Origin of the sequence: Streptomyces beigongshangae (assembly GCF_019710745.1) — a bacterium.
Classification (GTDB): Bacteria; Actinomycetota; Actinomycetes; order Streptomycetales; family Streptomycetaceae; genus Streptomyces; species Streptomyces beigongshangae.
This window is the reverse complement of sequence record NZ_JAHKJW010000016.1, coordinates 57,672-115,342: the sequence shown is the minus strand read 5'-3', so window position 1 is coordinate 115,342 and position 57,671 is coordinate 57,672. Positions and strand designations below refer to the sequence as shown.

The following is a 57,671-nucleotide window of genomic DNA, read 5'->3' as shown; positions in this document are numbered from 1 at the left end:
CGTACGGCGTCACGTCCTACGTCACCTGGTCCTTCCCCATCGCCATCGGTATCGCGATCGGCGCGAAGCTGTTCGCGCCCCGGCTCAACCGGGTGCGCTCACGGCTGCACGTGGCCTCGCCGCTGGAGTACCTGAAGAACCGCTACGACCTGCCCACCCAGCAGGCCCTCGCCTGGTCCGGCGTGCTGCTGAAGATCGTGGACGTGGGCGCCAAGTGGGCCGCCATCGCGACCCTCCTGTCCGTCTTCACCGGCGTTTCGCTCAACATGGGCATCCTCATCACCGGCGCCGTGACGGCCGTCTACTGCACGGTCGGCGGGCTCTGGGCGGACGCGCTGACCGAACTGGGCCAGTTCATCATCCAGTTCGTCGCCGGTATCGCGATGCTCATCGCGGTCATGGCCGAGCTGAACGGCTTCAGCACCCTGTGGAGCGTCTGGGACGAACCCGCGCTCGACGGGCACACCAAGCCGCTGGCCGGCCCGTACATGATGGTCTTCCTGATCGCCTACCTCTTCATCAAGACCTTCGAGTACAACGGCGGCATGTGGAACCAGGCCCAGCGCTACATGGCCACGGACTCCGCGAAGTCCGCCACCCGCTCGGGCGCCCTGTCCGCCGCGCTCTGGCTGGTCTGGCCGCTGGTGCTGTTCTTCCCCATGTGGGTCGCGCCGCTGATCATCGAGACCGACGTGCCGGCCGACTCGTACGCGCTGATGGCCGAACAGCTGCTGCCGCACGGCCTGCTGGGCCTGGTCATCGTCGGCTTCTTCTCCCACACCATGGCGATGTGCTCCTCGGACGCCAACGCCATCGCGGCGGTCGTCACCCGCGACATCATGCCCGCGGTCTCGCGCAAGGCCCGCGAATGGGACACCCGGATGGGGCTGCTGGCCGCACGCTGGGCCACGCTGCTCTTCCTCGGCCTGTCGATGGCCATCGCGACCCAGGTCAACTCCGACTTCTTCGGCGACATCATCACCGTCGTCATCAAGTGGGTGGCCGGTCTGATGGGCCCGATCGCGATCCCGCTGATGCTGGGCCTGCTCCCGTGGTTCCGCAGGAGCGGCCCGACGGCGGCGCTGATCAGCTGGGGCATCGGCCTGGTCACCTTCTGGCTGGTCAACTACCCGATCAGCTGGAACGTCGACGGCGGGGTCCCGCTCCAGTACCAGGTGTCCATCCCGCTCGCGGTCTCGCTCGTCCTCTATGTCCTCATCGGCTATGTGAAGCCGGAGGACACCCCGGAACGGGACGCGCTCATCGCGAAGATCAACTCGGACGACGGCGGTTCCGCCGCGGCGGCGGTACCGGCCCCGGCCGGCCCGGCGGACGACGTGGTGGGCACACCGGCCAAGGACTGAACCGGGCGCCGGGCGCCGGGCCCGTACCGTCGCGCGCCGGCGTGGCAGCGGGGTGGCCGCTCCTCGACGAGCGGCCACCCCCACGCGTGCTCGGCGACCGGCATCGGGCGACCGGCGGGGTGGCTGCTGGGCAAACCCGCCGGGCACGTCAGGCCGTCAGCTCGTCAGCTCGTCAAGCCCGTCAGCCCGTCAGCCCGTCAGGTCTGGGCGGTCAGCCCCGCAGGGACCGGCGTCCCGCCCGACAGCGCCGCGTACCCCCGCGGGTAGCGGGCGAGCCAGCCGGGGGAGGAGCCCGCCGGGCCGTGCAGGGCCGGTCCCTGGGTCATCTCCATCGCGAAGTCGTCCGCGAGGACGAGCATGGTGGGGCGGCCCTCCAGCTCGGCCAGCCAGGACGGCGGAAGGGCCGTCTCGCCGTGCAGGGCGCCGAGCAGCGCGCCGGTGAGCGCGCCGGCGGCCCCCGACGCGCCGCCGTGGTTCACCGACAGGCACAGCCCGTGGCGGGTGTCCTCGCCGACCAGCGCGCAGTACACCGCCACCGAGAGCAGCCCCTCGGCCGTGCCGTCCCCGGCCAGGTCCTCGACCCGCGACGGGGTCGGCATGCCCTGCCGTACGGCCCCCAGCGCCCGCTGCAGCGCCTCGGCGACGGGCTGCTGCCCCGGCCTCGCGGCCAGCAGCTGCAACGCCCGCTGGACGGCGGTGTCGAGACTCTCCCCGCGCGCGAGACCGTGCACGATGACGGCGTACGCCCCCGCCGACAGGTACGCCAGGGGGTGGCCGTGCGTCTGCGCCGCGCACTCCACGGCGAGCTGCATGACGAGCTGGGGCTCCCAGCCGACCAGCAGCCCGAACGGGGCGGAGCGGGCCGCGGCCTCCACGCCCCGCTCGTCGGGGTTCTTGGGCGCGTCCAGGGTGCCCATGGTCTCGTCGCCGAGTCCCAGCAGGCAGGCGCGCGGGGGCTCACGGCGCGCGTACAGCCACTCCTCGCGGGCCAGCCAGCCGTCCTCCTTGCGCCGCTCGTCGGGGCCCCAGTCGCGCTGGGTGGCGGCCCACCGCAGATACGCCCGGTGCAGGTCCGTCGGCGGGTGCCAGGCACCGGTGTCCCGGCGCACCTGGGCCCGGATCAGCCCGTCGAGCGAGAACAGGGTCAGCTGGGTGAGGTGCGAGACGGCTCCGCGCCTGCCGAACCCGTGGGCCAGATCCGTGAGCCCCCCGGCGCCGTGCGCGGCACGGATCCGGTCCATGGAGAGGCCGTCGACGGGCGAACCGAGCGTGTCGCCCACCGCCGCGCCGAGGAGCGTGCCGCGCACCCGGCTGCGGAAGTCCTGCTGTTCGGCACGGCCCCAGACGGCACCGGCTGTCGCACCCACCGAGGCCTCCTGAGATCCCGATCCGAATCCGTACGTACGGCCGACACGGCAGCACTGTAATCGAACGGGGACGTTCGGTTGAGGGCCGGAACGATATGCGGTCGGTATGCGGTCGTCGGTATGTGGTCGGTATGTGATCGGTGTGCGGTTGGTGTGCGACCGGTGGGAAGACTGATCATTTTTACGCGGAAAGGGCCGAGCCCCCTCGGCCGGGACGGCGGGCCAGTCGAGAGGGCTCGTTCATGGTGCGTATGCGGTTGTCGCTGGAACGTACCGCGCGAGGCGTCCGTCGTCGTCAGACGGTGCCCCGGCTCACTTCTGTCACGAAGGCGCTCCAGGACTCCGCCGGGAAGGCCAGGGCGGGGCCTTCGGCGACCTTGGAGTCGCGGACGGCCATCGCCGCCGGGACGGGGGACCTGACCTCGACGCACGCGCCGTTCCCCTGGGAGTACGAAGACTTCGTCCACGTGTCCGTGGCACCTTGTTTGATCGTCATGTTCGCTCCGGTAGCCGGTTGTCTGAACTGATGTCACCGAGTTGCGGGTTCTTTCCGGAACCCGCGGTTCGGATTGCGCCAAGGTTGTTGCCCCTTGGCGTGATCGACGCTACTCGCCAACATCGGCTTACGAAGCGACTATTCACTCGACCGGATGACATATGCCAGTCGAGTCTTCCGCCGCAATAGGCAGAGGGTGTATCGTCCGCCGCTCTCTTGTCGGAACCGACCTCGCGTCACCTCAGTACGCGTAGTCCTTGGCGACGTCCGCGATGAACTCGCGGGACTGGTCCGCGTTGAGGGCCTGTGCCCGCAGGTGCTCGTACATCACACTGTATTTCTGGACGTCGTTCGCCTTCTCCAGGTAGAGGTCGCTGGTGACGCCCTCGATGTAGACCACGCTGGAGTCGGCCGCGTCCGGGAACTCCAGGATCGCGTACTGGCCGCTCACCCCCGGATGGGCGCCCATCGCGAACGGGATGACCTGAACCGTCACGTGCGGCACGTGGGACATCTCGACGAGGTGCTCCAACTGCTCGATCATCACCTGCTTGTTGCCGACGGTCCGGCGCAGGGCCGCCTCGTCGAGGACGGTCCACAGCCGCAGCGGGTTCTCCGGGTCGGAGATACGTTCCTGTCGGCGCAGCCGCACCTGTACGCGCTTGTCGACGTCACCGGTCGCCGCCTCCGGGAGCGCGCCCTGGATCAGGGCCTCCGCGTACGGACGGGTCTGCAGGAGGCCCGGCACGACCAGCGGGTCGTACACGCGCAGGCTCGCCGCGTCGGTCTCCAGACCGATGTAGACGCTGTACGGGATGTCGCCGAAGGAATGCCACCAGCCCTGCTGGCGCGAGTCCTTGGCCATCTGCATCAGCGAATCGACGATCCGGACGTCCTCGACCTCGTACACCCCGCACAGGTCGCGGACGTCGCGCTGGCTGATGCTGCGCCGCCCGTTCTCCAGGCGGCTGATCTTCGACTGCGAGACGAGCAGCCGCTCGGCCACCTCCTCGGCCGTCATGCCCTTGAGCTCCCGGAGCCGGCGCAGCTCCTGGCCCAGCCGGCGACGCCTGACGGTGGGATTGACGTTGGACGCCACGGGACGTGCACCTCCGGCTGCGGACTGCCTGTACTTTGCGTATCTGCTGCTGAGCAGATTGCCACCAAGGCACTTGCCACCGCTGGGAAACAGCGGATAAGCAGCGCGTACGCGCCACTTGCCGCCCACTTGCCGCCACCTCCCGCCACGGGTCGCCACATCGCGCCACCTGGCGGGCCGGCCGGGGACGGGTGACGATGGGTCCGGCGGCGAACGGTCAGGTGCGGGACGGCGGTGGTCCGAGTGGGCACGGACATCCGACCAGGCCAGGTATGCGGACATGGGCGTGAGCATGGGCATGGACGCAGGCACGGGCATGCGGCTGCGCGGGGCGGCGGACCGTCTCGTCGTCCGGACGTACGGTCCGCCGCCCCGCGCGGCCCAGCGGCTCCCGAACCGGGTCTTGGGGACTGCGGTGCGGCGCTGATCGTGCGTGACGCGCGAGGCGTGGTGCACGGTGGGTGCTGCGGAGTTGCTACGGGTCCTGCTGTGTTGCGGTGGGTGCCGTGGACCGGTGACTCAGTGGGCCACGGCGCGCGCCATCGAACCGTGGCGCGGTTGCATCGGAACGCCCCTGGCAGGCTCCGGTGCGGGTCCGGCTCCGGGCCCGGCCTGACGGCCGGTCTGTGGTGCCGGGCTGCGGCGCGGCTGTGCTGCCACACCGTTCTGGACGTCCATCACGGCGTGCGCCACGAGTCCGCCCATGGGGTCGTGCCTGATCAGATCCCGGAGACGGGAGCGCGACGAACGCCCTTCGTTCCCCGGGTAGAGGTGCTTGCCCAGGCCCACGGCGTGCGCCAGTGCGGCCAGGGCGGCGGTCCGCGGGTCCGGCGGGACGCCGGTGCGGATCGCACTGTCCAGCCGGGCCCTGATCTCCCGGCTGATCTCCGTGTCCGTCGCCTGGTAGCGAGTCGTCGGAAGCACCCCGCACATCTGGCCCGCCACGGCATGAACCATGCCGCATCGCTCCAGATGCGAGAGATATGTCTGGCGCAACCCCAGCCGGGGCCCGCCGATCCAGTTCACAGCGCGTACTGGAGCACCCCGCCTGCGGAGTAGTTCCAGCGCACAGTCCAAGGTCGGATCTCCGGTCGGCCGTGGTGCCACCACGGCGATACGATCCCCGTCTGGGGCTATCCGTCCGGCCAGCGCCAGCTCTACTAGCTGTGCTCCGGCCAGGCCGAGGTCGAGCGACTGCGGCTGTGCGGTGGTACCCGTGGTCGGGTCCAGCGCCAGCAGCAGAAGCTCCTCCGGAAGTGTTCTGCGGCTCCTGCCCATCCATGCCTCCCCGCGTGGATGAGTGACAGGGTGACCCCTCTCACATTGGTCTGTCGAGAGCACGTGACCGGTTCGTAGTGGAACCAGTAGATATGTCGTTCTCGTCTACCGCAGGGGTCAACCCCTCACACAGGACACTGGTAGATGGTTCGGACACGGGGTGTCCGGGCCGCGTGTGCACTGTTTTCGGGTTCTTTTCTGGTTCATGGTTCGGTTGGGCGCACGGTGTGTGGCGCACGGAGGAGGCATCGGTGGCGGGCGAGTCCCCCGACAGGTCGAAGCAGCACGAGTCGTCGGCGGAACCGACGTCGGGGAGCAGGGCTCCGGTTCCGGATCCGCGACTGGCGGTCGCCCGGGAGGCCGTGACGGCGGCCGCCCGGGTGGACACGGCGACGGCGGTCTTCTCCACGGGCCGCTCCGCGGGTCCGGCGGAGTCCGAGGGGCTCGGGAAAACGGCCGGTTCCGTCGGTTCCGTCGGTTCCGCCGAAGGTGCGGCGGGGTCCGAGGTGGCCGCCGAGCCGGCCGGTTCCGTGGAGTCGGCGGAATCCGCCGGGGCGGAGGGGGCGGCCGCCGGGGATTTCCCGAGGAGTGACGGTTCCGCGGAGCCGGAGAGTGCCGCCGGGGGCGCCGAGAAGGGCGCCGGGCGCGGCGCCGCGCGCCTCCGGGGCACGGCGGCGGCTCCGGCCGCCACGGCGGACGAGGAGGCGCCTGAGGGGGCTTCTGCGGGCGCGGACGAGGACGCGGCCCCGAAGCGGGCTCCGAAGTCGGAGGCGGAAGCTGCGGGTGCGGGTGCGGGTGCGGATGCCGGTTCGGACGCGGCCGGGGGCACCTCCGGGTCGGACGCCGGCACGGACGCCGATGTCGATGCCGACGCCGGTACGGACGTGGAGACGGATGCAGCTGCGCATTCGGACTCGGAGCCCGAGCCCGAGGACGCCGCACCCGGCGCCGACGCAGATGCCGACAGCAGCGCCGGGCGGAAGCCCGAGCCGGCATCCGCGGAGGCGGTGGAGGACGAGCCGCGGGACGCGGCTCCGGCGGACGCGTCCCCCGAGGACGCCGTCCCGGAGGCGGACACCACCTCGGACGCCGGCACCCGGCCCAAGCCCTCCGTCGACCAGGCCACCGCCATCTTCAAGCGGCCGCCCGTCGTGGACCAGCCCACGGCCATGCTCAAGCTGGGCGACGCCAAGCCCGCTGCCGAGGACGGCAAGGACTCCGGGCCGGCCGAGAACCTCGCGACCGACAAGGGCGACGCCGCAAAGCCCGGTGTCACGAAGCCCGGTGGCGCGGCGGTCGTCGAACCCGCTGCCGAAACCACGGTCCAGCCCGCTGCCGAACCCGAGCCCGAATCCAAGCCCGGAGCCGAATCCGGGCCCGAGCCCGAATCCAAGCCCGGGCCCGGGCCCGAGCCCGAGGTCGAGCGCACCAGCAGGTTCGTGGCGCTCAAGCCGCTCGACGAACCCGCCCCGCCCAAGGCGAAGCCCGCCGTGCCGCCCGCCTCCGAGACCGCCGTCGTACCGCAGATCGGTCCCGAGCGGACGACCCAGCAGCCCCTCCCGCCGCGGCCCCCGCTGGACCTCCTCGCGGAGCTGACGAACACACCGCCGCCCCGCCAGACCCCGGTCCGCACGCTCGTGCGCCGGGTCAAGATCTGGACTCCGCTGGTCCTCCTGCTGATCGTGGTGTTTGCAGTCGTGCAGGCCGTACGCCCGCTGCCGGCCCCCACCCTCGCGCTGACGGCCGACGGGACGTACGCCTTCGAGGGCGACAAGGCATCCCTGCCGTGGCCCGACGAGGGCCAGGGCTGGATGGACGTCAACGGCATCGGCACGGTCGACTCGTTCGGGGAGCAGAAGCCCGTCGCGATCGGCTCGGTGGCCAAGGCCATGACGGCGTACGTGATCCTCAAGGAACACCCGATGAAGGCCGGCGAGGACGGCGCGAAGATCGAGGTCGACGCGAAGGCGGAGAAGGAGGGCGGCTACGACGCGCAGGGCGAGTCGACGCTCAACACCATCAAGAAGGGCGACACCCTCACCCAGAAGGACGCCATCGCGGCCATCATGATCCCCTCCGCGAACAACGTCGCCCGGCTGCTGGCCCGTTGGGACGCGAACGGTTCCGAGGCGGAGTTCGTCGACAAGATGAACGCCGCCGCCGAGGACCTCGGGATGAAGGACACGAAGTACACCGACCCCTCGGGGCTGAAGGAGACCACGGTCTCCACCGCCGAGGACCAGGTGAAGCTCGGCAACGAACTCGTGCGGATCCAGGCCCTGGTCGACATCACCAAGCTGCCGAGCTGGGTGGACCCGTCCGGCAAGAAGTGGGACAACTACAACCGCCTCGTGCCGTACAACAACGCCATCGGCATCAAGACCGGCTCCACCACCAAGGCCGGCGGCAACCTCCTGTTCGCCGCCACCCAGGAGGTCGGCGGCGAGAACGTCATCGTCGTCGGCGCGGTCCTCGGCCAGCACACGCCGCCGATCATCGACACGGTCAACGCGGTCAGCAAGACGGCGATGATCGCCGCCCAGGAGGCGCTGACCTCGCGGAAGATCCTGAAGAAGGGTGACGTCGTGGGGTACGTGGACGACGGGCTCGGCGGCCGGACGCCGGTCGTCGCCACCAAGGACGTCTCCGCGGTGGGCTGGGCCGGGCAGACGGTGAAGCTGCAGCTGGACGAGGGCGGCAAGACCGTTCCGCACGAGGCGGGGGCGGGAACCGTGGTCGGCTCGCTGAGTGTCGGGGACGGTACGGAGGGCGACGCGGTCGAGGTTCCGGTCGCGCTGCGGTCGGACCTCGCCGAACCGGGACTCGGCGCCAAGCTGACCCGGGTGAGCTGACCAGGGTGGGTCGCCCCGGGTGAGCCCGCCCGGGGCGACTGATCCGGACGGGCTCACCCGGGCGGATCGACGGGGGCGTACGCCCCGGGCGACGACCGCGCCCTCTCGCACCCCGCCGGCGGAGCACCACCCAGGAGCTCTCCGGCGGGGTGCGTGCTAGCGTCGCCGGGATGGCGCAGGTCGCCCGCCGCGGGGCCCGGCCGAGACCGAGAGTGGAACAACGGGACACAGGAGTCCAGCACGTGGCGACAGCGGAGCCGACCCACGCCGACGACGCCGAGCCGGACCGAGAGGCCGGCCCGCGAATACGGGTGCGTACCCGGTACGACGACAGGCCGGGCCCCACGGCGGGGTCCTCCGACCCGGCCACGCCCCCCGGCCCCGCGCAACCGGCCGGCACCGACACGGGCACCGGTTCCAGCACCGGCACCGGCACCGGTATCGGCTCCGGCGGGGACGGCGACACCCGCCTCCGCCGCTTCGTCCGCCACCCCGCGGTCCTCACCACGGCGCTCGCCGGCGTGCTCCACATCATCTGGTTCTTCACGTTCGCGAACAGCGGGGGCGACCTCGCGGCGCAGGACGCGTGGGCCGAGTTCGTGGGACGGAACCCGGGCTCGGCGTACAACCTGGCCTGGTACGGCGGCATGCACCCGGTGTCGTACAGCGTGGTGTCCCCGTACCTGATGGCCGTGCTCGGCGTGCGGACCACGATGATGATCGCGGGGACGATCAGCGCCGGGCTGCTCACGCTGGTGCTGATGCGCAGCAGGGGAGCCGTACGGAACCCCTTGTGGCCGGCCCTCGCCGGTGTCTTCGCGCTCCTGTGCAACGCCGCCTCGGGCCGGGTGACCTTCGGCCTCGGCATGGTCTTCGCGCTCGGCGCGACCGCCGTGGTCTTCTGCTGGCCGTACCGCTGGCGCTACAAGCGCTGGGCCAAGGCCCTGTGCGCCGCCCCGCTGGCCGCGGCCGCGACCGCCGCGTCCCCGGTGGCCGGTCTCTTCGTCGGCTTCGTCGCCGTGGCGCTGTTCCTGCAGAAACGCCGCCCCGGCGCATGGGCGCTGGGTCTCGCGCCCGCCGCCGTGGTGGGCGTCTCGGCGCTGATGTTCCCCTTCTCCGGTACGCAGCCGATGCTGTTCGGCTCGGTCGTGCTGCCCTTCGCGTACGCGGTGCTCGTCTTCCTCCTGGTCCCCAAGGAGTGGAAGACGGTCCGGATCACGTCGGCGGTGTACGGCCTGGCCGTCCTCCTCGTCTGGCTGATCAGCTCGCAGATCGGCTCCAACATCAGCCGTCTGCCGATGCTGTTCGCGGGGGTCGCGCTGATCGCCGCGCTGCCCTGGACGGTGCCGCGTTCGCGCAAGTGGTACGCGATCGTCGTGGCCTTCGCCGGAATGAACGCCTGGATCGGCTTCAAGGCCGTGGACGACGTCGTGCACACGACCCCCGAGGCGTCCTGGGCCCGCGAGCTGGCCCCCCTCGTCAACCAGCTCCAGGAGGCCGGCGCCGAGAAGGGCCGCGTCGAGGTCGTACCGGCCCGCTCCCACCGGGAGGCGTCGGCCCTCGCCCCGTACGTCAACCTCGCCCGCGGCTGGAACCGCCAGGCGGACATGGAGCGCAACCCCCTCTTCTACGACGACACCCTCAACTCCGCGAACTACCACGAGTGGCTCAAGCGCTGGGCCGTCCACTACGTCGTCCTGCCCAAGGGCGAGCCCGACGGCGACGGGGGCGAGCGCGAGCGCGAACTGGTCCAGCGCGGGATGCCGTACCTGAAGCAGGTCTGGGGCGACGCCAACTGGCAGCTCTTCGAGGTCACCGACCCCACGCCGATGGCCGACCCGCCCGCCGTCGTCGAGCGCGCGGAGCAGAACGGGATGACGCTGCGGGTGAAGCAGGCGGGCCGGGTGCTGATCCGGATCCCGTACTCGCCGTGGCTCGGCCTCGTCGACGCGGAGGGCAAGAGCCTGAAGCCGCCGCAGGAGACCGAGGAGTCCAAGCGGCGGGAGGACGGGGAACCGAAGACGTACGACAATGTCAACGGCTGCCTGATGGTGACGGAGAAGGACGCCCAGGGCGACGAGTGGACGGAACTCCTGGCCCCGCGCCCCGGCACGTACCGCCTGGCGGCGCCCTACCAGCTGCCCCGGGGCACCGGGTGCCCCGAGGAACTGCGCGAGGAGGCCCGGGGGAGCGGGGGGTAGGCGCCCGGGGCCGCCTGGTCGCGGGGCCCGGGGCCACCGGACCGCTGGGCCACCCGGCGGCCGGCCACAGGGCTCGCGGGCGACGGGCCACCCGGCGGCCGTTCACCGGGCTACCGGCCGCCGAGTCATCGGGCCCACCGGGCCATTGGGTGGTCGGCCCGTCGGCCCGTCGGCCCGTCGAACCGCCAGACCGCCGGTGCGGACTCAGCCGAGGTGCGCCTCGATCGCCGACACCACCTCGGCCGAATCCGGCTCGGTCTGCGGCGAGAAGCGCGCGACCACCGCACCGTCCCGGCCGATCAGGAACTTCTCGAAGTTCCAGCGGATGTCGCCGCTGTGCCCCTCGCCGTCCGCGAAGCCGGTGAGCCGCTCGTACAGGGCGTGCCGTCCGTCCCCGTTCACATCGACCTTCTCGGTCATCGGGAAGGTCACGCCGTACGTCGCCGAGCAGAACTCCGCGATCTCCTCGGACGAGCCGGGCTCCTGGCCCATGAACTGGTTGCAGGGCACCCCGAGCACGGTGAAGCCGCGCGCCGCGTACCGCTCGTGCAGCCGCTCCAGACCGGCGTACTGGGGAGTGAGCCCGCACTTGGACGCCACGTTGACGACGAGCACGGCCCGGCCCGCGTACTGGCCGAGATCCGCGGAGCCGCCCTGCAGCGCATCGATGTCGACGTCGAGAACGGAGGCGCCGGGGGTGCCGGAGGCGCCGGGGGTGCCGGTGTTGTCAGTAGTCATGACCGGATGCTAACTCCGGCCCGCCGACACGGGGACGGCCGCCGGCCGGGGGACGGCCACCCGCACGGGTGACGACCGCTGGTGCCCGGCGACCACCCTGCGCCTCGACAAGGGCCTCGCCCGCGGCCGTCCGGTAGTAGAGGACCGACCGCCCCGACCGCCGCCGCCGTACCAGCCGGGCGTCGAGCAGCACCTTCAGATGGCGGCCGACCGAACCGAGCCCCTGCCCGGTGACGGCGACCAACTGGCTCGTGCTCATGGGGGAGCCGAGGAGGACGAGCACGCCGGCCCGCGCGCGACCGAGCAGCCGGGCAAGACTTTCGGGAACGGCCGACGGGGCCGCGGCCCGCGGTCCCACCTCCGCCAGCACGCCCGAGCACGGATAGACCACCGCGTACCGGTCCGGCTCGTCCCACGACACCCACCCCCGCCGCGGCGTCACCGGCACGAAGAGGATCCGGGCGCCCGATATCTCGCGGGGCGGATACTCGTGCAGGTTGACCTGCAGCCGGTTCCCGCCGAGCCAGCGCATGCCGGGCCGCATCGCACCGAGCGCGGCGGCCCAGCCCTCCTGGCTCAGCCGGGCGGTACGGGCCACGACGTCCGCCTCCAGCACCCGGCGGCGACGGGCCCAGTCGGGGCGTACGGCCTCGGTCCAGACGTGGGTGAGCAGGTCGGCGGCGCGCCCGGGAAGGTCGTCGCGGTCCCGCAGGACGGCGGGGAGCGGACCGCGCAGGGCGACGGCGAGGTGGGCGCGGGCGGCGTCGGGCGGGGTCTCGCGCACCCGCGCGACCTCCGTGGCGAAGTCCTCCTCGCCCTCGCCGCGCGGGGTGGGCGTGAGGAAGTCGGCGATCCACTCGGGGCCGAGTCCGGCCCGTACCAGCGCGGCGGTGACGGGATCCTCCACCAGCCGCCGTGCGTAGCCCGGCAGCTGGGCGGCGAGCCAGGCCCGTTCACCGGGGTGCGCGGCCGTTCCGACGTGCAGGGTCTTCAGACAGGCGAAGGTCTCGGCGATCGGCGAGACCACGAAGCGGCTGCCGGCGAGGGTGTCGGCACTGACCTGCCACCAGCCCACTTCCGCCCTCCCCTCCCCGTCCTTCCTTCTCCGCCCCCCTGTCGCGACGGTTTCGCACGGACGCGAAACTCTAACGCCCGCCCCGGCACGGATCCGAGACTCCGGAGCATGCCCACGACGTACAGATCCCTCTTCCGTACAACGGAGTTCACCCCCCTCTTCCTGGCCTCCTCCGCACAGGTGGCGGCCCACACGATGAGCGGTCTCGCGCTCGGCACCCTGGTCTACCGGGCCACGGGCTCCCCCCTCCTGTCGGCCCTGAGCATGTTCGGTCCGTCGCTCGTCCAGGTCCTGGGCGCGACCACGCTCCTGTCGGCGGCCGACCGCCTGCCGCCCCGCGCCACGATGACGGCCACGGCCCTGGTGTTCGCGGCGGGGACGGCGCTCCTGGCGCTCCCGGCCCCGCTCTGGACGCTCTTCGCCCTGGTCCTCGTCCTCGGCCTGGTGGCCTCCCTGGGCGGCGGCGTCCGCTGGGGCCTGCTGAACGAGATCCTCCCCAAGGACGCCTACATCGTGGGCCGTTCGGTCTTCAACATGGCGAACGGCGTCACGCAGATCGCGGGGTACGCCACCGGAGGCGTACTGATCGCGCTCCTGTCGCCGCGCGGCACCCTGCTGACGGCGGCGGCCCTGTACGCGACGGCCGCGGCGGTCGCCCGGTACGGCCTGACCCGCCGCCCGCCGAGAGCGGCGGGCCGCCCGTCCGTACGCGCGACATGGCGCACGAACAGGACCCTCCTCGCCGCGGGCCCGCGCCGTCACCTCTATCTGGCGCTCTGGCTCCCCAACGGCCTGGTCGTCGGCTGCGAGTCCCTCTACGTCCCCTACGCCCCCGACCACGCGGGCCTGCTCTTCGCCTGTGCGGCGCTGGGCATGCTGACCGGGGACGTGGCGGTGGCCCGCTTCGCCGGCCCGGCCCTGCGCCCCCGTCTCGGAGTCCCGCTCCTCCTGCTGCTGGCGGCCCCGTACCTGTTCTTCGTCCTCCACCCGGGCCCGCCCCTGGCGGCGGCCCTGGCGGCCCTGGCGTCGGTCGGCTTCGGCGCGAGCCTCCTCCAGCAGGAGCGCCTCATGGCCCTCACCCCGCCCGAACTGGCGGGCCACGCGCTGGGTCTGCACTCGTCCGGCATGCTGGCGACGCAGGGACTGGCCGCGGCACTGGCGGGCGCGACGGCCCAGCTCACGTCACCGGCGACGGCGACGACGATCATGGCGGCGGCATCGACGGCGGTCACACTGGCCCTGGCACGGGGCCTGAGACCGACGACCCCCCGCCCCTCCGCACCCGCCGTGCCTGACGGACCCACCGCGCCTACCGGGCCTACCGGGCGACGAACTGGGTGAGGATCGCCTGGACCTCGTAGATGTCGACGCCCTTGGTGAAGGTCTTCTCGATGGGCGCGGGCGTGCCGGAGATCCAGATCTTCAGCTCGGCGTCGAGATCGAAGGTCCCGGCGGTCTCGACGGAGAAGTGCGTGATGCTGCGGTACGGGACGGAGTGGTACTCCGTCTTCTTGCCGGTGATGCCCTGCTTGTCGACCAGGATGAGACGCCGGTCGGTGAACAGGATGGTGTCGCGGATCAACTGGAAGGCGGCGTGCACCTGCTCGCTGTGCCCGAGCAGCCGTGCGTAGTCGTGCTGGGCCTTCGCCGGGTCGACAGTGTGGGCATTGCCGAACAGTGCCATGAGAACCCCCAGGGGATACGTGAGTCCCCCGAGCCTCGCACCGCGCTCCACGGAAGACAAAGCCCTGTTCCCGGACTGTCCAGAGGCCGCGACACCTTGGTGACGCGGCCTCCACCGAGTCCTGTGCGGAGGCGGCTCACAGGTGGCCGCACGGTGCGGCCGAAGTTCCCGAGGTCCCCGAGATCCCCGAGGTCACCGGTCGGGGCGGGGTTACAGCAGCCTGACGATCAGGGGCAGCGCCGCCGTGACGAGGCTGGCGAGTGCGGTGATCAGCGCCGCACTGCTCGTGATCCGGTCAGGCTGCCATCGAGCTCGCGTGCCCGGACATGGTGTACAGTTTCGCTCGTTGGTCCCCTCGGTGTGTGGCGAATCTTGAATTCGTGACGCGCTGTGGCGGACAATGCTGCTTGTCCGGGTGGGGTTGGGTCTCAACTTGAGCTCCCCTCGGTCAGCCGTGCGGCACGCTTGTCTCTTCGCGGAGCGCGTGCCTCACGGCCATTTGTGTATAGGGGATCCTACAAGAAGCTGGTGTGGTCCTTGAGTCGGCCCACCGAAGCCGATGAGACCAATTTCAGCCGTGCTGCGACAGCCCGCTCTCCTATCTCCACCTGCGCGAGCACTTGGAATCGCCGGTCCGCAGTGCGGCCGGGATGGTCCGCTCACCTGTCAGGTCATCGACCCCGGTGCGCCGGCATGCCACGCTCCCGGCATACGGAACCCGACCGACTGACTGACTGACCGGAAGGACACCATGCCCGCCTACGTCATAGCCCACCTGCAAGAGGCCGCCCCGCACCCGGAGATCGTCGAGTACATGGAGCGCATCCCCGCCACCTTCGAGCCGTACGGCGGACGCTTCCTCGTGCACGCCACGCAGCACGAGGTGAAGGAGGGCGACTGGCCCGGGCACGTCGTGATGATCGGCTTCCCCGGCATCACCGAGGCGCGGGCCTGGTGGGACTCCCCCGGCTACCAGGAGATCGCGCCGCTGCGCTCACGGCACATCGAGGGCGACATCATCCTGGTCGAGGGCGTCCCGGAGGGCTACACCCCGACCGCCGCCGCAAAGGCGATGGAAGAGACCCTGCCTGCCGAGTAGCCTCCCGCGCCGGGTCCGGCCGGACCCGGCAACCCACGGGGGAAGCGCGGGAAGCGGGTGAGGTGACGGAGTGCGACAGGGGTACGCCGACGCCCGCCTGCCCGCCCGCCCGGCCGACGACCTCGGCCTGTTCCGGACGGAGGGCGGCGACACCGCACCGACCTTCCCGCTGCTGCGACGCTTGACCAGGGCTAGCTGTATTGAGCCCCAGCGGCGAAAAGGTTGGTGCGCGGAGCCGACGGAACCGGGTAACGTCCTTGGCATGTTCTTCCAGACGCCGATTTACGAGTGAGAGCGTGACGGGCCGCTGCCGACGTCCTTCGACGCCGCCGCCCGTCCCCCACCGACGAATCCGTAGATCACTTCACCATCACCGGGAGAACCCATGACCGTGAGCAAGAACATCAACAACCCCGTGGGCCAGGGCGGCGGCCAGCGCAAGAAGCAGTCCCGCGCCGAACGGCAGAACAACGGCCCGTACCGCAACCGCGACCGCCAGGGCGCAGCCGACCAGAAGGCGGAGCTGGTGCGCAAGATGCGCGAGAAGACAGCCGCGGCCGAGGCCGCGGGGGAGACGGCCGACGACAGCGCACAGAGCTGACGCACCGCCGCCGCAGGGCGGCACAGCAACGGACAGGGCCCGGACCGCGCCTCGCGGCCCGGGCCCACTGGCGTATGCCCTATCGGTGTCATCGGTGTCATCGGTGTCATCGGTGTCATCGGTGTCAGCGGTGTCATCGGGGGATGTCAGAAGCCTGGGGCTCCGATGCGCCGATGACGCGTCGGCGGCCGTCCTTGTCCGCTGGTGCGTGTCGGCTTCGGCACACAGCCGGACGCGCACCTGGTTGGACCCACACCCTGCGGTGATTGGTCTTGCGCTGCACCGACGAGAGCTCTTGCCGCTGAGCGCGACCGGCCTCACCACCCGCAATCGATGTCCCCCGATCCCCCGCTGACGATCGGGTCGGTGCTCGTGCCGTTGATCTCCAGATCACCGCCGTCCCGCCCCCAGTCCAACTCGTATGTGCCTGCGGCGACGGGCCGGTAGCCGTCATCGACCGCCCAGGATCCCGCCTCGCTCAGGGCCAGGCCGGTGTGCTCCACCGCGTAGGCCTCGCCGGCGCCACTCATGAGGAAGGACGTCTCGCGCACCACTGCCGTGCAGCCTCCCGGCCCCGAGGGACGCAGTACGTGGTACTCCGCGCCCGAGATCAGATCGTCCGCCGCTCCCCCCGCGGTGCCGAACACCGCTGCGGCGATCAGCAGACGATTGCCCAGCGGTGCCCATACGGCTTGCTTCCGCGGGAGTCTCGCAGGACCCGCTGGGCGATTCGCAGGGGCGAGTGCCCACCGAAGGGCGAGCGACATGACGAGGAGCCCTGCACTCACTCCCCACCCGGGGACCACCCGCCCCTGCACGACCAGCAAGAGGTTGCTCCAGCTCCCCACCGCGGCGACGACCAGAGCGCCGGCGCCCGCTGCCGTGGAGAAAGCGGGGGACAACCTCATGCTGCGCTGTGCACGTATTCCGGTCACGGCGAGTACGACTCCCTCGACGGGCCAACAGTTGCGGTGCGAGACCGGAGCACACCTGTCTGCCTGCGGCGCCAAGTGCGCATCGAAGGACCCCGAAGCTCTGGAGCCGCTTCCTCGACGAGACCCGCGTCGCCGGGTCCGCCGGATCCGCCCGGGCTGCGCGTGGTTCGGCTGCATGACGCCTGACACGGTACGACCGCCCTCCTGACAGCGGCCGGAGTCACTCTCTCCCTCCCCGCATCGTGATGGAGCTCCTCGGCCACAGCCAGATCAACATCACGAGCGCGGCCCGACTGCTGTCGTCGGCTGGCGCGACGGCCGGCGGGAGTCGCTGGTGTGCATCCCCGTCCGAAGTCGTTGATGTCAGTTGTGGATGTCAGATGCCCTCTCATCTGTGGCTCCAGCCGGATCGATCAGCGAAGGCCGTACCTGGCCGCCACAGCCGAAGGTTTGTCGGCGCAAGGCTTCGGCCGTCATGTGTCACCTGGTAGCACCCGGTGCTACCTTGGTCGGTATGAGCGTTCAGCCCGAAATTACCCAACGGGATCTACGCAGCCGGTCCCGAGAGATCATGGATGCGATACAGGGTGGTCAGTCGTTTACCGTCACCCGCGACGGACATGCGATCGGCCAACTCGTCCCGCTGCGTCGACGTCGTCGGTTCGTCTCCCGCCAGGAGTTCGCCGCGATGTCCGGGACCGCCCCCGGCATCGACCTTGACAGGTTCCGCGCCGATCAGGACGCCGCGGTCGACACCTACCCGGGCGATCCCTATGACCGTTGACCGCTCGACGCATCAGCAGGGCCTCCTTGACACCAACATCATGATTCTGCGCCACTGGGTGGCCCCCGAGGAGCTACCGGACGAAATGGCGATCACCGCCATCACCTTGGCCGAGTTGTCCGCCGGTCCGCACGAGGTCCGTCGCAACGACGAACAGAGCAATTACGACGAACACGTCGAACGCGCCCGTAGGCTCGACGTCCTGCAACGCGCCGAGAACGAGTTCGACCCCATCCCCTTCGACGCCGAAGCGGCACGCATCTACGGCCGTATCTGTGCCGCAGTGATCAGCGCCGGCCGCAAGCCACGCCGTCGGGTGGCCGACCTGATGATCGCTGCCATCGCCGTGGCTGAGAACCTTCCCCTCTTCACCACCAACCCCGACGACTTCAAAGGGCTGGATGACCTCCTCACCGTCGTGCCGGTCACTCGCCCGAGGATGCCCCACGAAGGCTCACGGCGAGACACTGGTGAGGTGGGAGCGCACCGGACCCAATAGTCCGCGCGTGCAGGGATGTGAACATGCAGCAGGGCCGGTTCGAAGGGATCAATCCCTTCGAACCGGCCCTGTGTCGTGTGCCCCCGGCAGGATTCGAACCTGCGACACCCGCTTTAGGAGAGCGGTGCTCTATCCCCTGAGCTACGAAGGCGTGAGCGTGAGCGTGGTGGTTGCTGCGGTGGCCGCAGTGTCTGCCAGGAACGCTCGGGTCACAGCGTACCGGATCGAGGGTGGGCCGGTGCGGGGGTATGGGGTGGGCGTGGGGGTGGCCCCGGTCGAGGGGGGTGTGGCTCGGTCGAGGGTCGGTGGGTCGAGCGAGCGGGTGGCTGCGTGGGTTTCGGTGCGGCGCGCGGGGCGGCCCTTCGGGGTGCCGGTGGTTCTCATCGCCAGTCCGGTGATCCCGGTGCCGAGGGGAGCGCGTTCTCGATCTTTGTTCTCGTCTCCTGCATCACCGCGATCACCCGGGTCTCGTGCGAAGGGGTCAGGCGGGAGACCGGGATCGAGCAGCTGATGGCATCCGTGGGCAGGGAGTCGTAACGCAGGGCGAAGCCGAAGCCCGCTATGCCCTGCACCGTTTCCTCGTGGTCCGTCGAGTAGCCGCGCGCCCGTACGTGCGCCAGGTCGGCGAGCAGGGTCGTCCGGGTGGTGTGCGTGTTGGCCGTCAGGGCCGGCAGGGGGTCGGGTGGGAGCGGGAGTTCGTGCGCCGGGCGTTCCGCCAGCAGTGCCTTGCCCAGTGCGCCCGCGTGGGCCGGGACGCGGCGGCCGACCCTGCTGATCGTCCGCAGGTACTCATGGGACTCGCGGGTCGCCAGGTACACCACGTCCGGGCCGTCGAGCCGTGCCAGGTGGATCGTCTCGCCGAGCGCGTCCGACGCCTCGTCGAGGTAGGGGCGCACCACGCGGACGTGCGGGTCGCTGTCCAGGTAGCTCGTGCCCGTCAGCAGCGCGCGGATGCCGATGCCGTAGAGGGACCCGGTCGTGTCGGAGCGTACCCAGCCGCTCTCGATCAGGGTCTGCAGCAGCTGGTACATGCTGCTGCGCGGTACGCCCAGTTCCTCGGCCAGTTCGTCCAGACGGGCCGGGCGGTCGCCGCGGACGGCGAGCAGTTCCAGCAGGGCGACCGTGCGGGCCGCCGATTTCACCCCGCGTACTCCGCGGACCCCGCTGCTCTCCGGCATGGCCTCATCGTAGATCCGCGGTGTCGCACCCATTGACCGCTTCCGGTGCGGCGACCTAACCTCCGTTCTCATACGTGTACGTCATCTGCATATGGAGATGAGGAATGACCACTCCCTGACGCGCCCCTCCGTTCGTACGCCGCCCGGTGCGCGCCCACGGACAGCAGCACCGCAGCACCGCCTCCACGGTTCAAAGGAGAACCGCATGCCTCTGCTCGTAGTCGGGATCAGCGTTCTGGTGCTGCTGTTCCTGATGACCCGGACGAAACTCAACGGCTTCGCCGCGCTGCTGCTCGTGGCGGTGGGCGTCGCCCTCGTCCAGGGCATTCCGGTGGCCGACATCCCGGACGTCCTCTCGGAGGGCATCGGGGGTCAGATCGGCGACACGATGCTCGTCATCGGGCTCGGTGCCATGGTCGGCCGGGTGATGGGGGACTCCGGCGCCGCCCAGCGGATAGCCGGCACGCTGCTGGACGCCTTCGGGCCGCGCTGGGTCCAGGTCGCCATGGTGGTCACGTCGATGCTGATCGGCGTGACCATGTTCTACGAGGTCGCGTTCGTCATCATCGTGCCCATCGCGTTCACGCTCGTCCGGGTCACCGGGGCGAAGCTGCTCTGGGTCGGCCTGCCGATGTCGATCTCCCTGTCCACGATGCACAGCTTCCTGCCGCCGCACCCCGGTCCCACCGCGGTGGCCGCCACCTTCCACGCCTCCGTCGGGCACACCCTGTTCTACGGCCTGTTCATCGCCGTTCCGGCGGGCGCGCTCGTCGCGCTGCTGTGGCCGCGGCTGCCGTTCGTCAGGGCGATGGACCCGTCGATCCCCAAGGGACTGGTCGGCGAGCGCGAGTTCGAGGACGGGGAGATGCCGGGCCTCGGCTGGTCGTTGTCCGTGGCGCTCTTCCCCGTCGTGCTCATCGCGGGCGCCGCGGTGGTCGACATGACGGCCTCGGGCGACAGCCCCTTCCTGCACTTCGTCGCCTTCATCGGCTCCGCGCCGATCGCGCTCATGCTGACCCTGCTCCTCGCGATCTGGGCCTTCGGGCCGCGCATCGGCCGCAGCCTGGCCGACGTCAACGCCTCCTGCACCTCCGCCGCCCAGTCCATGGCGATGATCCTCCTCGTGATCGGTGCGGGCGGCGCCTTCAAGAACGTCCTCGTCGAGGGCGGTATCTCCGACTACATCAAGGACGCCACCGACGGCTGGTCCATCTCGCCGATCGTCCTGGCGTGGCTCATCGCCGTCATCCTGCGCGTCGCGCTCGGGTCGGCGACCGTCGCCGTCGTCACAGCCTCCGGCGTGGTGCTGCCGCTCCTCGCCGGAAGCGGGATCCACCCCGAGATCATGGTGCTCGCCGTCTCCTGCGGATCGATCGCCTTCTCCCATGTCAACGACCCCGGCTTCTGGCTGTTCAAGGAGTACTTCAACCTCTCCGTCGTCGAAGCGATCAAGGTGCGTACCACCTATACGACGGTCCTCGCGGTCCTCGGCCTGGGCGGTGTCCTGGCGCTGGAGTGGACGCTCGACCTCCTCGGCCTGTGAAGCCTTCGTGACCGACGGCCGACGGCCGACGGCCGGTGACCGGTGACCGGTGAGCGCCGGCAACCGGTCCCGGTCCCGGTCCCGAACCGCCCCTCCCCACCCCTCCCCGCCCCTCCTCAGTCAAGGACTCCGATACGTATGAGCCAGCCGACCGTCACCGAGTTCGCCGTCCACCCCGTCGCCGGCCGCGACAGCATGGAGCTGAACCTTTCCGGCGCGCACGGCCCCTACTTCACCCGGAACGTCGTGGTCCTCAAGGACTCCGAGGGCCGTACGGGGCTGGGGGAGGTGCCCGGCGGCGAGAAGATCACCCAGACTCTGCGGGACGCCGAGTCCCTGGTCGTCGGGGCGAAGTTGGGCGACTACAAGCGGGTCCTGCGTGCGATCGGGGACCGCTTCGCCGACCGGGACGCGGGCGGTCGCGGCGCCCAGACCTTCGACCTGCGCACCACCGTGCACGCCGTCACGGCCGTCGAGTCGGGGCTGCTCGACCTGCTGGGCCAGCACCTGGACGTACCGGTCGCCGCGCTCCTGGGCGACGGACAGCAGCGCTCGTCCGTACGGGTCCTGGGCTACCTCTTCTACGTCGGCGACCCCGGCCGCACCGATCTGGAGTACGTCCGTGAGCCCGACTCGGACGTCGACTGGTACCGCGTCCGGCACGAGGAGGCGCTGACGCCCGAGGCGATCGTCCGGCAGGCCGAGACCGCGTACGACCTCTACGGCTTCCGGGACTTCAAGCTCAAGGGCGGTGTCCTGGCGGGTCCGGAGGAGGTGGAAGCCGTACGGGCGCTCAAAGGGCGCTTCCCGGAGGCGCGGATCACCCTGGACCCGAACGGGGCGTGGTCGCTGCGCGAGGCCATCGAGCTGTGCAGGCCGCTCGTCGGGACGCTCGCCTACGCCGAGGACCCCTGCGGGGCGGAGGACGGCTACTCGGGGCGGGAGGTCCTGGCGGAGTTCCGGCGGGCGACCGGGCTGCCGACGGCCACGAACATGGTCGCCACGGACTGGCGGCAGCTGACGCACGCGCTGGCGCTCCAGTCGGTCTCCATACCGCTGGCCGACCCGCACTTCTGGACGATGCAGGGGTCCGTGCGGGTGGCCCAGCTCTGCAACGCGATGGGGCTGACCTGGGGCTGTCACTCCAACAACCACTTCGACATCTCGCTGGCCATGGTGACGCACTGCGGGGCGGCCGCGCCGGGGGAGTACAACGCGCTGGACACCCACTGGATCTGGCAGGAAGGGCTGGAGCGGCTCACTGTCGCGCCGCCCCGCATCGTGGACGGGGAGATCGCCCTGCCCGACGCGCCGGGGCTGGGGGTGCGGCTGGACGTGGAGCGGTTGCAGGCGGCGCACGAGCTGTATCTGGAGAAGGGGCTGGGGGGCCGGGACGACGCGGTGGGGATGCGGTATCTGGTGCCGGGGTGGCGGTTCGACGCCGGGCGGCCGTGTCTGGTGCGGTAACCCTCCGGGGGTCGGGGGAGGGGGTAAGCCTGTGGGTGTGGGTGTGGGTGTGGGTGTGGGTGTGGGTGTGGGTGTGGGAAGGGCTGGTTGCGCAGTTCCCCGCTCCCCTGAAAAGCGGGGCCGCGCCCCGGCTTTTCGTCGTGCGCGGTCCGGAGGGGCCGCGCGCCGCACACCCGCGACCGTCCGGCGGGACCCGGTGGCGTTCAGCCCGTGACGCGTGTCGCCAGGCCGTCCAGGACTCGGGCCAGGCCGTATTCGAAGCCCTCCTCCCGGGTCTTCGCGGGGTCCTTCTCGCGCTGCCCGGCGTACCCGTCGCGCAAGTGCGGGTACGCCCGGACCGCCTCCTCCGCCGCGGGCCACAGTCCGCTCACGTACTCCTGCTCGCTCTGCCCGCTGCGGGCCAGCACGGTCAGCCACGCGGCCTCGCTCGTCGCCGTGCCGGTGACGTACGCGACGACCGTCGTCCCCGCGGGATCCGCCTCGGCCGCGGGGAATCCCGCCCGCGTCAGAACGGTGAGCAGCGTCTCCGACATGCGCATCGCGTTCGGCCCGAGGTAGGACATGCCCATCTCGCCGAGCACCGAGGCGATCCAGGGGTGGCGCAGCATCGTCGCGCGCAGGCTCCTGGCGCACCGGGCCACGTCGTCGCGCCAGCGCGCCGGGTCCCCCGAGTCCGGTACCTCGATCTCCCCGTAGATCTCGTCCACGGCCAGCTCGATCAGCTCGTCCTTGTTGGCCACGTGCCGGTACAGCGAGGTGGCGCCCGCGCCGAGCCGGGAGCCGAGCTTGCGCATGCTCAGCGCGTCGATGCCCTCGGCGTCGAGCAGCCGGACGGCCTGCGAGACGATCTGCTCCCGGCTCAGCGCGGGTTGCTCCCGCTTGCCCTGCGGCCTGGTCCACACCGACCGGACGGGCGACTTCTGCCGCTCCTGCCCCGGTTCCTGCTCCGGTTCCTGCTGCTCCTGCTTCGGCTGCTTCTGCGTGGGCATGGCAGACGGCACTCCTGCTCTGTGATCCGTCGACGACAGGACTCGTGTCCGTACCTGTGTGCGTACACCTTACGCACGCAGCGTACGCTGTTCTCCAAGGGGGAGGGTGGGCGAGCGCCCGGTGTCAGCAGACCGCCGGTTCGGAGGCCGGCCGGGAAGCCGGGCCGACTGCCTCCCCGTGCGCGGGCTCCTCCGCCGCCGTCACCGTCCCGCCCACGTACCTCCCGCTCGCGATCGGGATGTTCGACAGCACCTCCGCCGGCAGGTCGAACGCGTCGACCAGCGTCATCAGATGCGGTGCGAGGTCCGCCACCACCGTGTCGACGGCCTTGGGCAGGGCCCGTACGTGGTCGGGGGTGAGTCGGCCCTCGGCGAGCAGGTCGCCGGTGTGCCCGCCGAGCTGCTTGAGCAGGAAGAGCCGGCACAGGTTCCGCATCAGGTGCGCGGCCCGGGGATCCGTGGTGCGGGCGGTCGCGGCCAGGAACGCGTCGGCGGCCTGGAGGCGGGCGTGTGCGGAGACCATTTCGAGGGCGGCGTCCGAGGTGGCGTTCCAGCGGCCGACCGGGTCGCCCGAGGGGCCCTCGCGCAGGGCGGTGCGGGCCCGGTCCTGCCAGATCGCCTCCACGTCGGCCAACAGGTCCCGGAGGAAAGGGGGGTCGGTGAGGACCCGGCCCTCGGGGCCGCCCGTTCCGTCGCCCGTTCCGGCGCGGGATCCGTTGTCGGGGGCGGAGTTGGCGGCGGGCCCGTTGCCGGCACCGGTGCCAGTGCCGGCCGCGGACCGGGTCACCTGGTGGCCGAAGATCATCTCCGCGGCCGCCTTCACCCAGATCACCAGGTTGTCGCCCTCGGCGGTGATGCCGCCTTCGATGTTGAGCGGGAGGTCGGCCAGGCCGTTGGCCGGGAACAGGCCCTGCGCGCCGCACCGTTCGCGGCACTCGGTGGTGATCGCGCGCGCCTGCCACGTGATCCAGCCCTTCGCCACGGCCACCTCACGCTCCATCTCCTCCCGCTCCTGCGGGCCCCCGTCGGCACGGGTCGCGAAACGGTGCACCGTCGACCGGTGTAGGAACGTCATCGCGTACGCCGTGGCCAGCGAGTCCAGCAGCCGCCCGTGGTGACTGCGGTGGGCGGCCAGCGGGATGCGCTCGCCCGCCCTCGGGCCGGCCACGAAGCGGCTGTGGGCGTAGCGCACCGCGATCGTCAGCGCCGCGCGGGACATGCCGAGCGTGCCGGCGCTCATGCAGAGCTTGCCCATGGTGACGCGGTTGATGGAGCGCAGGAGCCGCTTGCGCCTGTTGCCCAGGCTGCTGGTCAGCGTGCCGTCGTCGGACAGCCGTCCGTGCTCGGCCTCCAGCAGCGCCTCGCGCGGCAGCCACACCTGGTCGAAGGAGGTGAGGCAGTGGTCGACCGGGGTGCCGGTGCGCAGGGGCAGCCGGCGGACCCGGACGCCGGGGAGGTGGCCGGTCTCGTCGCTGAGCGGGGTCAGGAAGAGGAAGGACCCCTGGTCCTCGCCGTCGACGACGAGGCGTGCCGCGACCACGGCCGTCTTGGGGCCGCCGGTCAGGCTGGTGTTGGGCATGAACTTCTGCGCGCCCTCGGTGGGGGTGGTCAGGCGGAACCCGCCCGTCGCGCGGTCGAACACCGCGACCGTCTCCATCGACGCCACGTCGTTGCCGTGCTCCAACTCCGTGCACAGAAACGTTCCTGTACTCCTCAGAGAGGTGAAGGACGACACGTCTCTTTCCCGGCCGCCGTCATGGTCGAGGATGCTGCCGAGGAAGAGGTTGTAGTGGATGCTCGCGAGGGTGGTCAGCCCGCCGTCCACCGGTCCCGTCCACTCGTGCAGACCCGCCAGGCGGTACGGATCGGTCGCCAGTTCCACCGGGTCGCCCGCCGCCTCGTTCAGCAGCCGCAGCCGCTCGTACGACAGGGCCGTACGCTCCTGCGGCGGCAGGTCCGGGCGGTAGGCGAACTCCTTGCCGCAGACGAGCCTGCGCCAGGCCCCGTGGACACGCTCGCGGTCGGCACCCTCGAAGAGGAGCCGGGCCAGTTCTTCGGCGACGGGGTGGCTCTTCGTGTGTGCGGGCACGGCTATCGAACTCCCCGGAGTGTGGGACCGTCGGATGCGGACCATTGCCCAACGAAGATACGTACCAACCGGTTTTGTTATCAAGGTGCCTGCGGGGCGTAAGGGGCTTACTGGGGTTCTCCAAGGTGCACGAAGGGGGCCGGGAAGGGCTTCAAGGGTGATATCGGCGCATTGACGCGGTCCGGCGGGGTGCGACCGGTGTGCCGTGGGTGAATCCTTGAGAAACCGTTCGGCTGGTTTTATTCTGAGCCGCGAGGTCGACGGCGTACGGTACAGACCTCTTGGTCTCTTTTCCCGGTGGGCGGGATGGTACGGAGGTTCCCCGTGGCGCGGCAAGAGCGAGCCATCCGGACGCGGCGCGCGATCCTCGTCGCGGCGGCCGAGGTGTTCGACGAGGTCGGGTACGAAGCGGCGACCATCGCGGACGTCCTCAAGAAGTCGGGCATGACCAAAGGTGCCCTCTACTTCCACTTCACGTCCAAGGAGGAGCTCGCCCAGGCGGTTCTCGCGGAACAGGTCGAGTCCCTGCCCCGCGTGCCCGAGCAGGAGCTGAAGCTCCAGGAGTCGCTGGACGAGGCGCTGCTGCTCTCCTACCTCCTCAAGCAGGACACCGGGGACCCCATCGTCCAGGGCAGTGTGCGGCTGACCGTCGACCAGGGCTCCCCCCGGGACCGTCTCAACCGGCGGGTGCCGATGCGGGCCTGGCAGGACCACACCCACGCCCTCTTCCAGGAGGCCAAGGCCAAGGGCGAGGTGCTGCCGCACGCCGACGTGGACGCGCTGGCCAAGCTGTTCGTCGGCGCCTTCACCGGCGTGCAGGTGCTGTCGCGCATCATGACGGGCCGCGCGGACCTGGCGGAGCGGGTGGCCGATCTCTACCGGCACCTGATGCCCGCGATCGCGGTGCCGGGCGTCCTCGTACGGCTGGACTTCTCGGCGGAACGGGCCTCCCGTGTCTACGCGGAGGCCATGCGCCTGCGCGACGCGGAGGGCGGGACCGGGGTGGAGGGCGGGACCGGGGACGAGGTGCCTCCGGAGAGGGCCGGGGGGCGGGAGCGGACACGGTCGTCGGCGGACTCGATGAGACCCGCGAAGGCCGTGGAGTCCGCGAAGGCCATGGAGTCCGTGGCGTCCGTGACCGTCACCCAGTGAGACGCCCCCGTGTCGGCGGGGCGCGCGTACGACCTACCGAACGGAGTGCACGGATGGACATGCCCGCTTGCCCGTACGCGTTGGACGTGACGGGCCGCGACCTCGCCTCGGAGGCCGAGGAACTGCGCTCGCGGGGGCCCGCGGCCCGGGTGGAGCTGCCGGGCAAGGTGATGGCCTGGGCCGTCGTACGGCAGAAGTACGTCAAGCGGCTCCTGCTCGATCCCCGCGTCTCCAAGGACGCGCGGCAGCACTGGCCCGCCTTCGTCGACGGGCGGATAGACGCCGAGTGGCCGCTGTATCCGTGGGTCGCCAACGAGAACATGCTGTTCGCCTACGGGGAGCACCACGCCCGGCTGCGGCGGCTGGTCGCGGGCGCGTTCACCGTACGCCGGAGCGAGGCCCTGCGGCCGCGGGTCGAGGAGATCACCACCGCGCTGCTGGACGGACTGGCCGCCCGCCCGGCCGGTGAACGGGTCGATCTGCGGGCCGAGTTCGCCAAGTTGCTGCCGATGCGGGTGATCTGTGAACTGTTCGGAGTGACGGAGGAGGCGCGCGAACCCCTCTGCACCGCTCTGGAGCTGGTGTTCGGCACGGCGGTGCCCGCCAGTGAGATGGCCGCCGCGCAGGTCGAGGTCTTCGGGATGCTGGCGCGCCTCGTCGCCGAGAAGCGGGCCCGCCCCGGCAGTGATCTGACGTCCGCGTTGATCGAGGCCCGCGACCAGGACGGCGGACTCTCCGAGCAGGAACTCCTCGGCACCCTCTACCTGATGATCGCCGCGGGGCAGGAGACGACCTGCACGCTCATCACCAACGCCGTCGGGGCCCTGCTCTCGCACCCGGAGCAACTGGCCCACGTACGGGAGGGCCGGGCGTCCTGGGCGGACGTGGTCGACGAGACGCTGCGGGTGCACAGCCCGGCGGCGTACTCCCCGATGCGGTTCGCGGTGGACGACATCGTGCTGGGGGACGACCGGCCGGCCGAGGGCACACCCGGTGGGGCCGAAGGTGTGGCGGGTGCGGCCGAAGGCGTGGCCGGTGCGGTCGGTGGTGCGTCCGGCGCGGAGGGCGGGCGGAGCGGTGGCGTGGTGATCCGGAAGGGTGACCCCATCCTCGTCTCCTTCGCCGCCGCGACCTCGGACCCCGAGGCGTACGGGGACGACGTCGCCGTGTTCGATCTGCTGCGGCCGGGCCGACGCGACGACCTGGCCTTCGGGTACGGGGCGCACCGGTGCCTGGGAGCGCCGCTCGCACGGATCGAGGCGGGCGTCGCGCTGGCCGGGCTGTTCGACCGTTTTCCCGAACTTTCCCTGGCCGTACCGGTGGACGGGATCAAGCCCGTGGAGTCCTTCATCGTCAACGGCCTCAGCTCACTGCCGGTGGTTCTGTAGAAACCGCGCAGGCGGTTTGTTAATCTGGTCCTTGTTCTTCCGGCATGCCCTCGCAGCAACGGAGCGTTCTGATGGCCCAACAGGAGCGTGCGGTCCGTACGCGCAATGCACTGATCGAGTCGGCGGCCGAGCTCTTCAGCAAGGACGGCTTCGACGTCGTGTCCTTGTCCACGATCAGCGCGCGCGCCGGAGTCAGCAACGGAGCACTGCACTTCCACTTCGCCAGCAAGGCGGCCCTGACCACGGCGGTGTGGGAGGCGGCGGCGCAGCGGCTGCGCCGGATCACCGAGGAGGGAGCGGCGAGAGGGCGGGCCGCCGGGAGCGGCGGGGCCCTCCAGGTGCTGGTGGACACCACGCACGCCCTGTTGCGCGGGCTCCGGCACGATGTGATCCTGCGGGCCGGGTTCGACCTGAGCGAGAGCCCTGTGCCCATGGCGCCCGGGAGGGACCTCCGGCGGCGCTGGCAGGCATGGGTGGAGAGTCTGCTGGTCCAGGCGGCCAGGGAGGGCGCGTTGGCGCGGGACGTGGCGCCGCAGGACGCCGCCCACGCGGTGGTCGCGGCCACCGTGGGGTTCGGGGCGCTGGGCAGCCGCAACGCGCAGTGGCTGTCGCAGTCCATGCTGACCCGCTTCTGGACGCTGCTGCTGCCTCGCCTGGCGGCGGAGACGGCCCTGAAGGAGCTGGTCGCCTCCGGGCGACGGCGCGAGGGCGCGCCGGGTGTGCCGGGGCTGCCGGGTGCGGACGATCCGCTGCCGGCCCCGCGGCGGATCGCCATGCGGCAGAGTGCGTGAGGGCGCGTGAGAACGCGTGAGGGCGTATGAAAGCGCGTGGGAGTGCGTGACGCCACGTAGGTAAAAGCGTGGTCGGCGGCTGAGGCCGTCCAGCGGTCGGGTGGTGAGCTGCCCGGCCGCTTCGCTGTGTCCGGCGGTGGATCGTGTCACGCCGCGCCGTGTCACGCCGTGACGTGACGTGACGTCTGTGCAGCGCACCGTCAGCGGGAACGCCGTACCCACTTGCGCACGGTGTGCGCATCGACGTACGTTGTTCCATGCGAGCGTACGGCGTCCTGCCGTAGCGGGGGCGAGTGCGTGTTCTGTCCGTTCCCTGTGTGCTCCGCCCGTCGAGAGGCTGGAAAATGGACCGTCATCCGCGCCGCTGGCTCATCCTGATAGTGCTGTGCCTCAGCACCTTGGTGCTGGTCGTCGACAACATGGTGCTCACCGTCGCGATCCCGACCATCGCCGAGGACCTGCGGGCGAGCACCTCGGACCTGCAGTGGATCCTCGACTCGTACATGCTGGTCTTCGCCGGTCTGCTGCTGACCGCGGGGAGCCTGTCCGACAAGTTCGGGCGCCGGAGGGTCATGGTCATCGGGCTGGCGCTCTTCGGAGCGGCATCGGTGGTGGCGATGGAGGCCACTACGCCCGAACTGCTCATCCTCGGACGGGTGTTGATGGGTGTCGGCGGTGCGCTGGTGATGCCCAGCACGCTCTCGATCCTCATCACCGTCTTCGACGACGAGGAACGGCCGAAGGCGATCGCCGCATGGAGCGCCGTCGCGATGACCGGCCTGGTCGGCGGTCCCGTGCTCGGCGGGGCGCTGCTCGCGCACTACTGGTGGGGTGTCGTGTTCCTCATCAACATCCCCATCGCGCTCCTGGCCGTCGTGGCCGCGCTCGTCCTGATGCCTGAGTCCAAGGGCCCCTGGCGCAAGGCCGATCCGGTCGGCATGGTCCTCTCGATGGTCGGTATGACCGCTGTCGTGTGGACTGTCGTCGAGCTGCCGCACGGGGGTCTCGGCCGCCCGGGCACACAGGTCTCCCTCGCCCTGGCAGTGTTCAGCCTGGTGGCGTTCGCCGTGTGGGAGACGCGCTGCACGTCCCCGATGGTCCCCGTACGGCTCTTCAAGGACCGGGTGTTCACCGGTGCCAGTTTCTCGCTCGTCCTGCTGACCCTCGCCAACGGCGGCCTGATGCTGGTCCTCACGCAGTACCTGCAGTTCGTCCTCGGTTACTCCGCCACCGAGGCGGGCCTCGCCTTCATGCCGCTCGCCGTCGCCACCCTGGTCTTCAACAGCATCGGCGCCGCCCTGCTCGGCCGGACCGGCAACCGTGCCATGGCGGTCTTCGGGCTCCTGGTCATCGCCGCCGGTTTCGCCCTGCTGTCCAGGCTGGACACCGGCAGCGGCTGGGGAGTGCTGGCCGGGGCGATGTGCCTGATGGGCGCCGGCGGGGGGCTGGCGATGCCCGCCGCGATGTCGGCCATGATGGGCGCCATCCCCGACGAGCACGCCGGCGTCGGCTCCGCCCTCAACGACACCGTCCAGCAGGCGGGTGCCGCGCTCGGTGTGGCGATCCTCGGTGCGGTCCTCTCCGGCACCTTCACCGGGAACATGCCCGCCGACGCCCCCGAGGCCGCCCGCCACTCCGTCGGCGACGCCCTCGCGGCAGCCACCGCCACGAAGGACGCCGCCCTGCTGACCGCCACCCACGACGCCTTCACCACCGCGATGTCCGCGAGTTTCCTGGTGGGCGCGGCGGGAGTGGTCGGGGCGGCGGTCCTGGCGTTCTTCCTGATGCGGGACGGCGACGGGGCGGCCCGACCGGCAACCGGGGCCGACCAGGCAACCGGGGGCGAGCAGGCAACCGGGGGTGAGCAGGCGGCGCGGGTCGCCGAGGCGCCGACGGCCCTCTGAGGGCGCGGGCTCTCACATCCCGCCCCGCCCGCCCCGCCCGCTATGCCCGTCCCGCCAGTCACGCCCGTCCCACCCGCTACGCGACGGCCACGTGCGTGAAGCGGCCCGCCACCCGGAGATCCGCCTCGATCGCCCCGGCCGTCGCCGTCAGCTCCGGCACCACCGTCCGTACGCACTCCTCGACCGTCCGCCGTGAACTGTGCATGGCCACGTTCACGGCCGCCACGACCCGTCCCGTACGGTCCCGGACGGGGGCCGCGACCGATCGCAGCCCTTCCTCCAGCTCGCCGTCGACCAGCGCGTACCCGGCCTCCCGTACGCGGTCGAGGACGGCGGCCAGGGCCCCCGGGTCCGTGACGGTGTGCGGAGTCAGGGCGTGGAGGCCGGTCAGGAGCGGGCCCCGCTCGGCCGGGCCCAGGTCCGCCAGCATCACCCGCCCCAGCGAGGTCGCGTACGCGGGCAGCCGTGTGCCGACCGTGATGTTGACGCTCATGATGCGGCTGGTGGCGACGCGGGCCGTGTACTGGACCTCGTCGCCCGCCAGGACCGCGAGGGACGCCGAGTCGTGCAGCCGGTCCGCGAGATCGGCGAGGTGCGGGCCCGCGATCTGCGGCAGCGTCGTACGGGACAGCGCCGGGAAGCCCAGCGCCAGGACGCGGGGTGTGAGGGTGAAGACCCGTCCGTGGGACGTGACGTGGCCCAGGTGCTCCAGGGTGATGAGTGCGCGCCGGGCCGTCGCCCGCGCGAGGCCCGTCGCCCGCGCCACCTCGGTGAGCGTCAGCTCGGCCCGGCCCTCGCCGAACGCCGTGATCACGGTCAGGCCGCGGGCCAGCGACTCGACGAACTCCCGGCCCAGCTCCTGTTTCGAGGCGCCGGTCCAGGTGGCGAGCCCGGCGGGGGAGGCGGGGGACATGGGGGAGGCGGGCGGTCGGGCGGGGGCCTCGCGGAGGTCCCGTTCCATGGCGCTCACGGTCGTCCGCAGACGGGGCAGCATGACGTCCCGCAGGGAGTGCGCGGTGTGTCTGCTGGTGTGGCTCACCACGCTCGCCACACAGGCGATGCGTTCCCCGAGGTCCCGTACGGGCACCGAGACGGCGACGAGGCCCGGCTCGATCAACTGGTCGTCCAGGGACCAGCCCCGCGCGTCCGCCCGGCGCGTCCGGTCCTCGAACTCCTCGTCCGGCGCGGGGTGCTCCCGCGGGGGCACCGCCGGGAAGCCCCGGTCCTGCGGGTCCGCGGCCCGCCGGTCCCGCCACCGGGCCCAGTCCTCGCCGGTCCAGCCGGTGGCGAACAGCGGGCCCGGCGCGGTCCGTTCGGCCGGCAGCAGGTCGCCGATGCGGAAGCTCAGGGACATCGCGCGCCGGCGGGTGGCCTGGTGGACGAAGCGGATACCGTCCCGGTCGGCGACCGCGAGGGAAACCGACTCGTCCAGTTCGTCCGCGAGCGCGTCGGCGCGGGCGGCCAGCAGGCGGGGCAGCTCCAGCGCGGCGAGATAGGCGTTGCCCAGCTCCATCAGCTGCGGGGCGAGTACGGCGTCGCGGCCGTCCAGGCGCAGGTACCCCATGCGGGCCAGCGTCGCCGCGATGCGGTCCACCGTGGACCTGGCGAGGCCGGTGGCCTTCTCCAGGCCGCTGAGGCTCTGGGCGCCGCCCGCTTCGGTGAGGCGGCGCAGCACGGTGATACCGCGCACGAGCGGGGCCACGGCCTCTGCGGGGGTGACCGCGTCGGGCGCGGCCGGTGTGAGGTGGGTCGGTGGCATGGTCTCCCCATTACGGTGTCCGGAACACGGTAATGAACGGGGCCGGAAGCGCGTACCCGGCCGCGGCCCGGCGCACGGGCCCTGCGAACGAGCCCGGTCAGAGGGTCCGGCGAGAGAGCCCGACGAGAAGGCCCGGCGGGAGGTGGTCTAACCCCGTGTCCCGCGGGTCACGTACACGCGGTGGTTGCCCGTCGGGTCGGTGCCCGCGACCGTGATGCGGATGCCCGTCTTGAGGTCCTTGAAGTACTGGCCGGGGGTGAAGGGGGCGTCCGAGAGCTCCGCGTGGACGTTCGGGCTGCGGGTGCAGCCGCCGCTGTCCTTCGTGGAGTCGACCACGGAGATCGGGCCGTGGCCGGTGTCGACGTCCGCGTCCACCTTGTAGATGAGTACGCCCGTCTTGCAGACCGACTCGTCGTTGCCCGCCGGGGTGCGCACCTCGACCGCGTACCCCGTCCTCCCGTCGAGCGGGACGAAGACCAGCTTCCCGCCGGTGCCGGGCTCGGCCAGCGGGGTCAGCACGTGCTCGGTCGTACCGGACCCGGCCGCGCAACCCACCTGGGAGTCGTCGAGCCAGCCGAGCTTCCACTTGTGCCAGCCCAGCAGATCGTTGTCGGCCCCCCAGTCCTCGCTCATGATGTCCCAGTGCCCGACGGCGCCGCCCCCGTCCTGGGTGTAGAGGTCGGGGAGCCCGAAGACGTGGCCGTTCTCGTGGGGGAGCACGCGGTAGCCGGTCTCGGCGTACGAGCCGGACCCGTCGTCCTGGCGGCTGTAGACGAAGGACGCGTTGGCGACGGGCACCCCGTCCGCGATCGGCGCCTCGGTGTTGCCGGCGAAGGTGACGGACAGGACGGTGTCCAGGGCGGAGGGACCGGCGTTCGGAGTGATCAGGACGTTCAGCAGGTCGTAGTCCCGGAAGTCCACCTTGGGGTCGGCGGTGGTCACGATGTCCTGGACCAGCTCGCGGTAGCCGGGGTCGAAGAGGGCGCCCCGTTCTATCCCGTAGCCCCTGAAAGGCTTGGGCATCCGCAACCAGTCGGCCGCCGGGGTCTGCGGCCGGTAGTCGAGGCGGCCGTACGAACTGGTGCGGAACCAGTCCGTGGTCTGCGGGAAGAACTCGCCGAAGCGGTCGAGCGCGTCGCCCTCGCCGGGCGCGTCGGAGAAGTCGACCATCAGGTTCAGGGCGCGCACGGTGCCGGTGGAGCGGGCGTAACCGGCGGGGGTGGGTATGCCCTCCGACATCTGCACGCCCGCCGAGCCGCTGATCATGCAGGGGCCGAGGGCGGAGGAGGGGACCGGCGCGACGGGGCCCGCCGCCGAGGCCGAGCCGGTCGTCGGCTGCCCGCTCCCGGCGGAGGTGGTGACCGCCAGAGTGAGGAGGGTGACCGAGGCGAGGGCTGCGGTACGGCGGCGCGGGCGTATCCGGCGGCTGGTCGGCTGCATGCGGAAGCCCTTCGCTCCAGGCAGCCGGCCGTTTCTGGCTGCACCCTCCGATCACCCTGTGCCGCCGGGTGCGCGGGCGCGCGCTGGAAGAGACCGATCGTGGGAAGGCCGGGATTCCGGCTCATTGGGCATGTGACTCAGGTCACAGGAAACTTCTTCGGGATCGGGAAATAACCGGGGACCGTTTCCCCGTTTAGCCCTGTGTCCGCATGAAACGGGGAGCGATTCCCCGGATCGGGGACCCGCGGGAACCGCAGTGACGACAGGACCCGCACGAACCGCAGGACCGCACGAACCGCAGGGCCGCGCGAACTGCACGACCGCACGAACCGCAAGGGCCGAGAGAGCCGCAGGACCGAGAGAACACCGAAGGAGTACGCCGTGGAGACCGCCACCGCCGCCCAGCGCAGGACGCCCCGCCCGCGGGCCGATGCTCTGCGCAACCGGGAGCGGATCGTCGCCGCCGGACGGGAGATGTTCGTGGAGTTCGGCGCCGAGGTGCCGCTCGACGAGATCGCCCGCCGGGCCGGCATCGGCAACGCCACGCTGTACCGCAACTTCCCGGACCGGGCGGCCCTCCAGCGCGAGGTCGTCTGCTCGGTCATGGACCGCGTCTCGGAACAGGTCGAGCAGATGCTGGCCGAGACCGGTGACGCCTTCGAGTCGCTCTCGCGGTTCGTGCACACGTCGGCCGACGAGCGGATCGGCGCCCTGTGCCCGATGCTCTCCGAGGCCTTCGACCAGAACCACCCGGACCTGGTCGCCTCGCGCGAGCGGGTCGAGGAGCTGATCGACAGGCTCATGGAACGGGCCCGGCAGGCGGGCCAGCTCCGCCCCGACGTCGCCGTCGGGGACCTCATGGTCGCCATCAGCCAGCTCACCCGGCCCCTGCCGGGCACCGCGTGCCCGAACATGGACCGCTTCGTACACCGTCATCTGCAGCTGTTCCTGGACGGACTGCGGGCACCCGCCCGCTCCGAACTGCCCGGTGCGGCCGCGACCATGGAGGACCTGCGACGAGCCTGACCGACTAGCGCTTCCCGACCTTTTCCGTTTCTTTCCAGTTACTTCCAGTTACTTCCAGTTACTTCCAGTTACTTCCAGTTCTTTCTGGTCCTTTCCAGTTCTTTCTGGTTCTTTCTGGTTCTTCACGCCCCAGAAACCGGTCGTCACCGGCGACGAGCCGTCCCTTCCGTCACCTTTTTTCATCACGAAGTCCCGAAGTGGGTACCCCCATGTCTGAAACAGCTCAGGCCGCCGCCGCCAAGGCACCGGCTCCCGACTCGAACCGCTGGAAAGCGCTGGTCTTCATCGCGCTCGCCCAGCTGATGGTCGTGCTCGACGCGACGATCGTGAACATCGCCCTGCCCTCGGCCCAGCAGGACCTCGGGATCTCCGACGGCAACCGGCAGTGGGTCATCACGGCCTACGCCCTCGCCTTCGGCGGACTCCTCCTGTTCGGCGGCCGGATAGCCGACCTGTGGGGCCGCAAGCGCACCTTCGTCGCCGGTCTGATCGGCTTCGCCGGCGCGTCCGCGCTGGGCGGCGCCGCGACGAACGAGGCGATGCTGCTCGGTTCCCGCGCCCTGCAGGGCGCCTTCGGCGCGCTGCTCGCGCCCGCCGCGCTCTCGCTGCTCGCGGTGATGTTCACCGACGCCAAGGAACGCGCCAAGGCGTTCGGCATCTACGGGGCGATCGCCGGTGGCGGTGGCGCCGTCGGCCTCATCCTGGGCGGCTTCCTCACCGAGTACCTGAACTGGCGCTGGACGTTCTTCGTCAACATCCCGTTCGCGGTCGTCGCCGCGGCCGGTGCGTACTTCGTCATCCGTGAGCCGGCCGGCACCCGCAACCGCTCGCCGCTCGACATCCCGGGTGTCTTCCTGTCCACCCTGGGCCTGGTCTCCCTCGTCTACGGCTTCACCCGTGCCGAGTCCGAGGGCTGGGGCGACTCCATGACGATCGGCCTGTTCGTCGCGTCGGCGCTGCTTCTCGCGGCCTTCGTGCTCGTCGAGTCCAAGGTCAAGGCCCCGCTGCTGCCCCTGCGCGTCATCACCGAGCGCAACCGCGGCGGTATCTACCTCTCGCTCGGCCTCGCCATCATCGCGATGTTCGGTCTGTTCCTCTTCCTGACCTACTACCTGCAGATCGTGAAGGGCTACTCGCCGGTCAAGACCGGTTTCGCCTTCATGCCGATGATCGTGGGCATGATCACGGGCTCCACGCAGATCGGCGCCCGCCTGATGAACCGCCTCCCGGCGCGGCTGCTGATGGGTCCGGGCTTCCTGGTCGCCGCACTCGGCATGCTGCTGCTGACCCAGATGGAGATCGGCTCCTCGTACGCCACGCTGTTCCTGCCGGCCATGCTGCTGCTCGGCCTCGGCATGGGTACGGCGTTCATGCCGGCCATGTCCCTGGCCACGCTCGGTGTCGAGCCGCGTGACGCCGGTGTCGCCTCCGCGATGGTCAACACCTCGCAGCAGGTGGGCGGCGCGATCGGTACGGCGCTGCTGAACACGATCGCCGCTTCGGCCACCACGGCGTACGTCAAGGACCACATCGCCGGTGCCACCACCCAGTCCCAGCAGCAGCTCGTCCAGCTGCAGGCCCAGGTGCACGGCTACACCAACGCGATCTGGTTCGCCGTCGGCATCCTCGTCCTGGCCGCGGCGATCGTCTTCACCCTCGTCAACGCCGGCCGCACGGACATGACCGCGCCGGCCGGTTCCCCCGACGGGGCCGAGGACGACCTGAGGGTTCCGGTCATCGCCCACTAGCCGCTCCGCGGAGTTGCGGGGGTCACGGGGGTGAGCTGCGGTTCCCCGTGTCCCCCATGGGTCACCCACTGACCTCGTACGTGCGCAGGGGTGGGGACGCCTTCGTACGTACGATCCGGGATCCGCCCCGGCTCCACGCTGGTGGAGCCGGGGCGGATCCATGTGTCCGCGACCAGCCGCAACGCACCCGCACCTGGCCCGCCAAACCGGCGGGGCCTACCGCAGCCAGGGCAGGTCCGCTCCTGTCCCCTCCGGCTGGAGGCCCTCCGCGATCAGCAGCATCGCCTCTCCCAGCGCCTTCTGCTGCTCGGGCGTGAGCCGGTCGAACAGCGCCTGCCGGACCGCCGCCACATGCCCCGGAGCGACCCGCTCCAGCACCCCGTACCCCTCGTCCGTCAGGACGGCGAACTGCCCCCGCTTGTCCGACGGGCAGTCCTCCCGCCGCACCCACCCGTTCTTCTCCAGCCGGGCGATCGCGTGGGAGAGCCTGGACCGGGTGATCTTCGCCTTCATCGCCAGTTCGGTCATCCGCAACCGCCGCTGCGGAGCCTCGACCAGTTGCACGAGCAGCCCGTAGTAGATGTGCGGCATGCCCGCGTCACGCTGCAGCTGGCGGTCGAGATGGTCCTCGAGGAGCGTGGTCGCGTGCATGAACGCACGCCAGGTGCGCTGTTCCTCGTCGCTGAGCCAGCGCGGCTCGTCAGCGGATGCGGTGTTCATACCTCCACTGTACGAGGCCATCCTTGAAGATTAAACAAGTAAAGGGTAGGCTCCGTCCCGTAAAACTTGATACTTCAAGCAGTAGTCGGCAGGGGCAAGCAGCAGCCGGCAGGGATGAGCAGCAGAGGGAGCCGCAGCCATGTCCACAGCCACCGAAGAGCGTGCCGTCGTGGAGCGCGCGGAACGCATGCCCGCCCTCTACCTCTCCCACGGTGCCCCGCCGCTCGCCGACGACCCCGTCTGGCCCGGCCAGCTCGCCGCCTGGTCCGCGGACCTCCCGCGCCCCAAGGCGATCCTCATGGTCTCCGCGCACTGGGAGGAGGCCCCGCTCGCCCTCGGCGCCACCGCGCCCGTCCCGCTGGTGTACGACTTCTGGGGCTTCCCCGAGCACTACTACAAGGTGCGGTACGACGCTCCTGGTGCCCCCGCCCTGGCCGAGTCCGTCCGCAAGCTGCTGCGCGCCCCCGGCACGCCCGTCCAGGACATCCCGGACCGCGGCCTCGACCACGGCGCGTACGTCCCGCTCGTGGAGATGTTTCCCGGCGCCGACATCCCGGTCCTGCAGATCTCCATGCCCACGCTCGACCCCGTCCGCCTCATGGACATCGGCCGCAGGCTGGCACCCCTGCGCGACGAGGGCGTCCTGATCGTGGGCTCGGGCTTCTTCACCCACAACCTGGCGGCGCTCCGGCAGGGCGGTGTCCCCGGCTGGTCGGCCGAGTTCGACGCGTGGGGCCGGGAGACCCTCGACTCGGGGGACGTGGACGGCCTCCTCGACTTCCTGCACAGGTCCCCGGCCGGGCGGCTGGCCCACCCGCGCACGGAGCACTTCGCCCCGCTGTTCGTGACCATGGGCGCCGCGGACGCCTCCGGGGACCTGGACACCCAGCGCTCCGTGATCGACGGCTTCTGGCTGGGCCTGGCCAAACGGTCGGTGCAGTTCGGCTGAGGACGGCCCGCCCCGAAGGCGGGTCCCACCCCACCCCACCCCGCTCTGCGTCGAGCTCTGTTCTGCCCCGCGCCCAGAGCCCCGCGCCCAGAGCTCAGAGCGCGGGGCTCAGAGTTCCTTCTCGTACCAGGCCACGTCCCAGTACCGCCCGAACTTCCGGCCCACCTCCCGGTACGTACCGACGTACCGGAAGCCGAACCGCTCGTGCAGCCGCGTCGACGCCTCGTTGGGCTGCGCGATCCCCGCGTACGCCCGGTGCAGGTCCTCGTCGGCGAGCGCATCGAACAGAGCTTGGTAGAGACGCGTGCCGACCCCGCGGCCGCCCGCCCCCGGGGCGAGGTAGACCGTCACCTCCACGGACGTCCCGTACGCGGGCTTGGGCCGGAACGCGCTCGACGTGGCGTACCCCAGGATCCGCCGCGAGTCCGCGCCCGTGGCAACCATCAGCCGGTGCGGGCCGTCTTCAGGGTGGGAGAGCAGCCAGGGGCGGCGCTCCTCCGGTGTGAAGACCACGGTGTCGAAGGTGATCGGCGTCTCGCGCACATAGTGGTTGTAGATGTCGGTGAGGGCGTCGAGGTCCTCCGCGACTCCCGGTCTGACCTGCACCTCTTCGTATTCCGACAGTGCCTTGCCTCCTTTGGTGGCGGCACAGGGTACTGCACGTTCGGAAAAATCGAAGGGCGGGTTGGGAATTCTGTCCGGATTCCAGTCGTTGTTTCCAACGGATGCAGGGCACTCGGGAGAGAGCCCGAGCCACCAGAACCAACAACACCAGGACCCGCAAGCCCACCATCGCAAGGGAGCACGCATGGCAACCCGTGCCGTCGCCCGTCGTAAGTCCGCCTCCGGCGAGACCGACGCGGCACGCAGTGTTCGCGTCGTAGGCGGCGAAATCGCCGACCGCGACCTGGTCGGCATGTATCTCGACGAGATCGCGCGCACACCGCTGCTCGACGCCGCCAGAGAGGTGGAGCTGTCCCAGACCATCGAGGCCGGCGTCTACGCGCGGCAGCTTCTCGACGGTGAGGTCACCGAGACCAAGGTGAAGGCGTCCCGCGAGGAGCTCGAAGCGCTGGTCACCGAGGCCGAGCGGGCCAAGGACGTCTTCATCCGGTCGAACCTCCGCCTGGTCGTCGCGGTCGCTCGGCGCTACCCCCGCAGTGGTCTGCCCCTGCTGGACCTGATCCAGGAGGGGAACGCCGGCCTGGTCCGCGCGGTCGAGAAGTTCGACTACCGCAAGGGCTTCAAGTTCTCGACGTACGCGACCTGGTGGATCCGGCAGGCCATCACCCGGTCGATCGCCGACCAGTCGCGCACCATCCGCCTCCCCGTCCACCTGGTGGAGGAGCTGGGCCGTATCCGCCGCGTGCAGCGCGAGTTCAACCGCGAGCACGGCCGCGACCCGGAGCCCGCGGAGATCGCCGCGGAGCTGGGCTCCAACCCGGAGCGCGTCGTCGACGTGCTCGACTGGGCCCGCGACCCGGTCTCGCTGAACATGGCGGTGGACGACGAGGGCGACACCCAGTTCGGCGACCTGCTGGAGGACACCTCCGCCGTGTCGCCCGAGCAGTCCGTGCTCACGCTGCTGCGCAGCGAGGAGCTGGACGACCTGATCGGCCGCCTCGACCAGCGCACCGCCTCGATCATAAAGATGCGGTACGGCATCGAGGACGGCCGCGAGCGCACGCTGACCGAGGTCGGCAAGGAGCACGGCCTCACCCGCGAGCGCATCCGCCAGATCGAGAAGCACGCCCTGATGGAGCTGAAGAAGCTGGCCCGCTCCACCGGCTTCGACGCGGCGGCATAGCCCTCCGGCCGGCCGCCTGGCCCGAGGACGCCGGTTCGTCCGGCGCCGGGCCGGGGGCGGCGGAGGCGTCCGCCGATCCGCCGCGATCCGCCTACCACCGACCCGCTGCTTGAGCGCGCGATCGTCGGCCCGTGAGCCCGTGAGCCCGTAAGCCCGTAAGCCCGCAGACGCACTGTGGCTGAGGGACGCACGCCGTACGCGCTCCATACGCACGGCCTGCGCCCCGCCGCGGCGGCGCCCGTCGTCCGGGTGAGAAAAACTGGTGCCCGCCGGGAGGATTGGGTCTGCGATTCGAGGGCACGCGTGCTTACCGCAGACCACACCGGTGGAGCCGCGGCGGCCATGTCCGACGACATGGCTGAACAAGGCCCCATCAGCTCGCACAGAAGTCCGTTTACCGCCGCTTCAACACCCCGGTCCCGGGGCACAAAACTCCAGGGCCCCCAGAACCGAGTCCCGACGCACTCCCCCCGGTGCGGGGACTCTTCCAGAGCCGAGCTCCGGCGCCTCCCCCCCCTGGCGCCGGGGCTCGGCTGCGTCCGGGGGCCGGGTCACCCCGGACCTGAACCCCGGGGTGACCCGGGTGGCGCATTGTGTCACGAGGGCAGACCCCGCCGATGAGCACGCCACCGCCACCGCCACCGCTGCCGTCACCAGTACCGTCACCGCCACCAGTACCGCCGTCGGCGCCGCCGTCCCCGTCAGCCTCCGGAGCCCTCGGCGGCCCGCGTCAGACGGCCCTCCAGATCCCGTACGGATGCTCCGGCTCGGCGTCCGGCCTGATCAACACCGTCCAGCAGATGGGCAACGCCCTCGGCCCCGGCCCGGTCTCCGTCGTCTTCTTCGGCACGATGTCCGACCGCCTGACGCCGCCGGAGGTGGGCCCCGCCTTCGTCGACGCTTTCCAGCACGCGCTGATCTGGGTCGCCGTGGTGATGGCGGCCATCTTCCTCCTGATGTCCGCCCTCCCGAGGCGTCCCGCCCAGCACGTGGAGGGCGCGGAGGCGGCACCCACGACCACGCCGCCCGCCCGGGACCCGGAGCCCGCACCCGTCGGCTGAGCGGGACACCTGAGCGGGACGGCCGAGCGGGGCGGCCGAGCGGGGCGACCACCGTACGAACGCTGAATGGCTGAATGTCTGTTCATGCCCGTCTTCGCGCCCGAGTCTGTTTACTTTCCTGAAATCCGGGCGTAGCCTGCCGGATAAACCACAGGTTCGGGCACGAGATGGACACGAGACGGAGACGAACGGACATGTACGCACCTGAGCGGCAGCAGGAGATCCTCCGGCTCGCGCGCGACGGCGGACGTGTGGACGTGGTGTCGCTCGCGGAGGAGTTCCAGGTCACGGCCGAGACCATCCGGCGCGATCTGAAGGCCCTGGACCGGGCGGGACTGCTGCGCCGGGTCCACGGTGGTGCCCTGCCGGCCGGACGGCTCGACTTCGAACCCGACCTCGCCGAGCGCGAGACCACGGCTGCGGACGAGAAGGACCGCATCGCCAAGGCGGCCCTCGCCGAACTGCCCGACCGGGGCACGATGATCCTCGACGCGGGCACGACCGTCGCCCGCCTCGCCGGGGCCCTCCCGCTGGAGGCGACCCTCACCGTCGTGACGCACAGCCTGCCCGTCGCGGCCCGTCTCGCCGACCACCCCGGCCTGCAGCTCCACCTCGTCGGCGGCCGCGTCCGGCACCGTACGCGCGCGGCGGTCGACGCCTGGGCGCTGCGGGCGTACGGGGAGATCCGCGCTGACGTGGTCTTCCTCGCCGCGAACGGCTTCTCCGCCGAGCACGGCCTGACCACCCCGGATCTCGCCGAGGCCGCCGTGAAGCGCGCCGCCCTCGCCGCCGCGCGCCGCGTGGTGCTGCTCGCCGACTCGGCCAAGCACGGCCAGGAGCACTTCGCGCGCTTCGGGGGTCTCGACGAGGTGGACCTGCTGATCACGGACAGCGGCCTGAGCCCCGAGGACGCCACGGCCGTCGAGCGGGGCGGCACCGAGGTGCTCCGCGTCTGACCGAAGCGCCGCAACCGAAGTGCCAGAACCGAAGCGCCGCAACCGAAGCGCCAGAACCGAAGCGCCGCAACCGAAGTGCCCTGTGTCCAGAAACGAGCCCGCATGATCGTCACCGTCACCCCGAACCCGTCCCTCGACCGTACGTACGAGATCCCGTCGCTCGACCGCGGCGAGGTCATCCGGGCCGGCGGAGAGCGCATGGACCCGGGCGGCAAGGGCGTCAACGTCTCGCGGGCGGTGGCCGCGGCAGGCCGTCCCACCGTCGCGGTCCTGCCGCTCGGCGGCGCGCCGGGCGCGCTCGTCGCCGACCTGCTCGACGCGCAGGGCATCGAGGTCGCGCCGGTCCCGGTCGCCGGTGCGACTCGCTCGAACATCGCGCTGGCCGAGGCGGACGGCGTCCTCACGAAGATCAACGCACCCGGCCCCGAACTCACCCCCGCCGAGCAGGAGTCGCTCCTGGAGACCGTGCGCGAACGGTCCCGCGACGCCGACTGGATCGCCTGCTGCGGCAGCCTGCCCCGGGGCCTCGCCCCCTCCTGGTACGCGGAACTGGTCGCCCGTGCCCACCGGGCCGGCACCCGTGTCGCGCTGGACACCTCGGGGCCCGCGCTGCTCGCCGCCCTCCGCGAGCGGCCCGACGTCGTCAAGCCGAACGCCGGGGAACTCGCCGAGGCGGTCGGCCGTCCACTCGCCACGGTGGGCGACGCGCTCAAGGCGGCGGAGGAACTGCGGGAGCTGGGCGCCCGGACCGTGCTGGCCTCCCTCGGCGCGGACGGGCAACTCCTCGTCGGCGCCGAGGGCACGTGGTTCGCGAGCGCACGCGTCGACGCCGTACGCAGCAACGTGGGCGCGGGTGACTCCTCCCTCGCCGGCTTCCTCGTCGCCGGTGGCGGCGGACCCGGCGCGCTCGCCTCCGCCGTGGCCCACGGAGCGGCGGCCGTCCAGCTGCCGGGCAGCGTGATGCCGGGCCCGGCGAACCTCGACCCGGCCGCGGTGACGGTCACTGCGGAGATCCCGGCCGACCGCCTACTGACGGAGCCCGCGCCATGAGAACCCACGGCCACATCCGCACGGCGGCCCGGCGCGGGCTGCCCTCGACCACCGCGACCACCGCGACCGCCACCCCGCCCATGACACCGGCCGCCACCCCGCCCACGACACCGGCCGTGCGGGGGCGGCGCCTCTCCGCCCCCACCCTCACCCCCGTCCCCATTCCCGCCCGTACCTCTCCCCGGGCGATACGCGTGCGAAGGAGCCCGCGATGAGCGAGATGATCACCGCGGACCTGGTCGATCTCGACCTGTCCGCCGATACGAAGGAAGCGGCGGCGCGCGCCCTCGCCGAGCGCATGGTGTCCCTGGGGCGGGTGACCGACCTGGACGGGTTCCTCGCCGACGTCGCCGCCCGCGAGGCCCAGATGCCGACCGGCCTCGACGGCGGTATCGGCATCCCGCACTGCCGCAGCGCGCACGTCACCGAGCCGACCCTGGCCTTCGGGCGCAGCGCGGCCGGGATCGACTTCGGCGCGCCGGACGGCCCCGCCGACCTGATCTTCCTGATCGCCGCCCCGGCCGGCGCCGACGACGCCCACCTCACCATCCTGTCGTCGCTGGCCCGTCAGCTGATGGACGAGGAGTTCACGTCCGCGCTGCGTGCGGTGGACGACGCGACGGCCGCGGCGGCCCTCATCCGCGGCGACCAGGCATCGGAGCCCGACTCCGGGCGCACTCCGGTCGGGACCGGGACCGGGACCGGGACCGGGACCGGGTCCGTGCCCGAGACCACAGCCGTGCCCGCGACCACGACCACGACCACGACCGTGCCAGCGGTCGACCGGGACGGCCAGGACGGCCAGGACGACGAGGACGGCCGCCCCTTCCGGATCGTCGCCGTCACCTCCTGCCCCACCGGCATCGCACACACCTACATGGCGGCCGAATCACTTGAGAACGCGGGCCGCGAGGCCGGTGACGTCGAGGTCGTCGTCGAGACGCAGGGATCGGCGGGGTTCACCCGGCTCGACCCCGCCGTCATCGCCGCTGCGGACGGCGTGATTTTCGCGCACGACGTGCCCGTGCGGGAGAAGGAGCGGTTCGCCGGCAAACCGACCGTGGACGTGGGAGTGAAGGCGGGTATCAGCAAGCCGGCCGACCTGATCGCGGAGGTGCGCGGCAAGGCGGAACGGGGCGAGGTCACCTCGGCCGCCCGCTCCGGTGGCACCCCGGTCGACCGGGCGGGCGAGCCCGCCGACGGCTACGGCACCAGACTCCGCAAGTGGCTGATGACCGGCGTGAGTTACATGGTCCCCTTCGTGGCCGCGGGCGGTCTGCTGATCGCACTCGGGTTCGCGATCGGCGGCTACAGGATCAGTGATGCCAAGCCGGTCACCGAGGTGTTCGACTGGGGCCGGGTCGACAGCTGGGGCGCACTGCTCTTCCAGATCGGCGGTGTCGCCTTCGGCTTCCTGATCCCGGTCCTCGCCGGATACATCGCCTACGGGATGGCCGACCGGCCCGGCCTGGTACCAGGCTTCGTCGGCGGCATGATCTCCTTCAACATCAACGCCGGCTTCCTCGGCGGTCTGGTGGCCGGTCTGTTGGCCGGTGCGGTGGTCCTCGCCATCCAGCGGGTCAGGATCCCGCCGGTGCTGCGCGGCATCATGCCGGTGGTCGTGATCCCGCTCGTCTCGTCGATCGTCGTCGGCTTCCTGATGCTCGTCGTGATCGGCAAGCCCATCGCCGAGGCCCAGGACGCCATGACGGACTGGCTCGGCGGCCTCTCCGGCACGAACGCGGTGCTGCTCGGCGTCCTGCTCGGCCTCATGATGTGCTTCGACCTCGGCGGCCCGGTCAACAAGGTCGCGTACGCCTTCGCCGCGGCCGGTATCGCCGTGCAGGACCCCAGCGACTCCGCGATGAAGATCATGGCGGCCGTGATGGCCGCGGGCATGGTCCCGCCGCTGGGCATGGCGCTGGCGACCACCCTGCGCAAGAAGCTCTTCACCCCGGCCGAGCAGGAGAACGGCAAGGCCGCCTGGGTCCTCGGCGCGTCCTTCATCACCGAGGGAGCCATTCCGTTCGCGGCCGCCGACCCGCTGCGGGTCATCCCGGCCTCGATGGCGGGCGGTGCGGTCACCGGTGCCCTGACCATGACCTTCGGCTCGACCCTGCGCGCCCCGCACGGCGGCGTCTGGGTCACCTTCCTGATCGGCAAGCCGTTCCTGTACCTGCTGGCCATCCTGGCCGGTACGGCGGTCACGGCCGCCCTGGTCGTCGTCCTCAAGGGCATGCGCAAGCAGGCACCCGACGGCGGCGCCACGAACGCCGCCGGGACGTCGGGGACGTCACAGCCGAAGGAACCGGTCACGGCGTAGACGCCCCGCCAGAACCGGCGGCCGGTAATCAGCGACCGGCGGCCGACGGCCGGTGACGAGGCTGTGGCCCGGGATCCGATCCCGGGCCACAGCCTCGTCCTCTTCCGTGCGCGTCCGCCGGTTGCGCCATGCACCATGCGCGGTGCGTCACATGCGGTGCGCCGCGTGCGTCAGCGCAGGTTGGCCGCCCGCCGCTCCATGGCGGCCCGGGCGTCCTCCTCCGACGCGTACACCTCGCACATGTGCCGCCCGTCGGGCGTGGCCGTGTGCTCGACCTCCCACAGGGACAGCTCGCGGCCGTCCCCGAGCAGGAACGCGTGTTCGTAGAGCGAGAAGCACACCCCTTTGCGGCCCGCCCGGCACGGCCGCCCGAAGGCCTGGGTGATCTGGTGCGCGAACGCCTTGCGCAGCAGCTCGGCCACGTCCTCCCCGGGCCGGTCCGCGTTCTCGGCGCGGCGCAGTAATCGCCGGGCGTGGTCCGCCGAGTTGTCCAGGACGTAGGTGTGCAACGGCTCGGGGACGGGCGACAGCCGCACCCAGACCGGCAGTTCCAGGTCAGGGGTGTCCGAGGGCAGCGGCAGCCGCGCGGTCGCGGTACGCAGCTCCTCCTCGTCCTCGTACACCTCGTGCTGGGTGTCGCCGCTCGGCGTGGTGTTGTGGACGAGCTCCCACAGCGTGAGCGCGCTCCCGTCGGCGAGCAGCCAGGTGTGGCGGTACGTCTCGCGGTGCAGCCCCGCGCTGTGGTGCGCGGAGTGCAGTGAACTGTCGTGGGCCAGCGCCCGGTCGAGCCGCCGTATCGTGTCGTCCGGCAGCTCGAAGGAGTTCAGGGCGCGACCGAGGAGTCGCGCGAGATGCTCCTCCGGAGACTCGGGCGACTCGGGTGGCTCGTACGCTGCCGTCTCGTACGGAACGCTCAAGGCTTCTCCCGGCGTTGCTGCATGTCACCTTGTGGGTGCATACCGTAGCCCCTCGGCCGGACATCATGTCCCGGAACCGAGAAAACCTGCACACGGAAAAACGCCGGACCCGCCGGAGGAATTCCCGCGTGGTCCGGCAGAACCTCAAAACCTCTTGCTCGGAGGGCACTTCCGGCGGTCCGGGCACTCCAGGCCCTGTTCCAGCCGTTGACCCGGCCTCCGCCCCCCCGGCCCTCCTCGGGCCCCCGCCCCCCGGCCCTCCGCCCCCCTTCTACCCCTTTTCGTACAACTCCCCGTACGCCGGCCACATCCCGCCCGGTCCCTCCACCGGCTCGGCGGCGCGTACCGCTCGTACGATCGCGCGGGTCACCAGGTCCGCGCCGGCCGCGAGGATTTCGTTCAGCGCGAGGGGGTCCTCCGCCGCGAGCGGACGTGCGCCCGTGGACAGGGCGAACACCGTGTCGCCGTCGTTGAGCAGGTGCACCGGCCGGACGGCGCGCGCGATGCCGTCGTGCGCCGTGCCCGCGAGCTTCTGGGCCTGTGCCTTCGACAGGGCGGCGTCGGTGGCGACCACCGCCAGCGTGGTGTTGAGCGGCGGCACCGTGTTCCTGGCCTCGGCCTCGGCCAGCCGACCCCGCGCCGCCTCATGGACCTCGGCGGCCGGACAGTCGAGACGTCCCTGGGCCAACTCCCCGTACAGCGCCCCCGTCCCCGGCTCCAGCACCGAACCCGCCGCGTTGGCCACGACGAGCGCCGCCACCGTGATCCCCGACTCCAGTACGGCACTCGCCGTGCCGACCCCGCCCTTCATCATTCCGACGGCCGCCCCCGTCCCGGCGCCCACGCACCCCTCCGGCACGGGCGCACCCGATCCGCTCGCGGCGGCGGCCTCCACCGCCTCCCGGCCCGTCCCCGCGTCCGGCCGGGCCCGGAAGTCGCCGCCCCGGCCCAGGTCGAAGACGCAGGCCGCCGGTACGACCGGTACGACATGGTGCGGATCGGGCCCGACCCGCACCCCGCGCCCCCGCTCCTCCAGCCAGGCCATCACACCCGTCGCCGAGTCCAGCCCGTACGCGCTGCCGCCGGTCAGTACGAGTGCTTCGACCGTCCGCACCACATTGCGCGGATCGAGCGCGTCGGTCTCCTTGGTGCCGGGTCCGCCACCGCGCACGTCCACGGCCGCGACCGCGCCGCCCTCCGGCGCGAGAACGACTGTGGTGCCGGTGAGCCATCCGTCGCCGATACGCGTGGCATGCCCCACGCGCAGCCCGGTCACATCGGTCAGAGCGTCAACTGTCATGGTCCAAGTGTCGGCCCCGGCCCCCGAGGCGAGGCCCCCCTCTGCGCCGGGCCCGGGGCGCCGCACCTCCCGGCGCGTACCCTGGAGACATGAGTGAAGCGCCCACCCCCGGCCCGCGTGCCCCGCACGACGCGCGTGACCCCAAGTCCGCGCTGGTCTTCGACGATCCGCTGAGCCGGCCGTCCGCGGACGACACGGACCGCGGGTGGGGCGAGCGCCCCAGCGGTGACGGCGCCGCGGACCTGGCCCGCTTCCTCGACGAGAAGCCGCCCCACCACATCTGAGCGAGCGCCGTGCGCAACCGGCGACCGACCGCCGGCGCCACCGCTGTCATTGTTATGAGCACGACGACTGCTACTGCTGCTGTCGTCCGCCCTGTCCGGAGCCGTGCTGTCCGGAGCCGTGCTGTCCGGAGCCGTGCTGTCCGGAGCCGTGCTGTGCCACCAGGGCGTCGCGGATCTCCTTCAGGACCTCCACCTCGGTCACCTCGATCACCTCCTGTGCGCTCTCCTTCGCCTTCTGGCGGGCGGCGTGCCGGGCGAGGTACTTGGACATCGGCAGCACCATCAGGAAGTAGACGACGGCCGCCGTGATCAGGAAGGTCAGCGTCGCGCTGAGGACCGTGCCCCACATGACGGGGATGCCGCTCGTCGCGGTGCCCGTCTCCCGGTCGAAGGTGCAGGGGGCCTTCAGGCACGAGCTGTACTTGTCGAGGTCCTTGGTGCCGAAGGCGCCGACCAGCGGGTTGATCACGCCCTTCACCAGGGAGTTGACGATGTTGGTGAAGGCGGCGCCGATGACCACCGCGACGGCCAGGTCGACGACGTTCCCGCGCATCAGGAACGCCTTGAAGCCGTCCAGGATGCTCGGGTCCTTTTTCTCGCTCACCAGGGAGCCCTCTCTCGGTTGCGCAGACTGCGGAACGAACAACTCCGCAACCTACGCCAGTCCGTGGCGGCCTTGTCGAAACAAGGTCGCTCAGCACAGGGTCACCGCCAGCCGTGACGTCGTACCCGCCCCGGCGAGCCGGGCCGCGGTCCCCCGGGGCACCGCCAGGACGACGAGACCGCCCGCCTCCGCCGCGTCGTCCGCGGACTCCGGAACCCTCGTCACCCGCGCCCCACGCGCCACGACCCGGGCGCCGCCCGCTCCCGAAGGCTCCGCCGCGACCACGTCGACCCGGTCGCCGGCCCTGAGGAGCCGCACCGCCGCACCGTCGGCGATGCGCACGGGCGCCGTGACCATCTCGACGGACCGCGACCGCTCCCGTACGGAGTCGGCCACCGGACGGACGGCGGGCGGTCCCGTGTCCCGCTCCACCGCGTCCCCGGGCCCCGCCGCGACGAGAGCCGCCGCGGTCATCGCCAGACCGGCCGCGACGGCCCGCCCCCGGCACCGGACCAGCCGGCGCACCCCGTACCGCCCGCCCCGCACCCGTACCGGAGCGAAGTGCGGCACCTCGCACGTACCGGGGACATCGGTCCCCAACGGACGCGAGGACAACGACACCTGCGACACGACCACCACCGCCAGAGCTCGGGAATCGGCTGAGCCCTCAGACTGCTCCCTCACCGAAGATCCCGCGGCCCCCCGTGGACAACCCTCGGTATGTGGAAAACCCCGTCACCCCTGCGGCAACGCGATCCCCGGATCCATCCCGCCCAGCGCCGAAGCACACGCACAGTCCCGTGCCCCGCCGGCCGGCAGCCCGGCCACCGCGTCGAACAGCACCTCCCGCAGCCGCCCCACGTTCGCCGCGAACACCCGCAGCACCTCGTCGTGCGAGACGCCCTCGCCGGCCGCGGCCCCCGCGTCGAGGTCGGTGACCAGCGCCATCGAGGTGTAGCAGAGCTCCAGTTCACGGGCGAGCGCCGCCTCGGGGTGCCCGGTCATCCCCACCACGGACCACCCCTGCGCCCGGTACCAGAGGGACTCCGCACGGGTCGAGAAGCGCGGTCCCTCGATCACGACCAGCGTTCCGCCGTCCACCGCGTCCCAGTCCCGCCCGCGGGCCGCCGCGAGCGCGACCTCGCGGCCGGCGGGGCAGTAGGGGTCGGCCAGCGACACGTGCACCACGTTCGGCGTGCCGCCCCCGGACAACGGAATCCCGTCGAAGTACGACGACGCCCGGGACTGCGTACGGTCCACGAACTGGTCCGGGACGAGCAGCGTCCCGGGCCCGTACTCGGGCCGGAGCCCGCCGACGGCGCACGGCCCGAGCACCTGGCGCGCGCCGACGGACCGCAGCGCCCACAGGTTCGCCCGGTAGTTGATGCGGTGCGGCGGCAGATGGTGCCCGCGGCCGTGACGGGGGAGGAAGGCGACCCGCCGTCCGGCGATCTCGCCGAGGAAGAGGGAGTCGCTGGGCGGCCCGTAGGGGGTGTCCACCTGGATCTCGGTGACGTCGTCGAGGAACGAGTAGAAGCCCGATCCGCCGATGACGCCTATCTCGACGTTCTCCGTGTTCGCCATGCACGGCACCCTAACCGGGCCGTGGAACGCCGAAGACCCTGCCGTCGGGTGACGACGGCAGGGTCCGGTGGGAAAGAAGCGCCAGGACGCCTCAGGCGGCGTTGCTCCCGGAGGACGAACTCGACGACGAGGAACCCGAGGACGGGGACGAGGCCGAGGCCGACTTCGACGAGGACGCCTTCGAGTCCGACGACGAGGACGACGCCGGGTCGGACGAGCCCGAGGACTTCGCACCCGCCGAGGCGGGGCTGCTGCTGGACGACGAGCCGCGGCTGTCGTTGCGGTAGAAACCTGAGCCCTTGAAGACGATGCCTACGGCGGAGAACACCTTCTTCAGGCGGCCATTGCAGTTGGGGCACTCGGTCAGGGCGTCGTCGGTGAACTTCTGCACCGCCTCTAGGCCTTCGCCGCACTCGGTGCACTGGTACTGGTAGGTCGGCACTTGTCTTCCTCCTGGCACTCTCACTCAGTGAGTGCTAACGACGGTCCATAGTGACGTATTCCTCGGGATCAGTCCACTGCCACCGGCGCGCGGTGACCCACGCCACGTGCGGCGGTCCGCCCCGCGGCCGGCGGAGCGAGCCGCGAGCGCAGGGCGACCAGGGTCGCCAGGGCGAGCAGGGTGCCCCCCATCGGCACGAGGAAACCGGCCCCGTCCCGGAAGCGGTCCTCCAGCTGTCCGGCGGCCATCACGGCCGCGGCCTGGCCCAACGCGACCGCACCGGTCAGCCAGGTGAACGCCTCCGTACGGGCGCCCGCCGGCACGAGGTCCTCGACGATCGTGTAGCCGGTGATCAGGGCGGGTGCGATGCACATGCCGACGAGGAGACCGAGCCCGGCGAGGACGACCACGGACTGCGCCGCCCACAGCCCGGAGGCGGTCAGCGCGAGCGCCGCGTACCCGATGAGGAGACGGCGGCGCGGGGCCACCTTCCAGGCGATCGCGCCGCAGACGACGCCGGAGAGCATGTTGCCCGCGGCGAACGTCCCGTACAGGACACCGTTCAGCCCGGGCTCGCCGATCGACTCGCTGAACGCGGCGAGCGAGACCTGCATGCCGCCGAAGACGGCACCGATGCCGAGGAAGGCCACGACCAGGACGCGTACGCCGGGGACGGACAGCGCGGAGACGGGCTTCACGCGCGCGTTCGCACTGCCACTGCCACTGCCACTGCCACTGCCACTGCCACTGCCACTGCCACCGGCTCCCGTACCCGCACCGGTCGCCGCACCCGCCCCGACGGACGGCTGGGTGCCGCGCTGAGCGGCGAACAGCAGACCGCCGACCAGGGTCAGCGCGGCCTCCGTGAGAAGCCCCGCAGCCGGGTCCACGGCGGTGCACAGGGCGGTCGCGAGGAGCGGGCCGAGCACGAAGGTCAGCTCGTCCGTGACGGACTCGAAGGCCGCCGCGGTCGTCATGAGGGGCGAGCCCTGGAGCTTGACGCCCCAGCGGGCCCGCACCATGGGCCCGACCTGCGGCACCGAGGCACCGGTCGGCACGGCGGCCGCGAACAGCGCCCACAGCGGGGCGTCCGCGAGGGCCAGCGCGGTCAGGGAGAGACCCGCCAGGGTGTGCACGACGACACCGGGCAGCAGCACGGCCCGCTGACCGTGCCGGTCGGCGAGACGGCCGGTGAACGGCGCGAACAGCGCCATGGAGACACCGGTCACGGCGGCGACGGCGCCGGCGGCCCCGTAGGAGCCGGTGGTGTGCTGCACGAGCAGCACGATGGACAGCGTCAGCATCGCGAACGGCTGACGTGCGGCGAAGCCGGGGAGCAGGAACGTCCAGGCGCCGCGGGTGCGCAGCAGCTGCCCGTATCCCGGGCGGGGGGAACCCGGGTTCGCGGGGGTCTCCGGGGTGACCGTGGATGCCACGGCCCGTGCCTTTCTGCCGCCTGGTAGCGCGGCCCCGTCCATGGGGCGCGGTGCGCCGAGAGCTGTCCTCTTGCGCGGAACTGCGGTAGATACCGGGCCGCCCGCTGAGGGGGGCGCCGCGGCCGCCATACGGTCGCGCCAGCACTGCGTCAGGCAGAGTTGGTTCGATCAGGTGTGCTTGATGATACAGGGGTCAACAGCTGCTCACCTGTGAAAGCCGGCACATCCGTGCTCCACGCCTGCGTTTGCCGGTCGCAGCGGCTGCCCCCCCGCCCGGCGCAGGCCCCCCGCCCGGCACAGGCCCACCCGCCCCGCCCCGCCCCACCTCACACCGGCCCTACCCCTCCGTGCCCCTTCCGTTCCCGGTCCCGTTGCCGTTGCCGTTGCCGTTGCCGCCCGTCCCCAGCCAGCCCGCCAGCTTGCCGCCCTGGCCGACCGCGCGCAGCCGGCGCTCGGCGGCGTCCCGGACCGGGTCCGTCGCGACGACGAGCAGCTCGTCGTCGCGACGCAGCACGGTCGAGGGCAGCGGAACGAACGATTCTCCGCCGCGCACGACCAGCGTCACCGCGGCCCCCGCGGGCAGCCGCAGCTCGGCGACCTCGACGCCGTGCATCTTCGAGCCCTCCGGGATCGCGACGGACAGCAGATGCCCGCGCAGCCGCTCCAGCGGCGCCGACTCGATCCCGAGGTCCGCGGTCTCCGAGGACTTGGCCAGGCCCAGCGTCCGGGCGAGCCAGGGCAGCGTCGGCCCCTGGACGAGGGTGTAGACGACGACGAGGACGAAGACGATGTTGAAGATCCGGCGGCTTCCCTCGATGCCGCTCACCATCGGGATCGTGGCCAGGATGATGGGCACGGCGCCGCGCAGCCCGGCCCAGGACATCAGCGCCTGTTCCTGCCAGCGCATCCGGAACGGCAGCAGGGCGATCACGACGCTCAGCGGCCGGGCCACCATGGTCAGCACCAGGCCGATGACGAGCGCCGGCCAGATGTCGTCACCCATCTCGTGCGGGGTGACGAGCAGCCCGAGCAGGACGAACATGCCGATCTGGGCGATCCAGCCGAGCCCGTCGGCGAAGCCGCGGGTGGCGGGCCAGTGCGGCAGCCTGGCGTTGCCCAGCACCATCGCCGCCAGGTAGACGGCGAGGAAGCCGCTGCCGTGGGCGAGCGCTCCGGCGGCGTACGCCGTGACCGCGATGGCCATGACCGCGATCGGGTAGAGGCCGGAGGCGGGCAGCGCCACGTGCCGCAGCCCGAACGCCCCCAGGAAGCCCACCGCGAGGCCGATGGCCGCCCCGATGGCCAGCTCCAGTGCTATCTCGCCGAACAGGTGGTACCAGTGGTCCACCGGTCCCGCCGTGGAGAACGCGACGACGAGGATGACGACGGGGGCGTCGTTGAAGCCGGACTCGGCCTCCAGGATGCCCGTCACACGCGAGGGGAGGGGCACCTTCCGCAGCACCGAGAAGACCGCCGCCGCGTCCGTCGAGGACACCACCGCGCCGATGATCAGTGCCTGCCGCCACTCCAGTCCGATCAGGTAGTGGGCCGCCGTCGCCGTGATGCCGACGCTGACCGAGACGCCGACGACGGCCAGTGAGGAGGCGGCCGGGAGTCCTGGTCTGACCTCTTTCCACTTCGTGCCCAGACCGCCCTCGGCGAGGATCACGACCAGGGCCGCGTACCCGATGATCTGGGTCAGTTCGGCGTTGTCGAAGTGGACGTCGCCGATGCCGTCCTGGCCCATGGCCACGCCGATGCCCAGGTAGACGAGCAGGCTGGGGAGCCCGCTGCGCGAGGAGATCCGGACCGCTGCCACCGCGACGAGCAGAACGAGCGAGCAGACGAGCAAGAGCTGGTTGAGGTGGTGGACAGTCAGCGGCTCTGTTCCCTTCTCGCTGTTTCGGTCTCACTGTCCGGCCCCGCGGTTCCGGTCGCCCGTTCGCCGGGAGGGACGAGTGCAACCGTTTTCCACTGGTTCGCCGGTCGAACTACTTCGTTACCTTACCTAAATCTTGACGCTTTCTTGACGCTCTTCGAGGCAAGATCGAACTTCCGTCCGCCCGTGTACCCGACTCCGAGTCAAGTCCGGCCGGGCCCTGCGCCTATGGTTGCTCCAGCGCTCAGTCAATTGGACAAGCCCGCCTGCCGCTCGCGTGAGGACAGCAAGGACAGCGATGCCCCCCAACACCACCGCATCTTCCGGTCAGAAGCCCGGCAAGTCCGGCAGGAAGAAGGGGCGCAGAGCCCGTCTGATCCTGATCATTTTGATTCTGGCCCTGATCGGCGGCGTCGCCTACGGGGCGTTCTGGAGCGTCAGCACCGTCCGCGCCTCCTTCCCGCAGACCAAGGGCTCCCTCACCCTCGACGGCCTGTCGGGCCCCGTGGACGTCAAACGGGACGGTCACGGGATCCCGCAGATCTACGCCGCGACCGACGAGGACCTGTTCATGGCGCAGGGCTACGTCCAGGCGCAGGACCGGTTCTACGAGATGGACGTACGCCGCCACATGACCGCGGGAAGGCTCTCCGAGATGTTCGGCAGGAGCCAGGTCGACAACGACGAGTTCCTGCGCACGCTCGGCTGGCAGCGGGTGGCGGAGAAGGAGTACGAGAGCAAGCTCTCCGCCGGGACGAAGAAGTACCTCCAGGCGTACGCCAAGGGGGTCAACGCCTACCTGAAGGGCAAGAAGGGCGCTGACCTCTCCCTGGAGTACGCGGCCCTCGGCTTCACCAACGACTACGAGCCGCAGGAGTGGACCCCGGTCGACTCCGTGGCCTGGCTCAAGGCGATGGCCTGGGACCTGCGCGGCAACATGCAGGACGAGATCGACCGCTCCCTGATGACCAGCCGTCTCGGCCCGAAGCAGATCGCGGACCTGTACCCGCAGTACCCGTACGACCGGAACAAGCCGATCGTGCAGGACGGTCAGTACGACAGCATCACCGGGGAGTACGCGCAGGGCGACGACGCGGGCACCGGCACAGGCACGGGCACCGGTACAGGCACGGGTACGGGTACGGGTACCGGTGTGGGCACGGAACCCGGCACCGAGACCGGGACGGGTACCGGAACCGGGACAGGCACCGGAACCGGCACCGGTACGCAGTCCTCGGCAGGTACGGGTACCGGTACCGGCACCGGGATCGCGGACGGCGCCGAGGCCCCCGCGGGCCTGGAGAGCCAGCTGGCGGGTCTCTACCGGGTGCTGGACGACGTCCCCGAGGCCGTCGGCGTGAACGGCAACGGCATCGGCTCCAACTCCTGGGTCGTCGGCGGCGAGCACACCATCAGCGGCAAGCCGCTGCTGGCCAACGACCCGCACCTGTCGGCCTCGCTCCCGTCGGTCTGGTACCAGATGGGCCTGCACTGCAGGAACGTCTCGGAGAAGTGCCGGTACGACGTCTCCGGGTACACCTTCGCGGGCATGCCCGGTGTGGTCATCGGCCACAACCAGAAGATCTCCTGGGGCATGACCAACTCCGGCGCCGACGTCACCGACCTCTACCTGCAGAAGCTGACCGGGGACGGCTACGAGTACGACGACAAGGTGCTGCCCTTCACCACCCGCAAGGAGAAGATCCGCGTCGCGGGCGGCACGACCAAGACCATCGTGGTCCGGGAGACCAACAACGGACCGCTGCTGTCCGACCGCGACGACGAACTCGTGAAGGTCGGCAGGAAGGCCGGCGTCGACAGCGCGGCCCCGGACCGCGGTGACGGCTACGCCATCGCCCTGCGCTGGACCGCGCTGGACCCGGGCACCACGATGGACGCGGTGTTCGCGATGAACCGGGCCGCCGACTGGACGGACTTCCGCGAGGCCGCCGCCCTCTTCGACGTGCCCTCGCAGAACCTGGTCTACGCGGACACCGAGAACAACATCGGCTACCAGCTGCCGGGCAGGATCCCGGTCCGCGGCGAGGGCGACGGCTCGCTCCCGTCGCCCGGCTGGGACTCCGAGTACCGCTGGACCGGCTACATCAAGCAGTCGGAGCTGCCGTACGAGTACAACCCGGACCGCGGCTACATCGTGACCGCCAACCAGGCCGTGATCGACAAGGACGCGTACCCGTACACGCTCACCACGGACTGGGGCTACGGCACCCGCAGCCAGCGGATCGCCGACCTCATCGAGTCGAAGACCAAGAACGGCGGCAAGGTCTCCACGGACGACATGCGCCAGATGCAGCTGGACAACAGCAGCGAGATCGCCAAGCTGCTGGTGCCCAAGCTGCTCAAGATCGACGTCGCCGACAAGGACGTGCGCGAGGCGCAGAAGCTCCTGGAGGGCTGGAACTACACCCAGGACGCCGACTCGGCCGCGGCCGCGTACTTCAACGCGACCTGGCGCAACATCCTCAAGCTCGCCTTCGGCAACAAGCTGCCCAAGGAACTGCGCGTCAAGGGCCAGTGCCTGTACGTCGAACCGGCCGGCTCCACCGGACCGGTCGACGTGGCGGACGACAGGGTGCGCGAGTGCGGCCAGAGGGACGCGAAGAGCGCGCAGCCGGACGGCGGCGACCGCTGGTTCGAGGTGGTCCGCAAGATCCTGGACGACGAGGACAACGACTGGTGGACGGCGCCCAGGACGCGCACCGACAAGGCCGTCGACACCCGTGACGAGCTGTTCGGGCGGGCCCTCGCGGACGCCCGCTGGGAGCTGACCGCCAAGCTCGGCAAGGACCTCGACACCTGGAGCTGGGGCCGGCTGCACCGGCTGTACCTGAAGAACCAGACCCTGGGCACCGAGGGCCCCGGCTTCCTGCAGTACATGCTGAACCGCGGCCCGTACGACCTGGGCGGCGGCGAGGCGGCGGTGAACGCCACCGGCTGGAACGCGGCGGGCGGGTACTCGGTGGTCTGGGTGCCGTCGATGCGCATGGTGGTGAACCTCGACGACTTCGACAAGTCCAGGTGGATCAACCTCACCGGGGCCTCGGGGCACGCGTACAGCGCCCACTACATCGACCAGACGAGCAAGTGGGTCAAGGGCGAACTGCTGCCCTGGGCCTCCTCGGCCCGCGCGGTCGACAAGGCCACGGTGGACACGCTGGTGCTGAAACCCTGACGAGCATGTGAGAAGTGCCCGAGGAAAGGCCCCCACGCGCGCGTGGGGGCCTTTCCTCGTGACAAGCGCCTGAAAGCGAAAGCGGCCTACAGGCGTTTACGGAAGCGGTGTACCCCGGACGGGGTCACCGCCGCGTGCACCGGCCGGTCGTGCGGTTCCTCGGGGACGCGCCCGACCACTTCGGAGTCGTACAGCAGCACCACCAGGGCCGGATCGGCGCCCGCCCGCTCCAGACGGGCGAGGACCCGGTCGTACGAGCCGCCGCCGCGGCCGAGCCGCATGCCGCGCCCGTCCACGGCCAGTCCCGGCAGCAGCACGGTGTCGGCCGACAGCACGGCGCGCGGGCCCGAGCGCTCGCCCGCGGGTTCCAGGAGGGTCGTCCTGTTCCCGTGCCGGACGCCCACGAGCGAGTCCGGGCCGTCGTACGCACCCCAGTCGAGGTCGTTGTCCGGGAGGAGCGCCGGCAACAGGACGCGCGCGCCCCGTGCGTGCAGCGCGTCGAGGAGCGCGCGGGTGCCCGGTTCGCTCCCGACGGACACATAGGCCGCCACCGTGCGCGCGTGCGCCAGTTCGGGGAGCTCCAGGGCGCGGGCGGCGAGCAAGGTCCCCGTTCCCCGCAC

Annotated in this window: 46 protein-coding genes, 1 tRNA gene and 3 pseudogenes (2 of these 50 cut by a window edge); 25 read left to right on the top strand and 25 right to left on the bottom strand. The window is 71.3% G+C overall.

Annotated features, from left to right (window positions below; all coding sequences use genetic code 11):
• Window positions 1–1,364, top strand: the 3' portion of a protein-coding gene (locus KM933_RS15020; protein ID WP_221352288.1) for a sodium:solute symporter family protein. The gene continues 202 nt to the left of window position 1, outside the view; the window shows 1,364 of its 1,566 coding nt (coding positions 203–1,566); its start codon lies beyond the left edge, outside the window; it ends in the stop codon at window positions 1,362–1,364.
• A 197-nt stretch (window positions 1,365–1,561) separates the two neighbouring features.
• Here KM933_RS15020 and KM933_RS15015 read toward each other — a convergent pair whose 3' ends face one another.
• The 4 genes from KM933_RS15015 to KM933_RS15000 all read right to left on the bottom strand — a co-directional run bounded on the left by KM933_RS15015 (window position 1,562) and on the right by KM933_RS15000 (window position 5,604).
• Window positions 1,562–2,731: an ADP-ribosylglycohydrolase family protein gene (locus KM933_RS15015; RefSeq protein WP_221352286.1), complete on the bottom strand. Its 1,170-nt coding sequence runs from the start codon at window positions 2,729–2,731 to the stop codon at window positions 1,562–1,564.
• 295 nt (window positions 2,732–3,026) lie between these two features.
• Window positions 3,027–3,227: a DUF397 domain-containing protein gene (locus tag KM933_RS15010; protein WP_221352284.1), complete on the bottom strand. Its 201-nt coding sequence runs from the start codon at window positions 3,225–3,227 to the stop codon at window positions 3,027–3,029.
• A 241-nt stretch (window positions 3,228–3,468) separates the two neighbouring features.
• Entirely contained in the window at window positions 3,469–4,326 is an 858-nt protein-coding gene (locus KM933_RS15005) for a helix-turn-helix domain-containing protein (protein ID WP_221352282.1), read from the bottom strand.
• Window positions 4,327–4,845: 519 nt separating this feature from the next.
• Entirely contained in the window at window positions 4,846–5,604 is a 759-nt protein-coding gene (locus tag KM933_RS15000) for a GOLPH3/VPS74 family protein (protein WP_221352280.1), read from the bottom strand.
• A gap of 251 nt (window positions 5,605–5,855) precedes the next feature.
• Here KM933_RS15000 and KM933_RS14995 point away from each other — a divergent pair, with 251 nt between their 5' ends.
• Both KM933_RS14995 and KM933_RS14990 read left to right on the top strand, forming a co-directional pair.
• Window positions 5,856–8,456, top strand: a complete 2,601-nt coding sequence (locus KM933_RS14995; protein WP_221352278.1) for a D-alanyl-D-alanine carboxypeptidase — start codon at window positions 5,856–5,858, stop codon at window positions 8,454–8,456.
• Window positions 8,457–8,698: 242 nt separating this feature from the next.
• The gene (locus KM933_RS14990) at window positions 8,699–10,657 is read left to right on the top strand and encodes an MFS transporter (protein WP_221352276.1); all 1,959 of its coding nucleotides are present in this window, start codon (window positions 8,699–8,701) and stop codon (window positions 10,655–10,657) included.
• A 204-nt stretch (window positions 10,658–10,861) separates the two neighbouring features.
• On the opposite strand, the gene KM933_RS14985 is transcribed toward KM933_RS14990, so the two are convergent.
• Together KM933_RS14985 and KM933_RS14980 are read right to left on the bottom strand one after the other, a co-directional pair.
• Window positions 10,862–11,395, bottom strand: coding sequence for a glutathione peroxidase (locus tag KM933_RS14985; RefSeq protein WP_221352274.1), 534 nt, complete (start codon window positions 11,393–11,395; stop codon window positions 10,862–10,864).
• A complete protein-coding gene (locus KM933_RS14980) occupies window positions 11,385–12,470 on the bottom strand; it encodes an ArsR family transcriptional regulator (protein ID WP_221352272.1) in 1,086 nt (361 codons plus the stop codon). The genes KM933_RS14985 and KM933_RS14980 overlap by 11 nt, the downstream gene beginning before the upstream one ends.
• 108 nt (window positions 12,471–12,578) lie before the next feature.
• Here KM933_RS14980 and KM933_RS14975 point away from each other — a divergent pair, with 108 nt between their 5' ends.
• Window positions 12,579–13,811, top strand: a complete 1,233-nt coding sequence (locus tag KM933_RS14975) for an MFS transporter (protein WP_221352270.1) — start codon at window positions 12,579–12,581, stop codon at window positions 13,809–13,811.
• Here the strand turns inward: KM933_RS14975 and KM933_RS14970 are convergent.
• Window positions 13,789–14,154: a PH domain-containing protein gene (locus KM933_RS14970; RefSeq protein WP_221352268.1), complete on the bottom strand. Its 366-nt coding sequence runs from the start codon at window positions 14,152–14,154 to the stop codon at window positions 13,789–13,791. The genes KM933_RS14975 and KM933_RS14970 overlap by 23 nt on opposite strands.
• Before the next feature lie 751 nt (window positions 14,155–14,905).
• Here KM933_RS14970 and KM933_RS14965 point away from each other — a divergent pair.
• Together KM933_RS14965 and KM933_RS14960 are read left to right on the top strand one after the other, a co-directional pair.
• On the top strand, window positions 14,906–15,253 hold the full coding sequence (locus KM933_RS14965) for a DUF1330 domain-containing protein (RefSeq protein WP_221352266.1): 348 nt from the start codon (window positions 14,906–14,908) through the stop codon (window positions 15,251–15,253).
• A gap of 385 nt (window positions 15,254–15,638) precedes the next feature.
• Window positions 15,639–15,854: a DUF6243 family protein gene (locus KM933_RS14960; protein ID WP_221352264.1), complete on the top strand. Its 216-nt coding sequence runs from the start codon at window positions 15,639–15,641 to the stop codon at window positions 15,852–15,854.
• Between the two features lie 317 nt (window positions 15,855–16,171).
• Here the strand turns inward: KM933_RS14960 and KM933_RS14955 are convergent, their stop codons facing one another.
• The gene (locus KM933_RS14955) at window positions 16,172–16,501 is read right to left on the bottom strand and encodes a hypothetical protein (protein WP_221352262.1); all 330 of its coding nucleotides are present in this window, start codon (window positions 16,499–16,501) and stop codon (window positions 16,172–16,174) included.
• A gap of 802 nt (window positions 16,502–17,303) precedes the next feature.
• On the opposite strand from KM933_RS14955, the gene KM933_RS14950 reads away from it, so the two are divergent.
• Together KM933_RS14950 and KM933_RS14945 are read left to right on the top strand one after the other, a co-directional pair.
• Window positions 17,304–17,573, top strand: coding sequence for a type II toxin-antitoxin system Phd/YefM family antitoxin (locus tag KM933_RS14950; RefSeq protein ID WP_221352260.1), 270 nt, complete (start codon window positions 17,304–17,306; stop codon window positions 17,571–17,573).
• Window positions 17,563–18,072: a type II toxin-antitoxin system VapC family toxin gene (locus KM933_RS14945; RefSeq protein ID WP_221352258.1), complete on the top strand. Its 510-nt coding sequence runs from the start codon at window positions 17,563–17,565 to the stop codon at window positions 18,070–18,072. The genes KM933_RS14950 and KM933_RS14945 overlap by 11 nt, the downstream gene beginning before the upstream one ends.
• Before the next feature lie 78 nt (window positions 18,073–18,150).
• Here KM933_RS14945 and KM933_RS14940 read toward each other — a convergent pair.
• A tRNA-Arg gene (locus tag KM933_RS14940) sits at window positions 18,151–18,223 on the bottom strand.
• A 229-nt stretch (window positions 18,224–18,452) separates the two neighbouring features.
• Window positions 18,453–19,250, bottom strand: coding sequence for an IclR family transcriptional regulator (locus KM933_RS14935; protein ID WP_221352255.1), 798 nt, complete (start codon window positions 19,248–19,250; stop codon window positions 18,453–18,455).
• A gap of 205 nt (window positions 19,251–19,455) precedes the next feature.
• Here KM933_RS14935 and KM933_RS14930 point away from each other — a divergent pair, with 205 nt between their 5' ends.
• Together KM933_RS14930 and KM933_RS14925 are read left to right on the top strand one after the other, a co-directional pair.
• On the top strand, window positions 19,456–20,793 hold the full coding sequence (locus KM933_RS14930; RefSeq protein WP_221352253.1) for a gluconate:H+ symporter: 1,338 nt from the start codon (window positions 19,456–19,458) through the stop codon (window positions 20,791–20,793).
• A gap of 138 nt (window positions 20,794–20,931) precedes the next feature.
• Window positions 20,932–22,260 (top strand): enolase C-terminal domain-like protein, encoded by a 1,329-nt coding sequence (locus tag KM933_RS14925; RefSeq protein WP_221352251.1) that lies wholly within the window; start codon window positions 20,932–20,934, stop codon window positions 22,258–22,260.
• A 203-nt stretch (window positions 22,261–22,463) separates the two neighbouring features.
• Here KM933_RS14925 and KM933_RS14920 read toward each other — a convergent pair whose 3' ends face one another.
• A complete protein-coding gene (locus KM933_RS14920) occupies window positions 22,464–23,249 on the bottom strand; it encodes a TetR/AcrR family transcriptional regulator (RefSeq protein WP_221352249.1) in 786 nt (261 codons plus the stop codon).
• Between the two features lie 124 nt (window positions 23,250–23,373).
• A complete protein-coding gene (locus tag KM933_RS14915; RefSeq protein ID WP_308013399.1) occupies window positions 23,374–25,338 on the bottom strand; it encodes an acyl-CoA dehydrogenase family protein in 1,965 nt (654 codons plus the stop codon).
• 324 nt (window positions 25,339–25,662) lie between these two features.
• On the opposite strand from KM933_RS14915, the pseudogene KM933_RS14910 reads away from it, so the two are divergent.
• The 4 genes and pseudogenes from KM933_RS14910 to KM933_RS14895 form a co-directional block, all read left to right on the top strand.
• Window positions 25,663–26,328: pseudogene (locus KM933_RS14910) on the top strand (ScbR family autoregulator-binding transcription factor); the annotation flags it as partial.
• Window positions 26,329–26,543: 215 nt separating this feature from the next.
• Window positions 26,544–27,878, top strand: a complete 1,335-nt coding sequence (locus tag KM933_RS14905; RefSeq protein ID WP_221352243.1) for a cytochrome P450 family protein — start codon at window positions 26,544–26,546, stop codon at window positions 27,876–27,878.
• Between the two features lie 71 nt (window positions 27,879–27,949).
• On the top strand, window positions 27,950–28,669 hold the full coding sequence (locus KM933_RS14900) for a ScbR family autoregulator-binding transcription factor (RefSeq protein WP_221352241.1): 720 nt from the start codon (window positions 27,950–27,952) through the stop codon (window positions 28,667–28,669).
• 344 nt (window positions 28,670–29,013) lie between these two features.
• On the top strand, window positions 29,014–30,573 hold the full coding sequence (locus KM933_RS14895) for an MFS transporter (protein ID WP_221352239.1): 1,560 nt from the start codon (window positions 29,014–29,016) through the stop codon (window positions 30,571–30,573).
• Between the two features lie 76 nt (window positions 30,574–30,649).
• On the opposite strand, the gene KM933_RS14890 is transcribed toward KM933_RS14895, so the two are convergent.
• Window positions 30,650–32,332, bottom strand: coding sequence for an IclR family transcriptional regulator domain-containing protein (locus tag KM933_RS14890; protein ID WP_221352237.1), 1,683 nt, complete (start codon window positions 32,330–32,332; stop codon window positions 30,650–30,652).
• 147 nt (window positions 32,333–32,479) lie between these two features.
• Complete coding sequence (locus tag KM933_RS14885; RefSeq protein WP_221352235.1) at window positions 32,480–33,772, bottom strand: M6 family metalloprotease domain-containing protein; 1,293 nt, start codon at window positions 33,770–33,772, stop codon at window positions 32,480–32,482.
• A 381-nt stretch (window positions 33,773–34,153) separates the two neighbouring features.
• Between KM933_RS14885 and KM933_RS14880 the strand changes: the two genes are divergently transcribed.
• The gene (locus tag KM933_RS14880) at window positions 34,154–34,798 is read left to right on the top strand and encodes a TetR/AcrR family transcriptional regulator (protein WP_221352234.1); all 645 of its coding nucleotides are present in this window, start codon (window positions 34,154–34,156) and stop codon (window positions 34,796–34,798) included.
• 209 nt (window positions 34,799–35,007) lie between these two features.
• Window positions 35,008–36,546: an MFS transporter gene (locus KM933_RS14875; RefSeq protein WP_221352232.1), complete on the top strand. Its 1,539-nt coding sequence runs from the start codon at window positions 35,008–35,010 to the stop codon at window positions 36,544–36,546.
• Between the two features lie 216 nt (window positions 36,547–36,762).
• Here KM933_RS14875 and KM933_RS14870 read toward each other — a convergent pair whose 3' ends face one another.
• Complete coding sequence (locus KM933_RS14870; protein WP_221352230.1) at window positions 36,763–37,266, bottom strand: MarR family winged helix-turn-helix transcriptional regulator; 504 nt, start codon at window positions 37,264–37,266, stop codon at window positions 36,763–36,765.
• Window positions 37,267–37,405: 139 nt separating this feature from the next.
• Between KM933_RS14870 and KM933_RS14865 the strand changes: the two genes are divergently transcribed.
• On the top strand, window positions 37,406–38,215 hold the full coding sequence (locus KM933_RS14865) for a dioxygenase family protein (RefSeq protein ID WP_221352228.1): 810 nt from the start codon (window positions 37,406–37,408) through the stop codon (window positions 38,213–38,215).
• A gap of 108 nt (window positions 38,216–38,323) precedes the next feature.
• Here the strand turns inward: KM933_RS14865 and KM933_RS14860 are convergent, their stop codons facing one another.
• Entirely contained in the window at window positions 38,324–38,821 is a 498-nt protein-coding gene (locus KM933_RS14860; protein WP_308013398.1) for a GNAT family N-acetyltransferase, read from the bottom strand.
• Window positions 38,822–39,023: 202 nt separating this feature from the next.
• Between KM933_RS14860 and KM933_RS14855 the strand changes: the two genes are divergently transcribed.
• The 6 genes and pseudogenes from KM933_RS14855 to KM933_RS14830 all read left to right on the top strand — a co-directional run bounded on the left by KM933_RS14855 (window position 39,024) and on the right by KM933_RS14830 (window position 45,412).
• On the top strand, window positions 39,024–40,022 hold the full coding sequence (locus KM933_RS14855) for a sigma-70 family RNA polymerase sigma factor (protein WP_221352226.1): 999 nt from the start codon (window positions 39,024–39,026) through the stop codon (window positions 40,020–40,022).
• A 743-nt stretch (window positions 40,023–40,765) separates the two neighbouring features.
• Window positions 40,766–41,083 (top strand): annotated as a pseudogene (locus KM933_RS14850) (MFS transporter); the annotation flags it as partial.
• A 194-nt stretch (window positions 41,084–41,277) separates the two neighbouring features.
• A complete protein-coding gene (locus KM933_RS14845) occupies window positions 41,278–42,039 on the top strand; it encodes a DeoR/GlpR family DNA-binding transcription regulator (RefSeq protein WP_221352224.1) in 762 nt (253 codons plus the stop codon).
• A gap of 102 nt (window positions 42,040–42,141) precedes the next feature.
• Window positions 42,142–43,089: a 1-phosphofructokinase gene (pfkB, locus tag KM933_RS14840; RefSeq protein ID WP_221352222.1), complete on the top strand. Its 948-nt coding sequence runs from the start codon at window positions 42,142–42,144 to the stop codon at window positions 43,087–43,089.
• The gene (locus tag KM933_RS14835) at window positions 43,086–43,304 is read left to right on the top strand and encodes a hypothetical protein (protein WP_221352220.1); all 219 of its coding nucleotides are present in this window, start codon (window positions 43,086–43,088) and stop codon (window positions 43,302–43,304) included. Before pfkB ends, KM933_RS14835 begins: the two co-directional genes overlap by 4 nt.
• Entirely contained in the window at window positions 43,301–45,412 is a 2,112-nt protein-coding gene (locus KM933_RS14830; protein ID WP_221352218.1) for a PTS fructose transporter subunit IIABC, read from the top strand. Before KM933_RS14835 ends, KM933_RS14830 begins: the two co-directional genes overlap by 4 nt.
• Before the next feature lie 170 nt (window positions 45,413–45,582).
• Here the strand turns inward: KM933_RS14830 and KM933_RS14825 are convergent, their stop codons facing one another.
• Window positions 45,583–46,329: a DUF6227 family protein gene (locus KM933_RS14825; protein WP_221352216.1), complete on the bottom strand. Its 747-nt coding sequence runs from the start codon at window positions 46,327–46,329 to the stop codon at window positions 45,583–45,585.
• Between the two features lie 271 nt (window positions 46,330–46,600).
• Window positions 46,601–47,629: a P1 family peptidase gene (locus tag KM933_RS14820; RefSeq protein WP_221352214.1), complete on the bottom strand. Its 1,029-nt coding sequence runs from the start codon at window positions 47,627–47,629 to the stop codon at window positions 46,601–46,603.
• Between the two features lie 89 nt (window positions 47,630–47,718).
• Here KM933_RS14820 and KM933_RS14815 point away from each other — a divergent pair, with 89 nt between their 5' ends.
• Entirely contained in the window at window positions 47,719–47,913 is a 195-nt protein-coding gene (locus KM933_RS14815) for a hypothetical protein (RefSeq protein ID WP_221352212.1), read from the top strand.
• Between the two features lie 139 nt (window positions 47,914–48,052).
• Here KM933_RS14815 and mscL read toward each other — a convergent pair.
• The 6 genes and pseudogenes from mscL to KM933_RS14785 all read right to left on the bottom strand — a co-directional run.
• Window positions 48,053–48,517 (bottom strand): annotated as a pseudogene (gene mscL / locus KM933_RS14810) (large conductance mechanosensitive channel protein MscL); the annotation flags it as partial.
• 90 nt (window positions 48,518–48,607) lie between these two features.
• On the bottom strand, window positions 48,608–49,156 hold the full coding sequence (locus tag KM933_RS14805) for a hypothetical protein (RefSeq protein WP_430727318.1): 549 nt from the start codon (window positions 49,154–49,156) through the stop codon (window positions 48,608–48,610).
• A 96-nt stretch (window positions 49,157–49,252) separates the two neighbouring features.
• Window positions 49,253–50,101, bottom strand: coding sequence for an S-methyl-5'-thioadenosine phosphorylase (locus KM933_RS14800; protein ID WP_221352207.1), 849 nt, complete (start codon window positions 50,099–50,101; stop codon window positions 49,253–49,255).
• A gap of 91 nt (window positions 50,102–50,192) precedes the next feature.
• Complete coding sequence (locus tag KM933_RS14795) at window positions 50,193–50,543, bottom strand: FmdB family zinc ribbon protein (protein ID WP_221352205.1); 351 nt, start codon at window positions 50,541–50,543, stop codon at window positions 50,193–50,195.
• A gap of 68 nt (window positions 50,544–50,611) precedes the next feature.
• A complete protein-coding gene (locus tag KM933_RS14790) occupies window positions 50,612–51,979 on the bottom strand; it encodes an MFS transporter (protein ID WP_308013396.1) in 1,368 nt (455 codons plus the stop codon).
• 337 nt (window positions 51,980–52,316) lie between these two features.
• Entirely contained in the window at window positions 52,317–53,858 is a 1,542-nt protein-coding gene (locus KM933_RS14785) for a potassium/proton antiporter (protein WP_221352372.1), read from the bottom strand.
• Window positions 53,859–54,156: 298 nt separating this feature from the next.
• Here KM933_RS14785 and KM933_RS14780 point away from each other — a divergent pair, with 298 nt between their 5' ends.
• A complete protein-coding gene (locus KM933_RS14780) occupies window positions 54,157–57,051 on the top strand; it encodes a penicillin acylase family protein (protein WP_221352201.1) in 2,895 nt (964 codons plus the stop codon).
• An 86-nt stretch (window positions 57,052–57,137) separates the two neighbouring features.
• Here the strand turns inward: KM933_RS14780 and KM933_RS14775 are convergent, their stop codons facing one another.
• A protein-coding gene (locus KM933_RS14775) for a 5-formyltetrahydrofolate cyclo-ligase (RefSeq protein WP_221352199.1) crosses the window boundary here: on the bottom strand, window positions 57,138–57,671 show its 3' portion. Its footprint extends 123 nt past the window's final position; only the last 534 of its 657 coding nucleotides appear in the window; its start codon lies off the right edge, out of view — the gene reads right to left on this strand; the stop codon is at window positions 57,138–57,140.

Bases quoted from the DNA above. Each gene is read 5' to 3' on its own strand.
- KM933_RS15010 (WP_221352284.1), bottom strand. From the start codon at position 3,227: ATGACGATCAAACAAGGTGCCACGGACACGTGGACGAAGTCTTCGTAC.
- KM933_RS15000 (WP_221352280.1), bottom strand. From the start codon at position 5,604: ATGGGCAGGAGCCGCAGAACACTTCCGGAGGAGCTTCTGCTGCTGGCG.
- KM933_RS14985 (WP_221352274.1), bottom strand. From the start codon at position 11,395: ATGACTACTGACAACACCGGCACCCCCGGCGCCTCCGGCACCCCCGGC.
- KM933_RS14975 (WP_221352270.1), top strand. From the start codon at position 12,579: ATGCCCACGACGTACAGATCCCTCTTCCGTACAACGGAGTTCACCCCC.
- KM933_RS14970 (WP_221352268.1), bottom strand. From the start codon at position 14,154: ATGGCACTGTTCGGCAATGCCCACACTGTCGACCCGGCGAAGGCCCAG.
- KM933_RS14965 (WP_221352266.1), top strand. From the start codon at position 14,906: ATGCCCGCCTACGTCATAGCCCACCTGCAAGAGGCCGCCCCGCACCCG.
- KM933_RS14960 (WP_221352264.1), top strand. From the start codon at position 15,639: ATGACCGTGAGCAAGAACATCAACAACCCCGTGGGCCAGGGCGGCGGC.
- KM933_RS14950 (WP_221352260.1), top strand. From the start codon at position 17,304: ATGAGCGTTCAGCCCGAAATTACCCAACGGGATCTACGCAGCCGGTCC.
- KM933_RS14945 (WP_221352258.1), top strand. From the start codon at position 17,563: ATGACCGTTGACCGCTCGACGCATCAGCAGGGCCTCCTTGACACCAAC.
- KM933_RS14935 (WP_221352255.1), bottom strand. From the start codon at position 19,250: ATGCCGGAGAGCAGCGGGGTCCGCGGAGTACGCGGGGTGAAATCGGCG.
- KM933_RS14930 (WP_221352253.1), top strand. From the start codon at position 19,456: ATGCCTCTGCTCGTAGTCGGGATCAGCGTTCTGGTGCTGCTGTTCCTG.
- KM933_RS14925 (WP_221352251.1), top strand. From the start codon at position 20,932: ATGAGCCAGCCGACCGTCACCGAGTTCGCCGTCCACCCCGTCGCCGGC.
- KM933_RS14920 (WP_221352249.1), bottom strand. From the start codon at position 23,249: ATGCCCACGCAGAAGCAGCCGAAGCAGGAGCAGCAGGAACCGGAGCAG.
- KM933_RS14905 (WP_221352243.1), top strand. From the start codon at position 26,544: ATGGACATGCCCGCTTGCCCGTACGCGTTGGACGTGACGGGCCGCGAC.
- KM933_RS14900 (WP_221352241.1), top strand. From the start codon at position 27,950: ATGGCCCAACAGGAGCGTGCGGTCCGTACGCGCAATGCACTGATCGAG.
- KM933_RS14895 (WP_221352239.1), top strand. From the start codon at position 29,014: ATGGACCGTCATCCGCGCCGCTGGCTCATCCTGATAGTGCTGTGCCTC.
- KM933_RS14890 (WP_221352237.1), bottom strand. From the start codon at position 32,332: ATGCCACCGACCCACCTCACACCGGCCGCGCCCGACGCGGTCACCCCC.
- KM933_RS14885 (WP_221352235.1), bottom strand. From the start codon at position 33,772: ATGCAGCCGACCAGCCGCCGGATACGCCCGCGCCGCCGTACCGCAGCC.
- KM933_RS14875 (WP_221352232.1), top strand. From the start codon at position 35,008: ATGTCTGAAACAGCTCAGGCCGCCGCCGCCAAGGCACCGGCTCCCGAC.
- KM933_RS14870 (WP_221352230.1), bottom strand. From the start codon at position 37,266: ATGAACACCGCATCCGCTGACGAGCCGCGCTGGCTCAGCGACGAGGAA.
- KM933_RS14865 (WP_221352228.1), top strand. From the start codon at position 37,406: ATGTCCACAGCCACCGAAGAGCGTGCCGTCGTGGAGCGCGCGGAACGC.
- KM933_RS14855 (WP_221352226.1), top strand. From the start codon at position 39,024: ATGGCAACCCGTGCCGTCGCCCGTCGTAAGTCCGCCTCCGGCGAGACC.
- KM933_RS14845 (WP_221352224.1), top strand. From the start codon at position 41,278: ATGTACGCACCTGAGCGGCAGCAGGAGATCCTCCGGCTCGCGCGCGAC.
- pfkB (WP_221352222.1), top strand. From the start codon at position 42,142: ATGATCGTCACCGTCACCCCGAACCCGTCCCTCGACCGTACGTACGAG.
- KM933_RS14835 (WP_221352220.1), top strand. From the start codon at position 43,086: ATGAGAACCCACGGCCACATCCGCACGGCGGCCCGGCGCGGGCTGCCC.
- KM933_RS14830 (WP_221352218.1), top strand. From the start codon at position 43,301: ATGAGCGAGATGATCACCGCGGACCTGGTCGATCTCGACCTGTCCGCC.
- KM933_RS14820 (WP_221352214.1), bottom strand. From the start codon at position 47,629: ATGACAGTTGACGCTCTGACCGATGTGACCGGGCTGCGCGTGGGGCAT.
- KM933_RS14815 (WP_221352212.1), top strand. From the start codon at position 47,719: ATGAGTGAAGCGCCCACCCCCGGCCCGCGTGCCCCGCACGACGCGCGT.
- KM933_RS14800 (WP_221352207.1), bottom strand. From the start codon at position 50,101: ATGGCGAACACGGAGAACGTCGAGATAGGCGTCATCGGCGGATCGGGC.
- KM933_RS14780 (WP_221352201.1), top strand. From the start codon at position 54,157: ATGCCCCCCAACACCACCGCATCTTCCGGTCAGAAGCCCGGCAAGTCC.